This window comes from Streptomyces sp. NPDC053513, from assembly GCF_044544765.1.
In the GTDB taxonomy this organism is placed as follows: domain Bacteria; phylum Actinomycetota; class Actinomycetes; order Streptomycetales; family Streptomycetaceae; genus Streptomyces; species Streptomyces litmocidini.
In genome coordinates, this window is the sequence record NZ_JBITXP010000001.1 from 380,130 (window position 1) to 436,055 (window position 55,926).

At 73.7% G+C, this 55,926-nt stretch carries 49 protein-coding genes (2 of these 49 running past the window's edge); 22 read left to right on the forward strand and 27 right to left on the reverse strand.

Annotated features, from left to right (window positions below; all coding sequences use genetic code 11):
* A protein-coding gene (locus tag ACIGW4_RS01540; protein WP_123457128.1) for a 2-keto-4-pentenoate hydratase crosses the window boundary here: on the reverse strand, positions 1–177 show its beginning. The gene continues 606 nt to the left of window position 1, outside the view; only the first 177 of its 783 coding nucleotides appear in the window; its start codon is at positions 175–177; its stop codon lies off the left edge, out of view.
* Positions 178–259: 82 nt separating this feature from the next.
* On the opposite strand from ACIGW4_RS01540, the gene ACIGW4_RS01545 reads away from it, so the two are divergent.
* Positions 260–457 carry a hypothetical protein gene (locus ACIGW4_RS01545; RefSeq protein WP_399577711.1) on the forward strand — a complete coding sequence of 66 codons (198 nt, stop codon included), beginning with the start codon at positions 260–262 and terminating at the stop codon, positions 455–457.
* A gap of 77 nt (positions 458–534) precedes the next feature.
* On the opposite strand, the gene ACIGW4_RS01550 is transcribed toward ACIGW4_RS01545, so the two are convergent.
* From ACIGW4_RS01550 to ACIGW4_RS01560, 3 genes are all read right to left on the reverse strand, one after another.
* Positions 535–837: a hypothetical protein gene (locus ACIGW4_RS01550; RefSeq protein ID WP_399577713.1), complete on the reverse strand. Its 303-nt coding sequence runs from the start codon at positions 835–837 to the stop codon at positions 535–537.
* A gap of 246 nt (positions 838–1,083) precedes the next feature.
* On the reverse strand, positions 1,084–1,995 hold the full coding sequence (locus tag ACIGW4_RS01555; RefSeq protein ID WP_399577716.1) for an SDR family oxidoreductase: 912 nt from the start codon (positions 1,993–1,995) through the stop codon (positions 1,084–1,086).
* A gap of 25 nt (positions 1,996–2,020) precedes the next feature.
* Complete coding sequence (locus ACIGW4_RS01560) at positions 2,021–2,797, reverse strand: SDR family oxidoreductase (RefSeq protein WP_399577718.1); 777 nt, start codon at positions 2,795–2,797, stop codon at positions 2,021–2,023.
* A 78-nt stretch (positions 2,798–2,875) separates the two neighbouring features.
* Here ACIGW4_RS01560 and ACIGW4_RS01565 point away from each other — a divergent pair, with 78 nt between their 5' ends.
* The 5 genes from ACIGW4_RS01565 (at position 2,876) to ACIGW4_RS01585 (ending at position 6,973) form a co-directional block, all read left to right on the forward strand.
* Complete coding sequence (locus tag ACIGW4_RS01565; RefSeq protein ID WP_123457123.1) at positions 2,876–3,643, forward strand: enoyl-CoA hydratase family protein; 768 nt, start codon at positions 2,876–2,878, stop codon at positions 3,641–3,643.
* A gap of 14 nt (positions 3,644–3,657) precedes the next feature.
* Entirely contained in the window at positions 3,658–4,506 is an 849-nt protein-coding gene (locus ACIGW4_RS01570) for a CoA transferase subunit A (RefSeq protein WP_123457678.1), read from the forward strand.
* Positions 4,503–5,270, forward strand: coding sequence for a CoA-transferase subunit beta (locus ACIGW4_RS01575; protein WP_399577721.1), 768 nt, complete (start codon positions 4,503–4,505; stop codon positions 5,268–5,270). The genes ACIGW4_RS01570 and ACIGW4_RS01575 overlap by 4 nt, the downstream gene beginning before the upstream one ends.
* Positions 5,267–6,331, forward strand: a complete 1,065-nt coding sequence (locus ACIGW4_RS01580; protein WP_399577724.1) for an NAD(P)H-dependent flavin oxidoreductase — start codon at positions 5,267–5,269, stop codon at positions 6,329–6,331. Before ACIGW4_RS01575 ends, ACIGW4_RS01580 begins: the two co-directional genes overlap by 4 nt.
* 96 nt (positions 6,332–6,427) lie before the next feature.
* On the forward strand, positions 6,428–6,973 hold the full coding sequence (locus ACIGW4_RS01585) for a VOC family protein (protein ID WP_123457120.1): 546 nt from the start codon (positions 6,428–6,430) through the stop codon (positions 6,971–6,973).
* Here ACIGW4_RS01585 and ACIGW4_RS01590 read toward each other — a convergent pair.
* Genes ACIGW4_RS01590 through ACIGW4_RS01605 form a run of 4 tightly spaced genes read right to left on the reverse strand, consistent with a single transcriptional unit; the run spans position 6,957 to position 10,688 of the window.
* On the reverse strand, positions 6,957–8,114 hold the full coding sequence (locus ACIGW4_RS01590) for an acetyl-CoA C-acetyltransferase (RefSeq protein ID WP_399577726.1): 1,158 nt from the start codon (positions 8,112–8,114) through the stop codon (positions 6,957–6,959). The two genes, ACIGW4_RS01585 and ACIGW4_RS01590, sit on opposite strands and share 17 nt — an antisense overlap.
* 20 nt (positions 8,115–8,134) lie before the next feature.
* Positions 8,135–8,740, reverse strand: a complete 606-nt coding sequence (locus tag ACIGW4_RS01595; RefSeq protein WP_123457118.1) for a TetR/AcrR family transcriptional regulator — start codon at positions 8,738–8,740, stop codon at positions 8,135–8,137.
* The gene (locus ACIGW4_RS01600) at positions 8,737–9,525 is read right to left on the reverse strand and encodes an SDR family oxidoreductase (RefSeq protein WP_123457117.1); all 789 of its coding nucleotides are present in this window, start codon (positions 9,523–9,525) and stop codon (positions 8,737–8,739) included. Before ACIGW4_RS01600 ends, ACIGW4_RS01595 begins: the two co-directional genes overlap by 4 nt.
* Positions 9,522–10,688 (reverse strand): acyl-CoA dehydrogenase family protein, encoded by a 1,167-nt coding sequence (locus tag ACIGW4_RS01605; RefSeq protein ID WP_123457116.1) that lies wholly within the window; start codon positions 10,686–10,688, stop codon positions 9,522–9,524. The genes ACIGW4_RS01600 and ACIGW4_RS01605 overlap by 4 nt, the downstream gene beginning before the upstream one ends.
* Before the next feature lie 45 nt (positions 10,689–10,733).
* On the opposite strand from ACIGW4_RS01605, the gene ACIGW4_RS01610 reads away from it, so the two are divergent.
* The 5 genes from ACIGW4_RS01610 to ACIGW4_RS01630 all read left to right on the forward strand — a co-directional run bounded on the left by ACIGW4_RS01610 (position 10,734) and on the right by ACIGW4_RS01630 (position 16,433).
* Complete coding sequence (locus tag ACIGW4_RS01610; RefSeq protein WP_399577730.1) at positions 10,734–11,591, forward strand: enoyl-CoA hydratase; 858 nt, start codon at positions 10,734–10,736, stop codon at positions 11,589–11,591.
* On the forward strand, positions 11,591–12,760 hold the full coding sequence (locus ACIGW4_RS01615; protein ID WP_398706753.1) for an acyl-CoA dehydrogenase family protein: 1,170 nt from the start codon (positions 11,591–11,593) through the stop codon (positions 12,758–12,760). The genes ACIGW4_RS01610 and ACIGW4_RS01615 overlap by 1 nt, the downstream gene beginning before the upstream one ends.
* Positions 12,760–13,746, forward strand: coding sequence for an acyl-CoA dehydrogenase family protein (locus tag ACIGW4_RS01620; protein WP_399578177.1), 987 nt, complete (start codon positions 12,760–12,762; stop codon positions 13,744–13,746). The genes ACIGW4_RS01615 and ACIGW4_RS01620 overlap by 1 nt, the downstream gene beginning before the upstream one ends.
* Before the next feature lie 240 nt (positions 13,747–13,986).
* Positions 13,987–15,363 (forward strand): MFS transporter, encoded by a 1,377-nt coding sequence (locus ACIGW4_RS01625; protein ID WP_399577733.1) that lies wholly within the window; start codon positions 13,987–13,989, stop codon positions 15,361–15,363.
* On the forward strand, positions 15,360–16,433 hold the full coding sequence (locus tag ACIGW4_RS01630) for an acyl-CoA dehydrogenase family protein (RefSeq protein WP_123457111.1): 1,074 nt from the start codon (positions 15,360–15,362) through the stop codon (positions 16,431–16,433). Before ACIGW4_RS01625 ends, ACIGW4_RS01630 begins: the two co-directional genes overlap by 4 nt.
* A gap of 67 nt (positions 16,434–16,500) precedes the next feature.
* On the opposite strand, the gene ACIGW4_RS01635 is transcribed toward ACIGW4_RS01630, so the two are convergent.
* Positions 16,501–17,712, reverse strand: coding sequence for a glycosyltransferase (locus ACIGW4_RS01635; protein ID WP_399577736.1), 1,212 nt, complete (start codon positions 17,710–17,712; stop codon positions 16,501–16,503).
* A 54-nt stretch (positions 17,713–17,766) separates the two neighbouring features.
* Positions 17,767–18,702: a zinc-binding dehydrogenase gene (locus ACIGW4_RS01640; protein WP_123457109.1), complete on the reverse strand. Its 936-nt coding sequence runs from the start codon at positions 18,700–18,702 to the stop codon at positions 17,767–17,769.
* Between the two features lie 76 nt (positions 18,703–18,778).
* Between ACIGW4_RS01640 and ACIGW4_RS01645 the strand changes: the two genes are divergently transcribed.
* Positions 18,779–19,426, forward strand: a complete 648-nt coding sequence (locus ACIGW4_RS01645) for a TetR/AcrR family transcriptional regulator (protein WP_399577739.1) — start codon at positions 18,779–18,781, stop codon at positions 19,424–19,426.
* Positions 19,427–20,053: 627 nt separating this feature from the next.
* Here ACIGW4_RS01645 and ACIGW4_RS01650 read toward each other — a convergent pair.
* A complete protein-coding gene (locus ACIGW4_RS01650) occupies positions 20,054–20,689 on the reverse strand; it encodes a hypothetical protein (protein ID WP_399577742.1) in 636 nt (211 codons plus the stop codon).
* Between the two features lie 348 nt (positions 20,690–21,037).
* Between ACIGW4_RS01650 and ACIGW4_RS01655 the strand changes: the two genes are divergently transcribed.
* Both ACIGW4_RS01655 and ACIGW4_RS01660 read left to right on the forward strand, forming a co-directional pair.
* Positions 21,038–22,633 (forward strand): hypothetical protein, encoded by a 1,596-nt coding sequence (locus tag ACIGW4_RS01655; RefSeq protein ID WP_399577745.1) that lies wholly within the window; start codon positions 21,038–21,040, stop codon positions 22,631–22,633.
* A 392-nt stretch (positions 22,634–23,025) separates the two neighbouring features.
* A complete protein-coding gene (locus tag ACIGW4_RS01660) occupies positions 23,026–26,391 on the forward strand; it encodes a S8 family peptidase (RefSeq protein ID WP_399577748.1) in 3,366 nt (1,121 codons plus the stop codon).
* Positions 26,392–26,440: 49 nt separating this feature from the next.
* On the opposite strand, the gene ACIGW4_RS01665 is transcribed toward ACIGW4_RS01660, so the two are convergent.
* The 5 genes from ACIGW4_RS01665 to ACIGW4_RS01685 all read right to left on the reverse strand — a co-directional run bounded on the left by ACIGW4_RS01665 (position 26,441) and on the right by ACIGW4_RS01685 (position 33,460).
* Entirely contained in the window at positions 26,441–27,388 is a 948-nt protein-coding gene (locus tag ACIGW4_RS01665) for a nucleoside hydrolase (RefSeq protein WP_399577749.1), read from the reverse strand.
* A 134-nt stretch (positions 27,389–27,522) separates the two neighbouring features.
* Positions 27,523–28,713, reverse strand: a complete 1,191-nt coding sequence (locus ACIGW4_RS01670) for a cytochrome P450 (RefSeq protein WP_123457102.1) — start codon at positions 28,711–28,713, stop codon at positions 27,523–27,525.
* Positions 28,714–28,872: 159 nt separating this feature from the next.
* Positions 28,873–30,393: an APC family permease gene (locus tag ACIGW4_RS01675; RefSeq protein ID WP_399577752.1), complete on the reverse strand. Its 1,521-nt coding sequence runs from the start codon at positions 30,391–30,393 to the stop codon at positions 28,873–28,875.
* 148 nt (positions 30,394–30,541) lie between these two features.
* A complete protein-coding gene (locus tag ACIGW4_RS01680) occupies positions 30,542–31,909 on the reverse strand; it encodes an aspartate aminotransferase family protein (RefSeq protein ID WP_399577754.1) in 1,368 nt (455 codons plus the stop codon).
* A gap of 78 nt (positions 31,910–31,987) precedes the next feature.
* Complete coding sequence (locus ACIGW4_RS01685; protein WP_399577757.1) at positions 31,988–33,460, reverse strand: aldehyde dehydrogenase family protein; 1,473 nt, start codon at positions 33,458–33,460, stop codon at positions 31,988–31,990.
* Positions 33,461–33,707: 247 nt separating this feature from the next.
* On the opposite strand from ACIGW4_RS01685, the gene ACIGW4_RS01690 reads away from it, so the two are divergent.
* Entirely contained in the window at positions 33,708–34,325 is a 618-nt protein-coding gene (locus tag ACIGW4_RS01690; RefSeq protein WP_123457099.1) for a TetR/AcrR family transcriptional regulator, read from the forward strand.
* Positions 34,326–34,334: 9 nt separating this feature from the next.
* Here the strand turns inward: ACIGW4_RS01690 and ACIGW4_RS01695 are convergent, their stop codons facing one another.
* The 6 genes from ACIGW4_RS01695 to ACIGW4_RS01720 all read right to left on the reverse strand — a co-directional run bounded on the left by ACIGW4_RS01695 (position 34,335) and on the right by ACIGW4_RS01720 (position 40,357).
* Positions 34,335–35,246: a LysR family transcriptional regulator gene (locus ACIGW4_RS01695; RefSeq protein ID WP_399577760.1), complete on the reverse strand. Its 912-nt coding sequence runs from the start codon at positions 35,244–35,246 to the stop codon at positions 34,335–34,337.
* Between the two features lie 133 nt (positions 35,247–35,379).
* Positions 35,380–36,798 (reverse strand): aspartate ammonia-lyase, encoded by a 1,419-nt coding sequence (locus tag ACIGW4_RS01700; RefSeq protein ID WP_399577762.1) that lies wholly within the window; start codon positions 36,796–36,798, stop codon positions 35,380–35,382.
* Positions 36,795–37,937 carry a M20 family metallopeptidase gene (locus ACIGW4_RS01705; protein WP_399577764.1) on the reverse strand — a complete coding sequence of 381 codons (1,143 nt, stop codon included), beginning with the start codon at positions 37,935–37,937 and terminating at the stop codon, positions 36,795–36,797. The genes ACIGW4_RS01700 and ACIGW4_RS01705 overlap by 4 nt, the downstream gene beginning before the upstream one ends.
* Before the next feature lie 8 nt (positions 37,938–37,945).
* Complete coding sequence (locus tag ACIGW4_RS01710; RefSeq protein ID WP_399577767.1) at positions 37,946–38,620, reverse strand: DUF1028 domain-containing protein; 675 nt, start codon at positions 38,618–38,620, stop codon at positions 37,946–37,948.
* Positions 38,617–39,084 carry a RidA family protein gene (locus tag ACIGW4_RS01715; RefSeq protein ID WP_123457094.1) on the reverse strand — a complete coding sequence of 156 codons (468 nt, stop codon included), beginning with the start codon at positions 39,082–39,084 and terminating at the stop codon, positions 38,617–38,619. The genes ACIGW4_RS01710 and ACIGW4_RS01715 overlap by 4 nt, the downstream gene beginning before the upstream one ends.
* A gap of 10 nt (positions 39,085–39,094) precedes the next feature.
* On the reverse strand, positions 39,095–40,357 hold the full coding sequence (locus ACIGW4_RS01720) for a flavin-containing monooxygenase (RefSeq protein ID WP_399577769.1): 1,263 nt from the start codon (positions 40,355–40,357) through the stop codon (positions 39,095–39,097).
* A 468-nt stretch (positions 40,358–40,825) separates the two neighbouring features.
* Between ACIGW4_RS01720 and ACIGW4_RS01725 the strand changes: the two genes are divergently transcribed.
* From ACIGW4_RS01725 to ACIGW4_RS01745, 5 genes are all read left to right on the forward strand, one after another.
* Complete coding sequence (locus ACIGW4_RS01725) at positions 40,826–42,289, forward strand: xanthine dehydrogenase small subunit (RefSeq protein WP_398706728.1); 1,464 nt, start codon at positions 40,826–40,828, stop codon at positions 42,287–42,289.
* Positions 42,286–44,661, forward strand: a complete 2,376-nt coding sequence (gene xdhB, locus ACIGW4_RS01730) for a xanthine dehydrogenase molybdopterin binding subunit (RefSeq protein ID WP_399577771.1) — start codon at positions 42,286–42,288, stop codon at positions 44,659–44,661. The genes ACIGW4_RS01725 and xdhB overlap by 4 nt, the downstream gene beginning before the upstream one ends.
* A gap of 1 nt (position 44,662) precedes the next feature.
* Positions 44,663–45,490: a xanthine dehydrogenase accessory protein XdhC gene (gene xdhC, locus ACIGW4_RS01735; RefSeq protein WP_398707092.1), complete on the forward strand. Its 828-nt coding sequence runs from the start codon at positions 44,663–44,665 to the stop codon at positions 45,488–45,490.
* A 661-nt stretch (positions 45,491–46,151) separates the two neighbouring features.
* A complete protein-coding gene (locus ACIGW4_RS01740) occupies positions 46,152–46,592 on the forward strand; it encodes a VOC family protein (RefSeq protein WP_359590289.1) in 441 nt (146 codons plus the stop codon).
* Positions 46,593–46,915: 323 nt separating this feature from the next.
* Complete coding sequence (locus ACIGW4_RS01745; protein WP_359590291.1) at positions 46,916–47,770, forward strand: DUF1684 domain-containing protein; 855 nt, start codon at positions 46,916–46,918, stop codon at positions 47,768–47,770.
* Here ACIGW4_RS01745 and ACIGW4_RS01750 read toward each other — a convergent pair.
* Positions 47,767–49,164, reverse strand: coding sequence for a uracil-xanthine permease family protein (locus ACIGW4_RS01750; RefSeq protein ID WP_399577775.1), 1,398 nt, complete (start codon positions 49,162–49,164; stop codon positions 47,767–47,769). The genes ACIGW4_RS01745 and ACIGW4_RS01750 overlap by 4 nt on opposite strands.
* The gene (locus tag ACIGW4_RS01755; protein ID WP_399577777.1) at positions 49,161–50,282 is read right to left on the reverse strand and encodes an arylsulfotransferase family protein; all 1,122 of its coding nucleotides are present in this window, start codon (positions 50,280–50,282) and stop codon (positions 49,161–49,163) included. Before ACIGW4_RS01755 ends, ACIGW4_RS01750 begins: the two co-directional genes overlap by 4 nt.
* A gap of 172 nt (positions 50,283–50,454) precedes the next feature.
* Between ACIGW4_RS01755 and ACIGW4_RS01760 the strand changes: the two genes are divergently transcribed.
* A complete protein-coding gene (locus ACIGW4_RS01760; protein ID WP_123457085.1) occupies positions 50,455–51,009 on the forward strand; it encodes a helix-turn-helix domain-containing protein in 555 nt (184 codons plus the stop codon).
* A gap of 49 nt (positions 51,010–51,058) precedes the next feature.
* Here the strand turns inward: ACIGW4_RS01760 and ACIGW4_RS01765 are convergent, their stop codons facing one another.
* Complete coding sequence (locus ACIGW4_RS01765) at positions 51,059–52,945, reverse strand: AMP-dependent synthetase/ligase (protein WP_398706719.1); 1,887 nt, start codon at positions 52,943–52,945, stop codon at positions 51,059–51,061.
* Positions 52,946–53,134: 189 nt separating this feature from the next.
* Complete coding sequence (locus tag ACIGW4_RS01770; protein ID WP_399577780.1) at positions 53,135–54,586, reverse strand: MFS transporter; 1,452 nt, start codon at positions 54,584–54,586, stop codon at positions 53,135–53,137.
* A gap of 92 nt (positions 54,587–54,678) precedes the next feature.
* Between ACIGW4_RS01770 and ACIGW4_RS01775 the strand changes: the two genes are divergently transcribed.
* Positions 54,679–55,605, forward strand: coding sequence for a LysR family transcriptional regulator (locus ACIGW4_RS01775; protein ID WP_399577782.1), 927 nt, complete (start codon positions 54,679–54,681; stop codon positions 55,603–55,605).
* A 15-nt stretch (positions 55,606–55,620) separates the two neighbouring features.
* Here the strand turns inward: ACIGW4_RS01775 and ACIGW4_RS01780 are convergent, their stop codons facing one another.
* A protein-coding gene (locus ACIGW4_RS01780) for a formylglycine-generating enzyme family protein (protein ID WP_399577785.1) crosses the window boundary here: on the reverse strand, positions 55,621–55,926 show its 3' portion. 591 nt of this gene lie beyond the right edge of the window; 306 of the gene's 897 nt are visible here — the last part of the coding sequence; its start codon lies beyond the right edge, outside the window; the stop codon is at positions 55,621–55,623.

Consider the following 55,926-nt stretch of genomic DNA (forward strand, 5'->3'; position numbering starts at 1 on the left):
ACCGCGCACCTCCGCGCCGGCGGCGAGGCGGTGGCGGATGTTGACGAGCTGGATCTCGTACGCGTCCTCGGTGTCGATGCCGGGGAACGCGTCGGTCAGCGGGGCGATCGGCGCGACGTGCTGTTCGGCGGAGCGGAGCAGCTCGGCCGCCTCGTGTCTCCGGCGGTCCGTGAGCATGGCGGGTCCCTCCTGCGGGGCGGTTGGGGCTGTGCGGGGAGGCTAGGCGGGGGGTGCGGGTGGCGGGGAGCGCCGGTTCCCGGTGAGCGGGAAAGGGGGACGGGGCGGCCGGGAGCGCTGCCACGCCGCCGACCAGGCCGGCCTGTCCCGCCGGTACGGGGGCATCCGCTTCGAGCAGGGTGACCTCGACGCGCGCGCGACGGGGCGCGCGTGCGGGGAATCCGCCTGGGAGCTGGCCCGGCGCCACTTCGACGGCACGGCGCAGAGGGATGTCCCGTGAACACTGCTCGACCCACGGCCCCCGGGGTGCGCCCGTAGGCGTCCCGGGGGCCGGCGGTCTTCGTCGCGGTGGCGCGGTCAGGGGACGTCCGGTGTCGCCTCGCAGCTCGCCGTGGCCTTGTCCGTGCCCGACTCGCCGTCACAGACGTCCGGGGCGCCGTCGCCGCCGTCGAGGTGGTCGCGTCCGCCGCCGGAGGCGGTGGAGCCCAGGCTGTCGCCGATGAGGCGGTCGTCGGCGGCCCCGCCTTCCAGGCGGTCGCTCCCGCCGCCCGAGCCGCGCCCCGCACTCGAACAGCCGTCTCCGACCAGGATGTCGGACCCGTCGCCGCCCAGGCCGTTGACGATGTCCGGGCCCGGAGTGCCGCTTCTGCGATGCCCCATCGTCGATCTTCTTTTCGGTTGTGGACACGCATGCGCATACGATGCCTGACCGAAAGCGACGACGAGGTGCATCTCGGCAGCACACCGCAACCGGGACGGTCGAAGACAACAGCCCGCACGGCGGACGTACCGTGCGGGCCGGTCCGAGCACCCCGGGACTCCGAAGCCCACCGTTCCGGAGCGGGGAGGGCGGGCCCGACGGCGGGGGCGGTGTTCCGCGACGGCCGTCCACTGGCGGCGGAGCCCTCAGCGTGCGCCGTACACCGGGTGCGGGGGCTCCGCGGCGGCCAGGAGCTTCAGGGTCGTCTCGCCCGCCTCCGTCGGCGTCCAGCGGGCGCCCTTGTCGGCCGTCGGGCCCGGCCGCCAGCCCTCCATGACCGTGATCCGGCCCGCCTCGGCCTCGAAGACACGCCCCGTGACACCCGCCGAGGCCGCGGAGCCCAGCCAGACGACGAGGGGGGAGACGTTCTCCGGGGCCATCGCGTCGAAACCGGCCCCCGAAGGCGCGGCCATCGTCTCGGCGAAGGTCTGCTCCGTCATCCGGGTGCGGGCCGCCGGGGCGATCGCGTTGACCTGGACGCCGTAGCGGGACATCTCGGCGGCGGCCACGAGCGTGAGGCCGACGATCCCGGCCTTCGCGGCGGAGTAGTTGCCCTGGCCGACGCTGCCGAGCAGCCCCGCGCCGGAGCTCGTGTTGACCACCCGCGCGACGGGCTCGCGCCCGGCCCTGGCCTCCGCCCGCCAGTACGCCGCCGCGTGCTTCAGCGGCAGGAAGTGGCCCTTGAGGTGGACGCGCATGACGGCGTCCCAGTCGTCCTCGTCGAGGTTGACGAGCATCCGGTCACGCAGGAAGCCGGCGTTGTTGACGAGGGTGTCGAGGCGGCCGAAGGCGTCGAGCGCCGTGGCGACGAGTGAAGCCGCGCCGTCCGTCGTCGCGATGTCGCCGCCGTGGGCGACCGCCTCGCCGCCCGACGCGATGATCTCGTCGACGACCTGCTGGGCGGGTCCCGCGCCGCCCCCGGTGCCGTCGAGGCCGACGCCGAGGTCGTTGACGACGACCCTGGCGCCCTCGGCGGCGAAGGCGAGCGCGTGCGCGCGGCCGAGCCCGCGGCCCGCCCCGGTGACGATGACGACGCGTCCGTTGCACAGTCCTGTCATGGCAAGTGCCTTTCAGTGAGTGGGTTCAGTGGTTGACCGTCGCCGCGTCCAGGAACGCCGGGCGTTCCCCGCCCCCGTGGACGAGCAGGCTGGCGCCGGTGATGTAGGCGGCCTTGTCGGAGGCGAGGAAGACGCAGGCGTCGCCGATGTCGGCGGGTTCGGCGAGCCGGCCGAGCGGCACGGTGCGGCCGACGGAGGCGATGCCGTCCTCGTCCCCGTAGTGCAGATGGGAGAGTTCGGTGCGCACCATGCCGGGGACGAGCGTGTTGACCCGGACCAGCGGCGCCCATTCCACCGCCATGGACCGGGCGAGGTTGTCGAGGCCCGCCTTGGCGGCGCCGTAGGCCGCGCTGCCCGGTGAGGGGCGGGTGCCGCTGACGCTGCCGATCATGACGACGGAGCCGCCGCCGGGCTGGTGGCGCATCACCTCGTACGCGGCGAGGGAGGCGGTCAGCGGGGCGATGAGGTTCAGTTCGAGGACGCGTGCCTGTTGCTCGGCGCTCCCCTCGCCGAGCATCCGGAACGGGGTTCCTCCCGCATTGTTGACCAGGACGTCCAGCCTGCCGTGGTCGTCGCGCACCCGCTCGAAGAACTCCGCGACGGCGGCCGGGTCGCGCAGGTCGACGGGGAGGAAGCGGGCCGTGCGCCCGGCCGCCTCGACGGGCTTATCGGGGGCGCGTCGCGCGCAGGTCACGACCTCCGCGCCGGCTTCGAGCAGAGCGCGGGCGACACCGGCGCCGACGCCCCGCGTGCCACCGGTGACGACGGCCACCGAACCCGTCAGATCGATGGTGACTGGCAAGGGACACCTCCCGCAGCGTGCGAACCGCTGCTATCTTCCACCTAACAAACGTTTGGTGGAAAGGTAGCTGATCTGCTCATGGGTGTCTCCACCTCCGCCCCCGACAAGGGCGTCGCCGTCGTCACCGTCGACTTCCCCCCGGTCAACGCCCTCCCCGTGCGGGGCTGGTACGACCTCGCCGCGGCGGTGCGCGCCGCCGGTGCCGATCCCGAGGTGCGCTGCGTCGTGCTCACCGCGGAGGGCCGCGGCTTCAACGCCGGCGTCGACATCAAGGAGATCCAGCGCACGCCCGGACACGACGCCCTCCTGGGCGCCAACCGCGGCTGTCACGAGGCCTTCGCCGCCGTCTACGACTGCGAGGTGCCGGTGGTCGCCGCCGTGCACGGCTTCTGCCTCGGCGGCGGCATCGGCCTGGTCGGCAACGCCGACGCGATCGTCGCCTCCGAGGACGCGACCTTCGGCCTGCCCGAGCTGGACCGGGGCGCGCTCGGCGCGGCCACGCACCTGGCCCGGCTCGTCCCGCAGCAGCTGATGCGGGCCCTGTACTACACCTCGCGCACGGTCACCGCCGAGGAGCTGCACCGGCACGGCTCGGTCTGGCGGGTCGTCCCGCGCGAGCGGCTGCTCGACGCGGCACTCGGCCTCGCGCGGGAGATCGCCGCCAAGGACGGGCGGTTGATCCGGCTCGCCAAGGCCGCGATCAACGGCATCGACCCGGTGGACGTCCACCGCAGCTACCGCTTCGAACAGGGCTTCACCTTCGAGGCCAACCTCAGCGGCGTCGCCGACCGGGTCCGCGACGCCTTCGGCAGGAACGACGGCACGGACAAGGAGCAGCAGTCGTGAGCAGGGACAAGACGATGACCGCCGAGGAGGTCGTGGGCCGGCTCCGGAGCGGGATGACGATCGGCATCGGCGGCTGGGGCTCGCGCCGCAAGCCGATGGCGCTGGTACGGGCGCTGCTGCGGTCCGACGTCACCGACCTGACCGTGGTGTCGTACGGCGGCCCGGACGTCGGGCTGCTCGCCGCGGCCGGGAAGATCCGCAAGCTGGTCGCGGCCTTCGCCACGCTCGACTCCGTGCCCCTGGAGCCGCACTTCGGCGCGGCCCGGCAGCGCGGTGACTTCGAACTGGTGGAGCTGGACGAGGCGATGGTCATGTGGGGCCTGACCGCCGCCGTGCACCGGCTGCCCTTCATGCCCATCCGGGCCGGGCTCGCCTCGGACGTGATGACCGTCAACTCCTCGCTGCGGACGGTCACCTCCCCGTACGACGACCGCGAGGAGCTCGTCGCCGTGCCCGCGCTGCGGCTGGACGCCGCGCTCGTCCACCTCAACCGTGCCGACGCGCAGGGCAACGGCCAGTACCTGGGCCCCGACCCGTACTTCGACGACCTGTTCTGCGAGGCCGCCGACGCCGCGTACGTCTCCTGCGAGCGGATCGTGGAGACCTCGGAGCTGCTGAAGGACGCGGGGCCGCAGTCGCTGCTGGTCAAGCGCGCCTTCGTCGACGGTGTCGTCGAGACGCCGAACGGCGCGCACTTCACCTCCTGCGCCCCCGACCACGACCGGGACGAGGCCTTCCAGCGCGCCTACGTCAAGGCGGCCCGGGACCCGGAGGCCTGGCGGGGGTTCACCGCCCGGTTCCTGTCCGGCGACGAGGACGCCTACCAGGCCGCCGTCGCGGCGTTCCAGAAGGAGGAAGCGTGAGCGGGACCCCGACGAACGCGACGCGGGCCGAGTACTGCGTCGTCGCCTGCGCCGAGGCCTGGCGGGACGCGGGCGAGGTCCTGGCCAGTCCCATGGGCACCGTCCCGATGATCGGCGCCCGCCTCGCGAAGCTCACCTTCGCCCCCGACCTGCTGCTGACCGACGGGGAGGCGCTGCTCGTCGCCGACGTGCCGGCGGTGGGCGCCGCGCCCCGGGTGGTGGAGGGCTGGCTGCCGTACCGGCAGCACCTGGCCATGGTCGCCACCGGGCGCCGGCACGTGATGATGGGCGCAAGCCAGCTCGACCGGTACGGCAACCAGAACATCAGCTGCATCGGCGACTGGGCGCGGCCGAGGCGCCAGCTCCTCGGCGTGCGCGGCGCGCCCGTCAACACCCTGAACAACCCGACCAGTTACTGGGTCCCCAAGCACTCGACCCGCGTCTTCGTCGAGCGGGTCGACATGGTCTGCGGCGTCGGCTACGACCGGGCCGCCGCGGCCGGCCCCTCCGCGACCCGCTACCACCGCCTCCCGGACGTCATCAGCGACCTGGGCGTCTTCGACTTCGAGACCCCGGACCGCACCATGCGGCTGCGCTCGCTGCACCCCGGCGTCACGGTGGAGGAGGTCAGGGCGGCCACCGGCTTCGCGCTGACCGTCCCCGACGAGGTGCCGTACACCCGTGAGCCCACCGCGGAGGCGCTCCGGCTGATCCGCGAGGAGATCGACCCGAAGGGACTGCGTGACCGGGAGGTCCCCTCATGAGCGACGTCACCATCGCCACCCGTCTCACCGAGCTCGTCGGGGTCCGGCACCCCGTCGTGCAGACCGGCATGGGATGGGTGGCCGGTCCCCGCCTGGTCTCGGCCACCGCGAACGCCGGGGCGCTCGGGATCCTGGCCTCGGCGACGATGAGCGTCGACCGGCTCCGCTCCGCGGTGCGCGAGGTGAAGTCCCGTACGGACGCGCCCTTCGGCGTGAACCTGCGGGCGGACGCCGGGGACGCCGCCGAGCGCGTGCGGGTCGTCATCGAGGAGGGCGTGAAGGTCGCCTCGTTCGCGCTCGCGCCGTCCCGCGAGCTGATCGCGCGGCTCAAGGACGCGGGTGTCGTCGTCGTCCCGTCCATCGGGGCCCGGCGGCACGCCGAGAAGGTCGCGGCCTGGGGCGCCGATGCGGTGATCGTGCAGGGCGGGGAGGGCGGCGGCCACACCGGCAGCGTCGCCACCACCGTCCTGCTGCCGCAGGTCGTGGACGCCGTGGACATCCCGGTCGTCGCGGCCGGCGGCTTCCACGACGGGCGCGGCCTGGTCGCGGCCCTGGCGTACGGCGCGGCCGGGATCGCCATGGGCACCCGCTTCCTGCTCACCTCCGACAGCACCGTCCCCGACGCGGTCAAGGCCCGCTACCTCGAAGCGGCGGTCACGGACGTCACGGTGACCACGAAGGTGGACGGGCTGCCGCACCGGATGCTGCGGACGGAGCTGGTCGACGCGCTGGAGCGCTCGGGCCGGGCCGCCTCGCTGCTGCGGGCGGTCCGGCACGCCGCGGCCTTCCGGCGCGACTCCGGCATGAGCTGGGCGCAGATGGTCCGGGACGGCCTGGCGATGAAGCACGGCAAGGACCTGACGTGGAGCCAGATCCTGCTGGCCGCCAACACCCCGATGCTGCTCAAGGCGTCCATGGTCGAGGGCCGGACCGATCTGGGCGTGATGGCCTCCGGGCAGGTCGCGGGGCTGATCGACGACCTGCCGTCCTGTGCCGAGCTCGTCGAGCGGCTGATGGCGGAGGCGCAGGCCGCGCTCCGCACCCTGCCCGCCACGGGCTGACCCGTCACCCGCACGAACGTGTCCGCCGGGGTGCCTTCACCCCGGCGGACACGTGTTCCACCTGATCTGTCCCGCACCCACCCGAACGGAACCGCCATGCCGATCCAGCGGCTGAACCACGCCGTCCTCTTCGTCTCCGACCTGGAGCGCAGCCTCGCCTTCTACCGCGACGTCCTCGGGTTCCGGCCGCTGCCGCAGGCGTTCCCCGGAGCGGCCTTCCTCCAGGCGGCGGGCTCGGCCAACGACCACGACCTGGGTCTGTTCCAGTCCCCCGAGCCCGGTTCAGGGCCGCGCACCGGGCGGGTCGGCCTGTACCACCTGGCGTGGGAGGTGGACACCCTGGCCGAGCTGGGACGGATGCGGGCCCGGCTGGCCGGGGCTGGGGCCCTGACGGGGGCGAGCGACCACGCCTCCACCAAGGCCCTGTACGCCCGGGACCCGGACGGCATCGAGTTCGAGGTGTGCTGGCTGGTCCCCGACGCGGCCGTCGCCGGGGAGCTCTCGGCGATGACCTCGCCCACCCGCCCGCTCGACATCGACGCCGAGATCGCGGTCTACGGTGCGGAGACCCCCGGCGGCCCCCGCACCGATCACGCCGTGTGGCGCGAGATCTTCGAGAGCGGCGTCAGAGACGCTCGATGATCGTCACGTTCGCCTGACCACCGCCCTCGCACATCGTCTGCAGGCCGTAGCGGCCGCCGGTGCGCTCCAGCTCGCACAGGAGGGTGGTGGTCAGCTTGGTGCCGGTGGCGCCGAGCGGGTGGCCGAGGGCGATGGCGCCGCCGTTGACGTTGACCTTCTCCGGGTCGGCGCCGGTCTCCTTCAGCCAGGCGAGGACGACGGAGGCGAAGGCCTCGTTGATCTCCACCAGGTCGATGTCGTCGAGCGTTATCCCGGCCTTCTTCAGGGCGTACGCCGTGGCCGGGATCGGGGCCGACAGCATGCGGATCGGGTCCTCGCCCCGGACGGACAGGTGGTGGACGCGGGCGCGCGGCGTCAGTCCGTGTTCCCGTACGGCACGCTCCGAGGCGATCAGCATCGCCGAGGCGCCGTCGGAGACCTGCGAGGAGACCGCCGCGGTCAGCCGGCCGCCGTCGACCAGCGGCTTCAGTCCGGCCATCTTCTCCAGGGTGGTGTCGCGGCGCGGGCCCTCGTCGGTGGTGACGTCGCCGTAGGGGACGATCTCGCGGTCGAAGCGGCCCTCGTCGATGGCGCGGGCGGCCCACCGGTGCGAGCGGAGGGCGAACTCCTCCATGTCCCGGCGGGAGATGTCCCACTTGGCGGCGATGAGTTCGGCGCCGTGGAACTGGTTGACGGGCTGGTCGCCGTAGCGGGCGCGCCAGCCCTCGGAGCCGGCGTACGGACCCTCGGTCAGCCCGAGCGGGTCGGCGGCCTGGCGGCTGGCGAAGGCGATGGGGATCATCGACATGTTCTGCACGCCGCCCGCGACCACCAGGTCCTGGGTGCCGGACAGGACGCCCTGGGCGGCGAAGTGCAGGGCCTGCTGGGAGGAGCCGCACTGGCGGTCCACGGTCGTGCCGGGCACCTCCTCGGGCAGTCCGGCGGCCAGCCAGGCGGTGCGGGCTATGTCGCCGGCCTGCGGGCCGACGGTGTCCAGGCAGCCGAAGACGACGTCCTCGACGGCGGCCGGGTCGGCGCCCGCCCGCTCCATCAGCGCCTTGAGCACATGGGCCCCGAGGTCGGCCGGGTGGACGGCGGACAGTCCGCCGCCGCGCCGGCCGACCGGGGTGCGTACCGCTTCGACGATGTAGGCCTCGGCCATGGTCACTCCTTGTGCGTCCGTCATTCGTGTGTCCGGTGTCCGTCACGGAGGGCGACCCCCTCCAGCACCATCGACAGGTACTGGCGGGCGATCTCCTCCGGGCTGTGCTGTCCGCCCGGCCGGTACCAGGACGCGGCGACCCACACGGTGTCGCGCACGAAGCGGTAGGTGAGCCGGACGTCGAGGTCGGTGCGGAAGACCCCGGCGGCGACGCCGCGCTCCAGGGTCCTGAGCCAGGCCTCCTCGAACCTGCGCTGGGAGCCGGCGAGATAGCCGAAGCGCGGCTGCTCCCGCAGGTGCCTGGACTCCTTCTGGTAGATGGCGACGGCGGCGCGGTGCCGGTCGATCTCCCGGAACGATTCGGTGACGAGGGCCTCCAGGGTCTCCCGGGGGCCGAGCAGCGCGGCGAGCACGGCGTCGTACCGGGCCCACAGTTCGTCCAGGAAGGCGCGGAGGATCTCGTCGAGCATCGACTCCTTGGAGTCGAAGTGGTAGTAGAGGCTGCCCGCGAGCAGGCCGGCCGCGTCGGCGATGCGGCGGACGGTGGTGGCGTCGTACCCCTGGGCGGCGAAGACCTCGGCCGCCGTGTCCAGGATCTCGCGGCGCCGCTCGGGCGCCGGTCTCACGGGTGCTGGCTGCTGACGGAGAGGACCTCGCCCGTCAGGTACGAGGAGTAGCCGCTGGCCAGGAAGACGATCACGTTGGCCACCTCCCACGGTTCGGCGTAGCGCCCGAAGGCCTCGCGGGAGGTGAGTTCCTCCAGGAGTTCGGGGGTGGTGACCTTCACCAGGTGGGGGTGCATGGCCAGGCTCGGGGAGACGGCGTTGACGCGCACGCCGTACGCGGCGGCCTCCAGGGCGGCGCAGCGGGTGAGCGCCATGACGCCGGCCTTGGCGGCGGCGTAGTGGGCCTGTCCCTTCTGGGCGCGCCAGCCGATGACGGAGGCGTTGTTGACGACGACGCCTCCGGCGCCTTCGGCCTTCATCCGGCGCAGTGCGGCGCGGGTGCAGCGGAAGGTGCCGTTGAGGGTGACGTCGAGGACCTTGTCCCACTGTTCGTCGGTCATGTCGACCAGGTCGGCGGTGCCGCCGAGGCCGGCGTTGTTGACGACGACGTCGAGGCGTCCGTGGCGTTCGACGGCGAGGTCGAGGAGGGCGGCGACCTGGGTCTCGTCGGTGACGTCGCAGGGCAGGGCGGCGACGCGGTCGGCGCCGAACTCGGCGGCCAGTTCGGCCTCGGTCTCCTTCAGCCTGCGGGCGTGGGCGTCCGAGACGACGACCCGCGCGCCCTCCTCCAGGAGCCGCCTGGCGGTGGCGCCGCCGATGCCGGCGCCGGCGGCGGCGGTGACGACGGCGCCGCGTCCGGCGAGCAGACCGTGGCCCGGCACGTAGGGGGGCGGTGTGCCGGTCATGGGCGGACCTCCTTGGGCAGGCCGAGGACGCGCTCGGCGATGATGTTCCGCTGGATCTCGTTGGAGCCGGCGTAGATGGTGTCGGAGCGGGAGAAGAGGTAGAGCCGCTGCCAGTCGGTGAGGTCGTACGGTTCGCCGTCGGCCAGCATTCCCGCGGCGCCGCAGACGTCCATGGCGAGTTCGCCGAGCTCCCGGTGCCAGGTGGCCCAGAAGATCTTGCCGATGGAGGCTTCGGGGCCGGGGGCTCCGGAGGCGACGCCGTCGAGCATGCGCAGGGCGTTGAACCGGATGGTCTCCAGGCCGATCCAGGCGCGGGCGATGCGGTCGCGGATCAGCGGGTCGGCGGCGGCGCCGTTGCGCTTGGCCAGTTCGACGACGGCCTCCAGCTCGCGGCGGAAGCCGACCTGCTGGCCGAGGGTGGACACGCCCCGCTCGAAGCCGAGGGTGGCCATGGCCACCCGCCAGCCGTCGCCGGGTGCGCCGACGACGTGGGAGGCGTGGGTGCGGGCCCCGTCGAAGAAGACCTCGTTGAACTCCGAGGTGCCGGTCAGCTGGACGATGGGCCTGATCTCGACTCCGGGCTGGTCCAGGGGGACGAGCAGGTAGGACAGGCCGTGGTGGCGGGTGGAGCCGGGTTCGGTGCGGGCGACGACGAAGCACCAGTCGGCCTCGTGCGCGAGTGAGGTCCACACCTTCTGACCGGTGACCACCCAGTCGTCGCCGTCGCGTTCGGCGCGGGTGCGCACGTTGGCCAGGTCCGAGCCGGCGTCCGGCTCGGAGTAGCCCTGGCACCACTGCTCCTCGACGCCGACGATCTTCGGCAGGAAGCGCTCGCGCTGTTCGGGGGTGCCGAAGGCGATGAGGGTGGGTCCCAGGAGCTGCTCGCCGATGTGGCTGACGCGGGCGGGGGCGTCGGCGAGGGCGTACTCCTCGTGGAAGGCGACCTGCTGTTCCAGGGTCGCGCCCCGTCCGCCGTACTCCTCGGGCCAGCCGACGCAGGTCCATCCCGCCGCGGCCATGTGCCGCTCCCAGGCGAGGCGTTCGGCGTGTGCCTCGTGTTCCCGTCCGGGGCCGCCGCGGCCGCGCAGGGCGGCGAACTCGCCCGTGAGGTTGGCGCTCAGCCAGCCGCGGACCTCTCTGCGGAACTCCTCGACGTTGCTCATGGCCGTACGTTAACCTACCAAACACTTGTTAGGGAAGGAGGGCGGATGTCCGCTGCCCGCACCGCATCCACGGCCCCGGTCCGCTACGAACGCCTCGGCCCCGTGGCCGTCGTCACGATGGACCGGCCCGATTACCGCAACGCCCAGAACTCCGCGATGACGTACGCCCTCGACCGCGCCTTCTACCGCGCGGCCGACGACGACGAGGTCAAGGTCGTCGTGCTCGCCGGAGCGGGGAGGCACTTCTCCGCCGGCCACGACATCGGCACCCCCGAGCGGGACGCCCACCTGCCGTTCGACCGGCGCGCCGGACTCTGGTGGGACCACTCGGACAAGCAGGGGGCGGAGAGCCGCTTCGCCCGCGAGTCCGAGGTCTACCTCGGCATGTGCCGCCGCTGGCGCGAACTGCCCAAGCCCATGATCGCCTCGGTGCAGGGCGCCTGCGTCGCGGGCGGCCTGATGCTCGCCTGGGTGTGCGACCTCATCGTCGCCGCCGAGGACGCCTTCTTCGCCGACCCCGTGGTCCGCATGGGCATCCCCGGCGTCGAGTACTTCGCCCACCCCTGGGTGATGCCGCCGCGCATCGCCAAGGAGTTCCTCTACACCGGGGACCGGATGGACGCCCGGCGCGCCTACGAGGTCGGGATGGTCAACCGGATCGTCCCGCCCGGGGAGTTGACGGAACGGACCATGGAACTGGCCGCCCGGATCGCCGAGATGCCCCGCATGGGCCTGGCCCTCACCAAGCGTGCCGTCAACCAGGCCGAGGACCTCCAGGGCCTGCACACCGGCATGGACTCGGTCTTCGGACTGCACCACCTCGCGCACGCGCACAACGCCGAGACCGCGCCCGACCCGCTGGGCGGCATGGACATACACCGGATGAAGGCGGCGGGAGCCTGATGGACCTCGACTTCTCCGCGGCGGACGAAGCCTTCCGGGCCGAGGCCCGCGCATGGCTCACCGCCCACGTGCCCGACGTCCCGCTGCCCTCCCTGGAGACGGCGGAGGGCTTCGCCGCCCACCGGGAGTGGGAGCGGACCCTCTTCGCCGACCGCTGGTCGGTGGTCTCCTGGCCCGAGGAGTACGGCGGGCGGAACACCTCGCTCCTGCGGTGGCTGGTCTTCGAGGAGGAGTACTACGCGGCCGGCGCCCCCGGCCGGGTCAGCCAGAACGGCATCAACCTCCTCGCCCCCACCCTCTTCGAGCACGGCACCGACGAACAGCGCGCCCGCGTCCTGCCCCCCATGGCGAGCGGCGAGGTCATCTGGGCCCAGGCCTGGTCGGAGCCGGAGTCGGGCTCCGACCTCGCCTCGCTGCGCTCCACGGCCGAACGGACCGACGGCGGCTGGCTGCTGCGCGGCCAGAAGACCTGGTCGTCCCGGGCGGCCTTCGCCGACCGCGCCTTCGGCCTGTTCCGCAGCGATCCCGACGCCGCGAAGCCGCACCAGGGCCTGACGTACCTGATGTTCCCGCTCGACGCCGACGGGGTGACCGTACGGCCCATCGGGCGCCTCGACGGCAAGCCCGCCTTCGCCGAGCTCTTCCTCGACGACGTGTTCGTGCCCGACGAGGACGTGATCGGCGCTCCCGGACAGGGCTGGCGGGTCGCGATGAGCACGGCGGGCAACGAGCGGGGGCTGACCCTGCGCAGCCCCGGCCGGTTCACGGCCGCCGCCGAACGCCTCACGGCACTGTGGCGGGAGACCGCCGACCCCTCCGACACCGCGCTGCGCGACCGGGTCGCCGACGCGGTCGTCGCCGCCCGCGCCTACCGGCTGTCCGCCTACGCGGGCGTCTCGCGGATCGCCGCCGGGGACTCGATCGGCGCCGAGTCCAGCCTCAACAAGGTCTTCTGGTCCGAGCTCGACATCGCCCTCCACGAGACCGCGCTCGACCTGCTCGGACCGTACGGCGAACTGGCCGACGCCGCCGACGACGCGCCCGCGCACGGCGGCTGGGCCGAGGGCTTCACGTTCTCCCTCGCCGGCCCCGTCTACGCCGGCACCAACGAGATCCAGCGCGACATCATCGCCGAGCGGCTGCTCGGCCTCCCGAAGGGACGCCGGTGATGCGGTTCCTCCTCGACGACGAGCAGCGGGAGTTCGCCCGCTCCCTCGACTCCATGCTCACCGCGGCCGACACCCCCGCGGCCGTACGGGCCTGGGCGGCGGGTGACACGGCCCCCGGCCGCGCGCTCTGGGCGCGGCTCGCGGAGGCCGGCGTCCTCGCCCTCGCCGTCCCCGAGCGGCACGACGGGCTCGGCCCGCTGCCCCTCGAACTGGTCGTGGCCTTCACCGAGCTGGGGCGCCACGCCGTGCCCGGCCCACTGGTGGAGACGGTCGCCGCGGCGGCGCTCCTCGACCGTGTCGACGACCCCACCGCCGCGGCCCGGCTCCCGCAGATCGCCTCCGGAAAGGCCGTCGTCTCCCTGTGCGTCCCGGCGGTCGGCGGCCCCTACGCCCTGGACGCGGACGCCGCCGACGCCGTGCTCGTCGTCGAGGGCGACACCCTGCGCCTGGCGGAGACGGCCGGGCCCGTCCAGCCCTCGGCCGACCCCGCCCGCCGGCTGGCCCGCCCGCTCGGCGGGACCGTCCTGGCGCGGGGCCCGGAAGTGGCCGCCGCCGCCGCGCACGCCGCCGAGGTCGCCGCCCTGGCCACCGCCGCCCAGTCCCTCGGCGTCGGCCGCGCCCTGCTCGACCGGACGGTGGAGTACGTGAAGCAGCGCACCCAGTTCGGGGTCGCCATCGGCTCCTTCCAGGCGGTGAAGCACCGCCTCGCCGACACGCTCCTCGCGCTGGAGTTCGCCCGGCCGCTGCTCCACTCGGCCGCCCTGGCCCTGGCCGAGGGGGCGGCCCACGCCTCCGCCGAGATCGCCGCGGCGAAGGTCACGGCGGGCGAGGCCGCGTACGCCGCCGCCCGCACCGCCCTCCAGCTCCACGGGGCCGTCGGCTACACGGAGGAACTGGACCTCGCCCTGTGGATCCGCAAGGCCCGCCCCCTCCGCGACGCCTGGGGCACCCCCGCGGCCTGCCGCGCCCGCGTCCTCGCGGCCTGAACGGCGCCCGCGGCCTCGCGTCCCGCAACGGCGCGCGCGGCCTCGCCTCCTGAACCGCGCCCGCTGCCCAGGACCGGGCAGCGGGCCCCGGTCCCCCTCCGCTCGTCGATCCCGACATCCCCGCCGATCACCGGTCCCCCACTTCCCCACCGATCACAGGTCACTCTCCCTCCCCCCACACGCTTCCCCCACTTCCCACCGCTCGTCGATCCCCCTTCCCTACCGCACCCGGGAGCCAGCGTGTCCCCCGCACCGTCCCCGCACACCCCCGAGAGACCCGCCGACCCCGCCCTGCTGCGCAGGGTGGCGCTGTCGAGTCTGCTCGGCACCGTCATCGAGTACTACGACTTCCTGCTCTACGGCACGATGGCCGCGCTCGTCTTCGGCGAGCTGTTCTTCCCCGAGTCCGATCCCGCCGTCGGCACGATCGCCGCCTTCGGGACGCTCGCCGCCGGCTATGTGGCGCGCCCCCTCGGCGGCGCCGTCTTCGGCCACTTCGGCGACCGGCTCGGCCGCAAGTCCATGCTCGTCCTCACCATGGCCCTCATGGGCGTGGCGAGCTTCCTGATCGGCGTCCTCCCGACGTACGGGACGATCGGCGTCGCCGCTCCCGTGCTGCTCGTGCTGTTCCGCGTCGTCCAGGGCGTCGCCATCGGCGGGGAGTGGGCCGGCGCGACGCTCATGGTCGTCGAGCACGCCGACCCCCGGCGCCGCGGCCTGTGGAGCGGAGTGATGCAGATGGGGTCCCCGATCGGCTTCCTGCTCTCCACGGTCGCCGTCGCCCTCGCCTCACTGCTCCCCCGCGCCTCCTTCCTGAGCTGGGGCTGGCGCGTCCCGTTCCTGTTCAGCGCGGTGCTCCTCGGCGTCGGCCTGTACGTGCGCGTCAGCGTCACGGAGAGCCCGCTCTTCCAGCGGGCGGCACGGGAGCGCGAGGCCGGGGCGGCTTCCGGCGTCCCGCTGGCGCAGGTGCTGCGCAGGCCCCGCAACCTCGTCCTCGCGTGCGCCGTGGGCATCGGACCCTTCGCGCTGACGGCGCTGATCAGCACGTTCATGCTCACCTACGCCACGGCCATCGGGTACGCCACGTCCGAGGTGATGACCGGGCTCCTCTTCACCTCGGTCACGGGCCTGGTGTCCATCCCGCTCTTCTCCGCGCTCTCCGACCGCGTCGGCCGCCGGGCCGTCGTGCTCGCCGGTGCGGCGGGCGTCGTCCTGCTCGCCTTCCCGGTCTACGCCCTGGTCGACGCGCGCTCCCCCGCGCTGCTGGTCCTCGGCATGGTCCTCGGCCAGGTGGTGCAGTCCGCGATGTACGCGCCGCTCGGGCCGCTGCTCTCGGAGATGTTCGGCACCCGCGTCCGCTACACCGGCGCCTCGCTCGGCTACCAGCTGGCCGCGCTGATCGGGGGCGGGTTCACCCCGGTGTTCGCCGGCGGCCTGCTGTCCTCCGGTGACGTCCGGAGCGCTCCCCTCGCGGTCCTCGCCGTCGTCTGCGGGCTCGTGACCGCGCTCGCCGTCTGGCGGACGGCCGAGACGCGCGGCCGGGACCTCGCGGCGGAGGACCCGGCGGCGGCCCGGCAGTCCCGTACCCGAACGGCATCGAGAGGAGCAGAGGCATGAGGCTGACGGAGGAACAGGAGGAACTGCGGTCCGCCGTGCGGGCCGTGCTCGGACGCCACCCGGGCGGGGCGGCCTGGCGGCCGCTGACCGGGCAGATCGGCGTCGCGGGCCTCGCCGTCCCCGAGGAGTACGGCGGCGCCGGGTACGGGGCCCGGGAGGTCCACGTGGTGATGGAGGAACTGGGGCGGGAGCTGAGCCCCGTCCCGTACCTCGGCTCCGCGGTGCTCGTGGTGCGGGCGCTGCTCGCCTCCGGCGACGCGGCGGCGTGCGCGCGGCTGCTGCCGGAACTGGCCTCGGGGACCGCGGTGGGGGCCCTGGCGTGGGCCGAGCGCGGTTCCTGGGACCCGTCGGCCGTACGGGCCGAGGCCACGCGTGGGTCCGGCGGGAGCTGGCGGATCACCGGGGCCAAGGAGCACGTCCTCGACGGCGCGGAGGCCGGGGTCCTGCTCGTGGCGGCCCGGTCGGGGGCGGGGGTCTCGCTCTTCGAAGTGCCCGTGGACGGCGCGGGCGTGGACCGTGGGGCGGCCGTGACGATGGACTCCACCAGGGCACAGGCGCGGGTGGTGCTCACGGAGGCGGAGGGCCGGCTCGTGGGAGCGGAGGGGGAGGGCGAGCGGGTGCTCGCGCACGTCCTCGACCTGGCGTGCGCGGCGCTCGCCGCCGAACAGGTCGGCGCCGCCGCGCGCTGCCTGGAGATCACGCTCGCCTACGCCGGGGAGCGGGTCCAGTTCGACCGGCCCATCGGCTCCTTCCAGGCGGTCAAGCACCGCCTCGCGGACGCGTACGTCCTGGTCGAGTCGGCGCGCTCGGCCGCGCTCGGCGCCGCCTTCGCCGCCGCCGAGGACGACCCGGAGCTCACCCGCCGCGCGGCCGCCGCCAAGTCCGCCTGCTCGGAGGCGTTCTCGGCGGTGGCGGGCGAGATGATCCAGCTGCACGGCGGCATCGGCATCACCTGGGAGCACGACGCCCACCGCTACTTCAAGCGGGCGCACGGCGCGGCGCGGCTCTTCGGCCCGCCGGCCTGGCACCGCGCCCGCCTGGCGGCCGACCTGGGGCTGCCGGTCGCGTGAGGAGGCCCGTCGCGGCGACGGCCGGCCGTGCTCGTGACGTCTCGCGGGTGCGGCCGGGTGCTCGGGTTCATCCCCTTCCCGCACCGAGGTGGGCGAGCAGGGCGGCGGCGCCGTCCTCCGCGGCGATCCCCCGGGCGAGTTCGGCCGCGCGGCGGCGGTGGGACGGCTCCGACAGGCAGGCCGTGATCGCGTCGCCGAGGGCCTCGGCGGTCAGGGTGTCGAACGGGACGGGCGGCGGGGCGACCCCCAGCGCGTACAGCCGGGCCGACCAGAACGGCTGGTCGTACATGACGGGGACGGTCACGGCGGGCACGCCGGCCCGCAGCCCGGCCGCGGTGGTGCCCGCGCCCGCGTGGTGGACCACGGCGGCGGTGCGCGGGAACAGCCAGTCGTGCGGGACCTCGCCCACGGTGAGGACGTCGTCGCCGCCGCCGCTCAGCCCGGCCCACCCCGCCTGCACCACCGCCCGCACACCGGCACGCCGTACCGCCGCGGCCACCAGCTCGCCGAGCCGCTCCCCCTGCCCCGCCGCCATGCTGCCGAAGCCGATGAACACCGGCGGCGGACCGGCCTGGAGGAAGTCGGTCAGTTCGGCCGGGGGCCGCCAGTGGTCCGGCCGCGCGGACCACCAGTACCCCGTGACGTGGACCCGGGACGGCCAGTCGCCGGGGCGCGGCACCACCAGGGGGCTGTAGCCGTGGAAGACCGGCCGGATGTCCCCCGGCGCCGAGGGCGTGTCGGCGGGCAGCCCGAGGAGGCCGCGCAGCCGGGTCACGGCTCCCGCGAAGGCCCCGTCGGCACGCTTCAGCACCTCCCGGCCCGCCGCGAGGTTGCCCTCCGGTCCCAGGTCGTCGGTGCTTCGCGCGTGGGGCAGGGGGAACTCCCGGGTGGCGAACGCCGGTACGAGGTAGGTGCCGACGACGGGGATGCCGAACGCCTCGCCGGCCGTGCGGGCCAGGGAGGCCGGGCCGTGGGGGGTGAGCAGCAGGTCGGCGCCGCCCTCCACGGCCTCCGCCACCCCGTCGGCGATCCCGTCCGCGTACGCCCTGGTCAGGGCCCGGGCCTCCTCCCGGGTGGCCGCCCGCGCCCAGTCCCGGATCAGCGCCTGCGGGTCTCCCGGCACGATCCGGTGTTCGAGGCCGCACCCGCCGAGGAGCGCGGCGAAGGACGGGTGGGCGGCGACGGCGACCTGATGGCCGGCACCGAGCAGGCGCCGCCCCAGGCCGGTGAAGGGTGCGACGTCGCCACGGGATCCGGCGGTGATGATCAGAATGCGCATGGCGCGATCCTCCTCCCCACCGGCGTCGGCGACGATCGCTTTTCGACTCCGCTCTCAGCTGTGACCGAAGGTCAGGACCGCCTTGCCGTGGAGGTCTCCGGAGAGCAGGGCGGCGACCGCGTCGGCCGCGTCGGCCCAGTCGCCCCGCCAGGTGACGCCGGGGTCGAGGCTCCCGTCGGCGACGCGGTGGGCGAGCCCGGTGAGGTCGCGGTCGAGGCCGGTGCAGGAGAGCAGGAAGAAGGTGACGACGGACCGGTCGTGCCGCCCCTGGTCGCCGAACAGGGCCCCGAACGGGAAGTCCTCGCCCGTGCCCGCCGAATGTCCGAGGGCGACCAGCGTGCCGCCCTCGCCGAGGGTGTCGTACGCCTCCACGAGCAGCGGTCCGCCGACCAGGTCGATCACGCCGTCCACCGGCCGGGAGACCTCCTTCGGCGCTCCGACCACCTCGTGCGCCCCGAGGGCGCGCAGGAGTTCGCCGTTCGCGGCCGGGGAGCCCGTCGACGCCACGACGTGGGCACCGCCGGCGCGGGCGAGCTGGACGGCGTACCGCCCGACGCCTCCGGTCGCCCCGGTGATCAGGACGTCGCGGCCGAGGAGCGGGCCGAGGCGGTGCAGGGCGCGCAGGGCGCTCGTGGCGGCGACGGGGACGGTGGCGAGGGCGGCCGGGTCGGCTCCGGCGGGGGCGACGCCGATCAGGGCGGTGTCGACCGCGCGGAGTTCGGCCCAGGCGCCGTCGGGCATCAGGGTCACCACGGGGGTGCCGGGGGCGGGGCCCGAGCCGTCCGCGGCGGCGCGTTCGACGATTCCGGCGGCGTCCCAGCCGAGGACCGCGCCCCGCGGGGCGGCGGCGAGGCCGAAGGCGATCTCACCGGGGTTGAGCGAGGTCGCGGTCACCCGGACCAGGGCCTGGTGGGGCGCGGGTTCGGGGTCGGGGGCGGTGCCGAGCCGGAGGCCGCCGGGGGCCGAGGGGTCGACGAGAAGGGCGCGCATGCAAGGCCTCCAAGGTTCTGCCACTGAGTGGCATAAGCCTATAGGTAGCATTTGCCGCTCCGATACAGTGGTCCCGATGACCGCCGAGACCTCCCCCGCCCTCCCGCTGCGCGAACGCAAGAAGCTGCGCACCCGGCAGACGCTGATCGACACCGCCCTGGACCTGTACGGCGCCCACGGCTTCGACGGCGTGACGCTGGACGGTCTCTGCGAGGCCGCCGAAGTGTCGAAGCGGACCTTCTTCCGCTACTTCGACAGCAAGGAAGACGTCGCCATGGCTCCCACCCAGGACCTGTGGGCGGCCTTCCTCGACGTCCTGGAGGACTTCCCGGCCGACGGCCGGGGGCTTCTCGCGCTGTTCGAGGACGTCCTCGTCGAGGCCGTCGGCCGGATGCCGGCCGACGGATGGGCCGGGCGCGTCCTGGCCTCGCGCCGGCTCGCCGCGCTCACCCCCTCGATGGACGCGCACGGCCTCGCGTTCTGCGACCGCACCACGCGGTCCGCGCTCGCCGTGGCCGAACGCCGCCTCGCCCTCCCCGGCCCCGCCGAACGGCTGCACGCCCGCCTGGCGCTCGACCTGCTCGTCGTGGCGTTCCACCGGGCCCTGGACGGGTGGGTGGCACAGCCGGCCGGGCACACGCCCGAGGACCTCGTGCGGCGGCTCCGCGCCACGGCGGCCGAACTGCCCCGGGCGCTCACCACGAGGGCCGAGCCCCACGCCTGAACGCCCCACCCGCACCGAGCACCCGCCACCGGGCGGCGCCCACCCCGCTGCGGGCAGCCGTTCCGCCGGGGGCGGCGCTTTTGGCGCGGGCACACCCGCCGGGGCGGTGCCTCCCGCCGCCCCCGTTGTGGGCTGCACCCGCCGGTGCGGTGCCCGCCCCCGCGCCTCGTTGTGGGCAGTCGTTCCGCTGGGGCAAGGGGGTCCCCCCTGCTCGAGCGAAGCCGAGAGCTTGGGGGAGGGTGGGCACAACGGACCCGCGCCCTGCCGGCGCCAGAGGCTGTGGTGCCTGGACCCGCACCCCGTGTGCACCGCCGCTCGTGGTGCGGGTTCAGGCGCGGAACGCGGAGGCGCCGCTGATGGGCGCCGTCCCGTGTGCCCACCCGTCCCGCCCCAGCGGGACGACTGCCCACACGGGCAGGGGGCAACGCCCCGCAGGACGCGGGCACACGGCGGGTGGGGTCCGCCCCGCCGGGCGCGGGCCCCACACGGGGGGGGTGGGCGGGTGCGCCGCCCCGGTGGGTGCGGGCCCCACACCGCCGGTGGCGGCCTGTGGGCGTGGGCCCGCACCGCCCGTGGTGGCCCGTGGGCGCGGGCCCGCACGGGTGGGGCGGCGTGCCGGTCGGCCCCTCAGTAGAGGTGCGCCGCGACACCGCACAGGCCCAGCCCCCGACGCGCAGCCGTGCGCCAGACACGTAGGGGACCGTCCAGAACGGACTCCTCGTTCTCCCCGTAGTCCAGCCAGTCCCGCCCCTCCGCGGCCGCCCGTCCGGCCGGGGTGAAGGTCAGCGCGCGCTCGACGCGCGGCAGGCTCTCGCGCACCTGCGCGGCGGAGAGCAGGAAGGTGCCGCACCAGCCCGGCAGCAGCGCCGCGCGGGCGGGGCCGAGGGCGTGGAACAGGGACGAGACCGCGTACTCCTTGCGGTGGACGGAGATGAACATGCCGTCCTCGTCCTGCCCTTCCCACACGTCGTCCAGCACGTAGAAGGAGGGGTCCGTGCTCCCGCCGCACATCTCGTCGACGTGGTGACCAGGTGCGGTGAGGGCCTGGAACGACTCGATGGCGCCCCACGCCTCCCCGTTCCCGCCGTCGGGGGAGAACCAGGTCCGGTGGTCGGGGAGCGGCTCCCGCCGCCAGGCCGACCAGCGCCGTCCGGCATCCGGGTGGGCGCGGTCCGCCCGCATCGCGGGCAGGAGGCGTGGGGCGAGGTCGGCGACGGCCTCGTCGGTGTGACTGCTGATCGCCCACGCGCTCGTGAATCCCATGCCCGGGACGCTACCTCCCGTCACCGACACCGCCGCCGGGCGCCTCGCCATGACGACCGGCAAGGCGCTCACTCATGGGCCCGCGCACAGGACCGGCGGTCCGGCGTGGGGATCTTGTGGGGATCGGCGACAGGTATCGCACCGGCCGAGCCCCGGTCCGCCACCTCCCGACCGTGCCGATGCCGGGGGTCACCTCCCCTCGACCGGTGCGATTCACCCATTTGCACATCAATCACCAGGCGTCCATGGGGCATTGCGGGCCGATCACTCACGCTTGCCTTTCGTTCGGGCGTTCTGGAACCCTCCGTTCGACTTGTCTGACGCACCAACAGACGGAGGTAACCTCCCATGCGCTCAAGGCGGATACGCCGCGCCTGGCTCACGACGGCCGCCGCGGTCTCGCTCGCGTTCACCGGTCCGATGGCTCCGGCCCGGGCCGGGGACGTCCCGCCGGGCGGCTCGGCCCCCGCGGTCCAGGAGCCCCTCGCCGTCGAGGCCGCGCCCTCGTCGCTCGCGGCCACCGGCTGGACCTCGCCGGGGGGCACGGCGTCGCCGGGGGACTTCACGATGTCGCCCGGCGCGCTGAACTCCGAGACCGCCGCGCGGGTCGCCCGCCTGGACGCGGTGCTCCCCAAGTCGGGCGTGCAGAACCTCCTGGCCGGGGCCAACCGCACCGTGACTCCGTGGTGTTCCCGCGACCCGTTCGGCACCGCTCCCGACCCCGACCTCAAGTACTGCCTGCAGAGCGACGACTCCACCTCGCCCGAGTGGGTTCCGCAGGGGTTGACCGGCGTCTCCGACGCCAAGGACAACGAACTGTGGGGCGAGGCCGGGAACATCCAGCTGTTCGCCTCGTACGACGGCTCGGACCCCGGCCGGGAGACCGACCCGGACCCGACGACCGGCGACTGCACCCCGGCCGAGCTGGAGGCCGACGACGCCTGCAACCAGAAGGGCGTCCGGATCACCTTCGTGCAGAGCCGGACCAACCCGGCCACCGGCACTCCCGAGGTCAAGTACCGGCACGTCCTGCTGGGTTGGACGTACGTCAACTCGGCCGGCCACGTCTCCTTCGACGGGTTGCACGCCTCCGAGTACCCGATCCAGAAGGGCGTCCACGCCGGCGGGATCGTCTGGTACGGCAACTACCTGTACGTCGCCGACACCCGGAACGGTCTGCGCGTCTTCGACATGCGCTACATCATGGACCTGGACCCGGACGGCGACCCCCGCACGCACGACGCGATGGGCGCCGACACCGACGGGGTGCGGACCACCGCCGACACCGAGGACAAGACGAAGGTCGGCCGGCACGACAACGTCTGGTACAGCTTCGGATACCGCTATGTGATGCCGCAGGTCGCCGCGTGGAAGTTCAAGGCGACGCAGAGCAACCCCGCGGGCTCCTACGCCTGCGTCTCGACCGGCGCGCCGAAGGCCTCGTACATCTCGCTCGACCGCAGCGCCACCCCGGACCGGCTGATCATGGGTGAGTACTGCCGCCCGAAGACCGGCTACCCGTCCACCGGCCGCATCGCCTCGTTCCAGGTGGCGGCCCTGGAGGGCCGTACCGCCGACGTGACCGCCGAAGGCTGGGCCAACTACCTGCCGTTGGCCGACGGCGGTGCCCAGGGCGCGGCGGTCCACGACGGCACGCTGTACGTGAACGAGTCGAAGGGCACGGACGAGCCGGGCAACCTCTGGCGCTACAAGTGGAGCAACGGCCAGTTGGTCGCGAGCGGTCAGCCCGTCAAGACCGCCCGGGGCGCCGAGGACCTCTACGTCGAGCGCGGCACGGGCCGGTTGTGGTCCCTCTCCGAGCACCGTCCGGGGTCGGCGTCCGACTGCACCGCGAACCGGGACGCCGCCGACCCGGTGGGCACGGACTACTGCCAGCGGGTGCTGTACGGGCACAAGTCGAGCTGGGTGGACGCCCAGCCGTAGGAGCGGAGGTCACCCCTGCCGTACCCGGACGGAGAGCCGTTCCCTCCGGGTACGGATACGGCCAAGAGGAAGGACGCGCTCCGAGCACCCGGGGCGCGGCCCCCGAAAAGGCCGTGGGGCCCGCGTTCGCGCGGGGTCGGTGCGAGCCGCCGTCGCGGAAGGATCGTCCCGCCGTCACGCTCCCGTCACACCGCCATCGTCGCCCCGTCGCACTGGCGGACCTCAGGATGGCCTGAATCCATACGGCTCGGCCCTCCTCCCCCGGACCGTCGTTGATCACGTCCGTCTCGCTTCCCATACTGCGCTGACCGACGGCGGGCGCCTTGGCACCCCTGGCCGGAACCGACCACCCGACCTCATCCCGAGCTCCTGGGGGAGACTTGCGCGCACAGGTGCACAGAGCACGCGCCCTCATCATCGCGACGGCCGCATCGGCGGCCCTCGTGGCAGGCACGACCGGCCCCGCGACGGCGACCGTCGCGACCGCGGCGGCCCCGCCCGACACCGCCCCGCATCCCGACGGCACCCGGCGGATCCCGCTCGTCACCGGCGACCGCGTGGTGGTGAACGCCACGGGCCGGATGGTGGGCTTCGAAGCCGCCGAGGGCCGTGAGCACATACCCGTACAGGTGGAGCGCACCGGGGACCACACCCTCGTGGTGCCCGCCGACGCGCGGCGCCTGATCGCCACGGGCCGCCTCGACCAGCGGCTCTTCGACCTCGATGTGCTCACCGATCCGCGACTGCGGAAGAGCCACGGCTCCGGGCTCAAGCTGATCGTGCGGTACGCGGGGAGCGCCGGCGCCGCACGCGCCGGGGTGCGCGCGGCCGGCGACACCGAGGTGCGGCGCACGTTCCCGACGATCAACGCCGACGCGGTCCGTACGTCCCCGGGGGACGTGGCCCGGGTGTGGGAGGCGCTGACCAACCGTCAGGCCAGCGGCGCGCGGGTCGCCGCCGCCGGCATCGCCACGGTGTGGCTGGACGGGGTGCGCGGCGCGAGCCTGGACCGCAGTGTCCGGCAGATCGGCGCCGACAAGGCCTGGGAGTCCGGGTTCGACGGGACGGGCGTGAAGATCGCCGTCCTCGACACCGGTGTCGACAGGACCCACGAGGACCTCAGGACGCAGGTCGTCGGCGAGAAGAACTTCTCCGCCTCCGCCGACGCCGTGGACCGCGTCGGGCACGGCACGCACGTCGCGTCGATCGCCGTCGGCACCGGCGCCCGGTCGGGCGGCCGGTACAAGGGGGTCGCCCCCGGCGCCAAGGTGATCAGCGGAAAGGTCCTCGACGACGAGGGGTACGGGGACGACTCGGCCGTCATCGCGGGCATGGAGTGGGCCGCCGCCGAAGGCGCGGACGTGGTCAACCTCAGCCTCGGCGGGCCCGACAGCCCCGGCGTCGACCCGCTGGAGGCGATGGTCGACCGGCTGTCCGCCGAGAAGGGCGTCCTGTTCGCGATCGCCGCGGGCAACGAGGGCGAGTCCGGTGCGTCGTCCGTGGGTTCGCCGGGCACCGCGGACGCCGCGCTGACCGTCGGCGCCGTCGACGGGGACGACCGGCTCGCGCCCTTCTCCAGCACCGGTCCGCGCGTCGGTGACGGCGCCGTCAAGCCGGACGTGACCGCGCCCGGCGTCGCCGTCACCGCGGCCGCCGCGGCCGGCAGCGCCCTCGACACGCGCCCCGGCACGCCGCACCCCGCGCCGGGCTACCTCCAGCTCGACGGCACCTCCATGGCCACCCCGCACGTCGCGGGCGCCGCCGCGATCCTGAAGCAGCGGCACCCCGACTGGAAGTCCGCCGAGCTCAAGGGCGTGCTGGCCAGCTCCGCCGAGGGCGGCGACCACACCCCCTTCCAGCAGGGCACGGGCCGGATCCGGGTCGACAGGGCGCTCGCGCAGAACGTCGTCGCCGAGCCGGTCTCGCTGAACTTCGGCACCGCGCTCTGGCCCCACGCCGACGACGAGCCCGTCGCCAGGAAGCTCTCCTACCGCAACCTCGGGGCCACCGACGTCGTCCTCGACCTGTCGGTGTCCGCCCTGGACCCGTCGGGGAAGCCGGCCCCGGCCGGGTTCTTCGCGCTCGACGCCTCGAAGGTGACCGTGCCCGCGGGCGGGACGGCCGAGGTCGGTCTCGTCGCCGACACCCGGCTCGGCGACGCCGACGGCACCTACTCGGGCTACGTCACCGCCACCGGCGCGGGGCAGTCCGTCCGCACGGCCGCCGTGGCCGTCCGGGAGGCTGAGTCGTACGACCTCACGATCCGCGCCCTGGGCCGCGACGGCGCCGACGCCCGGAACTTCTCCAGCACCCTGACCGGTGTCGGCGGGGCCGCCGCCGGTTTCGGCGCCCGCGTCGACAACGAGCCGGGTGCCCACACGATCCGGGTGCCCAAGGGCACGTACACCTTCAACACGGCCGTCTACCAGGACCCGTCGGACTACACGGCGGGCACCGACTGGATCGCCCAGCCGAAGCTGGACGTCTCCGCCGACACCACGGTCGTCGCCGACGCCCGCACCACCAGGCCGGTGGACCTCACCGTGCCCGGCATCGCCACGGCGGACTGGGCGGGGACGTACTACGAGCTCGCCACCTCCGACGCCGGGCGCGTCGGCAACGGCTGGGTCCTGAGGGGCTTCACCGGCTTCCGCACCGCCCACCTGGGCCCGGCCGTCACCGACGGCTCCCTCCTGCAGACCTGGGACGCGCACTTCCTCAAGGACGCCACCAGCCAGTACTCGGTGGCCTTCGGCGGGAAGGCGGGCACCGTCGCGACCGGCTACACCAGGCACGTGAAGGCGGACGAGCTGGCCACCCTCAAGGTCGGCCTCGGCGCCTCCGCTCCCGGGAAGACCGCGCTCGCCTCCCCGTACGCCCATCTGCCGGGCGCGCCGGAGGGCAACGGTTTCTCCGCGCCGCAGGCGGCGCCGGGCACCCGTACCTTCTACGTCTCCACCGCCGACGGCGCCACCTGGCTCACCCGGTTCAACCAGCTGGGCGAGCCCGACGAGTGGGGCTACCCGGCCCTGGAGGCCGCCTACGAGATGAGCCGGCCGAAGCGTTACGAGGCCGGCCGGACGTACCGGGAGACCTTCAACACCGGTGTCGTCGGCCCGCTCCTGGGCGAGGGCACGGGCGTCTTCCGCACCGCTCCCGACCCGGCGACGGGCGAGGAGCGGCTCGTCGGCGCCGTGCCGCTGTTCGCCGACGGCAAGGGGCACCCGGGTTCGGGTGCGTACGCCTCGGCCCGGACGACGCTGTACCGCGACGGCGTCGAGGTCGCCTGGAACGACGACCCGCTGAGCGGCTCGCAGCCCTTCACGGTCGGCGCCGACGACGCCGAGTACCGGCTGACGACCTCCGTGGAACGCCCGGCGAAGACCTTCGCGGCCTCCACGCGGATCGAGGCCGGCTTCACGTTCCGCTCGAAGCGGGTCACGGCCACCACGGCGCTGCCGGTGTCCACGGTCCGCTTCGCGGCCCCCGTCGACCTCGCCTCGCGCCTCCCCGGGCACATGTCCGTCCTGGTCCCCGTGACCGTGCAGGGTTCGGCCGCCGGCGCGAACCTCAAGACGCTGACGGTGTCCGTGAGTTACGACGACGGGAAGACCTGGCGGCCCGTGAAGGTCGTGGGCGGCGCGATCTCCGTGAAGAGCCCCGCGAAGGACAGCGGCGTCTCGCTCTCCGCCGAGGTCACGGACAGGCAGGGCAACACGTCGACGCTGACCGTCCACAACGCCTGGTACGGCAGGTGACCCGGTCCGTCTGACGGGGCGGCACCACCTCGGTGGTGCCGCCCCACCGTCATGAGGGCCGGCCGAGGACGCGCACGGCCTCCACGATCAGGTCCCAGAACGCGTCCGTGTCGACCTCCATGCCGACCTCGGTGGCGGCGGGCCGGCCCGTCACCCCGTGCAGGTCCACCACCGTCGCGCCCCGGGTGTGCGTGCCGTTCAGCTCCACCGTCACCGCCGCCCGCGCCAGGCTGACCAGGGACGGGTCGATGAGGTGGGCGACGGTGAGCGGATCGTGCAGCGGGGGCGCGTCGAAGCCGTACACCTCGCGGTACGTGGACGCGAAGTAGGTGAGCAGGTCGACGCAGAGCCCGCTCAGCGGGGTGCCGAGGGCGGCGATCCGGGCGACGACGTCGGCGGTGGCCCGCACCTGGTGGGTCGCGTTGAGGCCGAACATCGTCACCGGCAGCCCGCTGCGGAAGACGATGTCCGCGGCTTCCGGGTCGCACAGGATGTTGAACTCGGCGGCGGGCGTGGTGTTGCCGCGCTCCGTCGAGCCGCCCATGAGCACGATCCGTTCGACGCGCGGGACGAGTTCGGGGTGGGCGAGCAGGAAGACCGCGATGTTGGTGAGCGGCCCGGTCGGTACGAGCGTCACCGGCGCGGGGTGCGCGAGCAGGGTGTCCCGGATGAGGGTGAGGGCGTCGCGCGGGTCCTGCGGGACCTCCGGTTCGCCCTCGCCGAAGCCGGGGCCGTCCAGGCCGGAGTCGCCGTGGATGTTCTCGGCGATCCGGGGCGGCCCGTGCAGCGGGCGGTCGCGGCCCGCCGCGATCGGCACGCCCCGGATCCCGGCCACGGAACAGACCTGGCGGGCGTTGAGCGTGGTCTTCTCCAGGGTCTGGTTGCCCGCGACGGTGGTGATCGCGAGCAGTTCGACCGCGGGGTGGGCGGCGGCCAGCAGGATGTTGAAGGCGTCGTCGTGTCCGGGATCGCAGTCGAGAATCACGGGAACCGGCATGTCCTCACCGTCCCACACACGGCCGGTGAGGCGAAGGACGCGGGCTCGGCCCGTGGGCGGGGCGGTGCCCGGAACTCGCCCGTCCGGGCGCACGGGCGTCCTGTGTTCCGGGCATGGCCCCGCTGCCGTCCCGGTCAGGCGTCCCAGGTGACCGGGAGGCTCTTGACCCCGTAGATGTCCGCGGTCTCCGGGCGCAGGGCGACCTCCTCGGCGGGGACGGCGAGGCGCAGCGTCGGGAAGCGCTTGAGCAGCGCGGCGAACGCGACCCTCATCTCGACGCGGGCCAGCTGGGCGCCCAGGCACAGGTGGATGCCGTGGCCGAAGGCCAGGTGGGCGGCGGGCTCCCGCCGGACGTCGAGCGCGTGGGGGTCGGTGAAGCGCTCGGGGTCGCGGTTGGCGGTGTTGTACGAGAGGACGACCGTGGTGCCGGCCTCGACGATCTGCCCGCCGACCTCGACGTCCTCCAGGGCCGTCCGGTGGAACGTCTTGGCGACGCTCAGGTACCGCAGCAGTTCCTCCACGGCTCCGTCGACGAGCGTGGGATCGGCGCGCAGCGCGTCGAGCTGCTCCGGGTTCCGCAACAGCGCGAAGGTGCCGAGGGACAGCATGTTCGCGGTGGTGTCGAAGCCGGCCGCCAGGAGGATGAGGCTGATGCCCCTCAGCTCCTCGTCGGTCAGGTCGCTGTCGGTGAGTTCGCTGAGGACGTCGTCGGTGGGGTGGGCGCGCTTGGCGGCCACCAGCCGCGCCAGGTACTCCTGGGTGGCGGTGTAGGCCGCGATCAGCTCCTCGTCGCCGACCTCCCCGCCCATGAACGTGTCGATCTGCTCCTGGAAGGAGGCGCGGTCCTCGTACGGCACTCCGAGGATCTCGCAGATCACGATGGTGGGGATGGGCTTGCCGAAGGCGGTCACCAGGTCCGCCGAGGGGCCGGCCGCCTCCATCGCGTCCAGGCAGTCGGCGGTGATCTGCTCGATCCGCTCGGTGAGCAGGCGCATCCGCCGTGCGGTGAACCTGCCCACGAGCGGCTTGCGGTAGCGGCTGTGCTCGGGCTCGTCCATGAGGAGGAACTCGCCGGGCGGCGCCGGGGGGAGCTCGAAGTCGACGACGTTCATGAGGTCCTTGCGCGAGCTGAACCTCGGGTCGGCGAGGACCGACCGGACGAGGTCGTATCCGGTGATCAGCCAGCCGGGTTTCCCGCCGGGGTGGGTGTAGCGGCTGATCGGGCCGTGCCCACGGGCCTCGATCAGCTCCGCCGGCGGGTCGAAGGGGCAGCCGGACGGACGCTCGGTGGGCAGCGTCGTGACGGTGTGGACGGACTCGGTCATGGCATTCCCGATCTCGTGGCATCAGTGGGCGACGCACCCGAAGCTACGTTGCGTTCACATTTTCGTCAACGATTGGGAGCCCATAATACCAGCTCGGAGGAGCTAAATTGATGCAATGACACTGCACCTGAATGCAACGGAGCAGGGCGGGGATCCGGCCTAGGCCTCCGCTTCGACGACGGCGGCCGACTCCGGTTCCGGGGCCGGCCCCGGGGCCTCCCTTCGGGCGATCAGCAGGCCGAGGGTTCCGACCAGGAGGAGGACGGCGACCGTGCCGAGGGTGAACGCCTCGAACGCCCCGCGGGACATGCCCCAGATGTCGTCGAAGGCGTACTCGATGCCGAAGAGCGCTTCCAGGGTGCCGGGGAAGAGGGCGCACCAGGAGCCGACGAGGATCCAGGCGTAGACCAGGGCCGCGCAGCCCATGAAGCCCCGGTGGCCGAAGGGGACGCGGTAGGGCCGTACGACGTCGGGCCGGCGCAGCCGGAGCAGGACGAGGGCGGGGACGATGACGAGGTAGGACAGCAGCAGCGTGGTGACGGCGACGGTGAGGACCACGGCGAACACGGTGCCCGCGTCGCCCTCGGCGACCCGCATGGCCACGACCATGAACACGGTGGCCACCGCCCCGGAGAGCAGGTTGGTCCGCACGGGCGTGCCGAGCCGGGGGTGGAAGGCGCCGAGCGCGCGGCTGAAGGAGCCGCCGTCGGCGGCGGCCATCGCCTGCATGCGGTCGCTGACGATCATCCACGCGCTGCCCTGGGTGAGGAGGGCGAAGACGAACATGACGGCGGTGAGCGTCAGGAGCGGGCCGGCCGCGTCGCCGTAGATGCCGAAGACGAGGCGGGCGCCTTCCATGAAGCCGCCGATGCCGGTGACCTGGCGGGCGGGGACGACGGCGAGCAGCGCGAGGACCGGCAGCAGGTAGCAGCATGCGGCGACGGTCGCGGAGCGTCCGAGCGCTGCGGGCACGTCGCGCTGCGGGTCGTGCATCTCCTCGCCGGCGGCGTTGGGGGCCTCGAAGCCGACGTAGGCGAACAGCAGGATCGGCACGAGGGCGAGGAATCCGGCGGTGGTCGGGGTGAAGCTGGCGTCGGTGAGGCCGTGGAAGCCGTGCTCCATGCCGTAGAGCAGCGCGGTGAGGGTGAACACCGCGAGGGTGAGGACCTTCACCACGGCGCCGAGGGTGGTGATCCATTTGCCGCGGCGCAGGGAGACGACGGCGGTGAGGATGGCGGTCCAGACGAACAGCAGCTTGAACGCGTAGTCGGCGACGGTTCCCGAGCCCAGGTGGAAGACGAAGCCGTCCCAGGTCTCGGCGGCGAGGAAGACCAGGGAGCCGCCCAGCCAGATCGGGTTGGTCACCCAGTAGAACAGGACGGTGAGCGCGGCCGCGGCCCGGCCCAGGGTGAGCCTGACCCAGACGTACGGGCCGCCCTCCTGCGGGAACGCGGCGCCGGTCTCGGCGAACAGCAGGGCGTACGGGACGAGGAAGAAGAGCGCGAGGGCCGCCGTCCAGGTGGCGGCCTCGCCGCCGCCGGTGGCGATCTGCCCGACGGTGTCGAAGGAGATGACGGCGGCGATGGCCAGGGCGGTGATGTCGAGGCGCTTCAGACTGCGCCGCAGGCCGGTCGTGGTGTGGGGAGCGCGCGGGTCGGCGGCGGAGAGCGGGGAGGACACGGGCAGTTCCTAGCGGGGAGAGGGGTACTGCGAGCAGGCGCGCGCGAGCGCGGTGACGGCGTGGCGGCCGTGACGGCGTGGCATCTGTGACGGCGTGGCGTCCGTGTCGGGGAGGCCCGGCGGGGCACCGGGCCTCCCTGGGGCAGGGTCAGGCGGGGCGGATCTCGCCGGTGGGTCCGGTGCGCTCCAGGACGCCGCGCAGCGCGGTGGCCACTTCCTTCGCCTCGGTCTCGGTCATGACGAGCGGCGGGGAGAGCACCAGGCTGTGGGCGGAGTCGCGGACGATCACGCCGGCTTCGCGGCGGATGACGTCGTGGGGCATGCGGTCCGGGTCGAGGGGCAGGGGGGCGCGGGTGGCGCGGTCCTGGACCAGTTCGACGGCCAGCATCATGCCGACGGAGCGGATCTCGCCGACGATCGGCAGGTCGCCCAGCTGCGCCTTCAGTTCGTCGTGGAGGAAGGAGCCCAGGCTCGTGGCGCGGGCGAGGAGCCCCTCCCTCTCGATGATGTCGAGGTTGGCGGTGGCGACGGCGGTGGCGACGGGGTGGCCGTTGTAGGTGTAGCCCATGGGGAAGCCGTGGTCGCGCAGGAGCACCTCGGCGAGGCGGTCGCTCACCAGGAGGGCGCCGAGGGGGACGTAGCCGGAGGTGATGCCCTTGGCGGTGACGATGATGTCGGGGGTGACGTCGAAGTACTGGGCGGCGAACCACTCCCCGACGCGGCCGTACGCGGTGACGACCTCGTCGAAGACCAGCAGGATGCCGTGCCGGTCGAGGACCTCCCGCACCCGGGGCCAGTAGTCGGCCGGCGGGACGAGCATGCCGCCGACGCCCATGATGGGCTCGCCGATCATCGCGGCGATGTTCTCGGGACCGATCTCGGCGATGCGCTCCTCCAGTTCGCGGACGAGGAAGTCGGTGACCTGCTCGGGGGCGAACGGCTCGTCGCCGTAGAGCTCGCTGCGGTACGGCCACGGGGGCGTGAGGTGGGAGACGTGCGGCATCATCGGCGCGAAGCCCTCGTGGTAGAGGGGGAATCCGGTCGCCGAGCCGCCGCCGTACCCGATGCCGTGGTAGGCCTTGCTGCGCGCCAGGATCCACGTCCGGCTGCCCTCGCCGCGCCGGTGGTGGTAGTAGCGGGCCATCTTGATGGCCGCCTCGTTGCCCTCGGAGCCGCCGGAGGTGAAGTAGACGTGGTTGAGGGGCTCGGGGGCGATCTCGGCGAGGCGGGCGGCGAGCCTGATGGCCGGCTCGTTGGAGAACTCCCAGAAGCTGGTGAAGTACTCCAGCTTCCTCATCTGCTCGTGGGCGACGTCGGCGACCTCCGTGCGGCCGTGGCCGATCTGGGCGAGCCAGAGGCCGCCGGTGGCGTCGAGGTAGTCGCGGCCCTCGGTGTCGGTGAGGCGGCAGCCGGAGCCGGAGGCCATGACGACGCGCTCGGTGGCACTGCCCGGCAGGTAGGGGTGGATGATGTGCGCCCGGTCGAGGCGGATCAGGTCTGCGGTGTCGGTGGTCATGGGGTGGGTCCCTTGCTCGTGTGAGGGTGGGTGCTCGTGCGGGGGCGGGGTCGTGGACGCGGGCGAGGACGTGCCGGGTCAGCCGTGGGTGATCCAGGTCGTCTTCAGGCCGGTGTACTTGTCGAGGGAGTGCAGGGAGAGGTCGCGCCCGTGCCCGGACTGCTTGAACCCGCCGAAGGGGGTGGCCGGGCTGAGGGCGTCGACGGTGTTGACGGAGACGGTGCCGACCCGCAGGGCGTCCGCCACGCGGTGGGCGCGGCCGAGGTCCCGGGTCCACACGGAGGCGGCCAGGCCGTAGGCGGAGTCGTCGGCGAGGCGGATCGCCTCGGCCTCGTCCCGGAAGGGGAGCACCGTGAGGACGGGGCCAAACAGTTCCTCCCGTACGAGCGGGGCGTCGGGGCCGAGGCCGGTGACGACGGTGGGGTCGAGGTAGGCGCCGTCGCGGTCGGGGCGCGTGCCGCCGCACACGAGGGTGCCGCCCGATGAGCGCACGGCGTGGAGGACGCGTTCCGCCTGGGCCTCGTCGACGAGCGGTCCGAGCCGGGTGGCGGGGTCGAGGGGGTCGCCCGGCCGCCAGTCGCGGGCGTGCTCGGCGACACGGGCCGTGAACTCCTCGGCGACGGAGGCCTCGACGAGGAGGCGGGTGTTGGCGGAGCACACCTGTCCGGCGTTGTAGGCGAAGCCCCAGGCGGCGCGTTCCGCGGCGGCGTCCAGGTCGGCGTCGGCGAAGACGACGTTGGGGCTCTTGCCGCCGGCCTCGGGCCAGACCTGCTTCATGTTCGACTCGGCGGAGTAGGCGAGGAAGCGCTTGGCCACGGCGGTGGAGCCGGTGAAGACCAGGGTGTCCACGTCCGGGTGGAGGCCGAGGGCCCGCCCGGTCGTCTCCCCCGGGCCGGGCACGACGTTCAGGACGCCGTCGGGCAGTCCGGCCTCCGCGGCGAGCTCCGCGAGGAGCAGGGCGGAGAGCGGGGACTGCTCGGCGGGCTTCAGGACGACGCTGTTGCCCGCGGCCAGGGCGGGGGCCAGCTTCCAGCTCGCGAGGTCGAGGGGGAAGTTCCAGGGGACCACCGCGCCGACGACGCCCAGCGGGGCGCGGCGCACGAGGGCGAGGCTGCCGGGCGGGGCCGGGGCGACCTCGTCGTAGAGCTTGTCGACGGCCTCGGCGTACCAGGTGAAGACGCCGGCGGCGCCGGGGACGTCGGTGCCGTGGGACTCCGCGATGGGCTTGCCCATGTCGAGGGTGTCGCAGAGGGCGAGCTCCTCGCCGTGCTCCTCGACGAGGCGGGCGAGGGCGAGCAGGACCCGCCTGCGCTCCGCGGGGGCGGTGCGCGACCAGCGGCCGTCCTCGAAGGAGGTGCGGGCCGCGGCCACGGCCCGGTCGACGTCCGCCGCGGAGCCGGCCGCCACGTGGGCGGTGGTCTTGCCGGTGGCGGGGTTCACGGTCGGGATCCACCGGTCCTCGGCGGGATCGGTCCACGCTCCGTCGATGAACAGGCGCGTGCGGGGCGTGAGGTCGGCGGCGCGCTGCCGCCAGTGGGCGTACGTCTGCATTGCTGTGGCCTTCGCTTGCGTCGTGGGACGTGGGGTGAGCCGGTGCCCCTGGGGGCGGGATGCGGGCCGGGCCGTTTCGGGGAGTGCGCCGCTCGGGAGACAGCGGGGCGGCGAGGGGGAAGGGACTCGGCGGCGGCGTCCGCACCGAGTTCTTTGAGTTGGGATTCAAACAATAGGTGAACCGGGCGTCAATGCCCTGAGCGAGAACTTCTTGCGGAATCTGATATGGGCATCAGAGAATGAGCCCATGAGGAAAGTCGGCAGACCACGCGACCAGACGGCACGCAGGGAGGCCCTCGTCTCCGCCGCGGGGCGGGCCATCGCGGAGCGCGGGCTCGAAGCCCTGCGCATCAAGGACATCGCGGAGGCCGCGGGCGTCTCCCAGGGCTCGGTCCTGTACTACTACCCCGAGCTCGACGACCTCGTCCTGGAGGTGCACCGGGGCGCGGTGGAGGGTTATCTCGCGTCCCGGCAGCAGGCCTACGACGCCGCGCCCGCCGACGATCCCGCCGCCCGGCTGCGGGCCCTCCTGGACAGCGGCCTGCCGAGCCTGACGGACGACCCGGTCCATGGGCTGCTGTACGAACTGCACCGGCGCGCCGGCCGCAGCCCGGGGCACGCCGAGCTGATGGCCTCGCTCTTCGCGCGGGAGGTCGCGCTCTACACGACCGCCCTCGCGGTGGGGGCGGCGACCGGCGGGTTCACGCTCGCCGCGGCCGCGGCCGACCTGGCACACGGCCTGGTGGCCCTGGAGGACGGCTACGGACTGCACATCGTCAGCCGCAACGCGGCCCTGCGCCCGGACAGGGCCCGGGAGCTGCTCCTGGCCCACGCCCGGACGGTGACGGGCCGGGCCGACCTCTGACGCGTGGGGTCACCCGGCGGGCCGGGCGGCGACCTCCCGCAGTACGTCCATGACCGCTCGGGCGCGGGCCGTCGGTGTCACGTCCGCCACCGAGGCGATCTTGACCTCGAGCGGCGGTCCGCCGTCCCGGAGCCGGAGCTCCGCGACCTCCCCGCCGCCGTAGGTCCGGCTGGTCGCCGGGCGCTGGTTGAGGACGGAGTAGCCGAGCCCGCGCGCCACCAGGGAGCGCACCGTCTCGTAGCTCCGCGTGCGGTAGCGCACGTCGGGCGCGGTGCCGGTGGCGGCGAGCAGCGAGCGGAAGTAGTCGCGGCTGTGGGGGAGGTCGAGGAGGACGAACGGCTCGCCCGACAGTTCGGCCAGTTCGACGCCGTCCCGGCCGGCCAGGGGGTGGTCGGCCGGGACGACGACGTACGCCGGGGCGCGGGCGACGGTCTCGGCGCGCAGGTCCGGCTCGGCCGACAGACCGAGGTCGTAGGTGAGCGCGAAGTCGATGCGTCCCGCCGTCAGGGCCTGGACGAGCTGGTCCGACTCCCCCTCCACGACGTCGAGTTCGATGCCGGGGTGGCGTCGGGCGCACGCGTCGAACAGCGCCGGCAGGTAGTGCGGGGCCAGGGTCACGAAGCAGCCGACGGCCACCGGCCCGGAGAGCGCCCCGCCCCCTCCCCTGGCCTCCCGCTCGACCTCGCGGGCGCGGGCGAGGAGGTCCTGGGCCTGCTGCCGGAGCCGTTCCCCGGCGGGTGTCAGCGTCAGCCCCCGGCCGCGCCGGCGGATGAACAGCTGCGCCCGCAGGTCCTGCTCCAGGTTGTGGACGGCCGTGGACACGGCGGACTGCGCGATGTGCAGCTCCGCCGCCGCCTCCGTCATCGAGCCGCGTTCGGCGGCGACGAGGAAGTAGCGGAGCTGGACGAGTGTGAAACCCACTGGTGACGTCATGCGTGGCCCTCGCGCCTGGGGGGTGTCTTGTCGATCGGACCGGATCAGGGAGCGGCGTCCGGTGATCCGGTCGGCTCCGACCCTATGCGGCACCGGCGGCGGACACGACGCCGTGGGCTGCTCAGGGCGTGCCCCGGCCGGCGAGGGCGGCGGGGGCGGTGAGCTCGCGCAGTTCCGCCTCGGTCAGCAGCTCGCGCTCGCGTACGAGGTCGAGCGCGGGCCTGCCGGTGTGGTGGGCCTCCAGGGCGAGGGCGCAGGCGGTCTCGTAGCCGAGGGCGGGGCCGAGGGCGGTGACGAGGCCGGTGGAGGCGGCGACGGTCCGCGCGAGCCGTTCCCGGTCGGCGGTGATGCCCCGCACGCAGTGCTCGGCGAGGACGCCGACGCCCGCGGTGAGGTGGTCGAGGCCGGCGCTCAGGCTCCGGTGGATGACCGGCTCGAAGGCGTTGAGCTGGAGCTGGCCGCCCTCGGCGGCGAGGGTGACGGTCAGGTCGTTGCCGATCACCTCGAAGGCGATCTGGTTGACCGCCTCCGGGATCACCGGGTTGACCTTGCCGGGCATGATGGACGAACCGGCCTGCCGTGGGGGCAGGTTGATCTCCCCGAGGCCGGCCTGCGGCCCCGAGGAGAGCAGCCGCAGGTCGTTGCAGATCTTGGAGAGCTTCACGGCGATCCGCTTGAGCACTCCGGAGAGGTGCACGAAGACGCCGACGTCCTGGGTGGCCTCGACGAGGTCGGGGGCGGAGACGAGCGTGGGGATGCCCGTCAGCCGGCGCAGCTCCTCCACCGCCCGCTCGCGGTAGCCGGGGCGGGCGTTGAGTCCGGTGCCGATGGCCGTGCCGCCGAGGTTGAGCTCGTGCAGCAGGGGTCTGACCTCGGCGAGCCGCTGTTCGTCCTCGGCGAGGGTGGCGGCGTACGCCCCGAACTCCTGGCCCAGCGTCATGGGGACGGCGTCCTGCAGCTGGGTGCGGCCCATCTTCAGGACGTCGGCGAACTCGGCGGCCTTGCTCTCGAAGGCGCCGCGCAGTCCGGCCAGGGCGGCGAGCAGTTCGGCGACGTGCGCGTCCAGGGCCAGTCTCAGGGCCGTCGGGTAGACGTCGTTGGTGCTCTGGCCGAGGTTGACGTGGTCGAGGGGGTGCAGGACCGCGTACTCCCCGCGGGGGCGGCCGAGCAGTTCCAGGGCGCGGTTGGCGATCACCTCGTTGGCGTTCATGTTGGTGGAGGTGCCCGCGCCGCCCTGGATGAGGTCGACCACGAACTGGTCGTGCAGGGCTCCGGCGCGGATCTCGGCGCAGGCGGTCTCGATGGCGGCGGCGAGCGGGGCGTCCAGGGCGCCGACCTCGGCGTTGGCGCGGGCGGCGGCGCGCTTGACCGCCGCCAGGGCGCCGATCAGGTGCGGGCGGGCGGCGAGGGTCTCCCCGGTGAGGGGGAAGTTGGCCACGGTCCGGACGGTGTGCGCTCCGTAGTAGGCGTCCGCGGGCACGTCGACGTCACCGAGCATGTCGTGCTCCGTGCGGTACCGGTGGTCCGGGGTCGGGGTCATCGGGATCCTTCGCGTGGTCGGGGGGCGAGGGCCCGGTCCACGCCGGTCCAGGCCAGTGCGATCGCCCCGTCGAGCAGGGCCTTCTGCGCCGTCCCGCCCACGCAGTGCGCGGCGAACTCGTGCTGGTGGTTGGTGGCGGGCAGGGAGCCGATGCCGATGTACGGGTGGATGGCCGGCACCACCTGGGAGACGTTGCCCATGTCGGTGGAGGCGCGGTTCATCCGTGCGGCCTGTCCGGGCGGCGCGAACTCCCTGCCCAGCGCGAGGGCGTTGGCGCGGTAGTGGCCGAGGGCGGTCTCGTCGTTGCGGAACTCCGCGTACGGCTTGCTCTCCGGCTCGATCCGGAGCTCGCAGCCCGTCGCGAGGGCGCCGGCCTCGAAGGCCCGCGTCACGCGCGGTTCGAGGGCGGCCAGTTCGGCGAGCGTCTCCGCCCGTACGTACCACCGTCCGGTCGAGCGCTCCGGGATGGCGTTGGGGGCGTCGCCGGCGTGGGTCACCACGCCGTGCACCCGGGCCGAGGACGGCAGCTGCTGGCGGAGCAGGCCGATCGCGACCTGGGCCACCGTGAAGGCGTCGGCGGCGTTGATCCCGGCCTCCGGATAGGCCGCGGCGTGCGCGGACTTCCCGGTGTAGGAGATCCTGGAGTGGCTGACGGCGAACGGGCGGGCCTCGGCGACGTCCACCGGCGCCGGGTGCACCATCATCGCGAGGTCCACGCCGGCGAAGGCGCCCCGGTCCAGCAGCTCGATCTTGCCGCCGCCGCCCTCCTCGGCGGGGGTGCCGTGGACCTCGACGGTCAGGCCGGCGTCGTCGGCGACGGCCGCGAGGCCGAGCGCGGCCCCGACGGAGCTCGCCGCGATGAGGTTGTGCCCGCAGGCGTGACCGAGGCCGGGCAGCGCGTCGTACTCGGCGCAGAGGGCGATCCGGACGGGCCCGCTGCCGATCCGGGCGTGGAACGCCGTCTCCAGGCCCAGGTAGGACGAGGTGACGTCGAATCCGGCCCGGTCGAGGAGTTCCGGGACGGCGGCCGCGGCCCGGTGCTCCTCCCAGGCGGTCTCCGGATCGGCGTGCAGCCGCTCGGAGAGGCCGATCAGCTCCTCGGCCCGGCGGTCGACCGCCTGCCGGGCCGCCTTCTTCATGTCCCCCGTCACAGGTCCCCCGGGACGCCGTACGAGGGTGCGGAGGCGGGGTCGAGTCCGCGTCGCACGTAGTCGTCGCGCTGCGGCAGCCAGACGTCGAGGAGTTCGCCGAGCCGGTCCACAGGCCCGTCGGCCCAGTCGACCCGCAGATCGGTCACGCGCCAGCCGACGTCCGCGACGACCGCCAGGCCGGCGGAGCGCACCGGGCCCTCCTCTCCGCCGGCCGCGACGGCCGCCCCGAGGGCGGCGAGGAGGCGCTCTTCGAGTTCTCCGCGGGCCGCGGCGTAGGCGTCGAGGAGCACGCCGGGGATGTGCGGGCCGGACAGCATGTTGCCGGCGGCGACCGCGCCGTCCGTGGTGGCCGAGGCGTGGGTGCCGAGCGTCCGCGCGCCGCTGTGGGCGAATCCGGGGCCGGTGCGGCCGAGGACGGTCAGCTGCCGGTAGTCGATGGTCGCGGCGTTGCGGGCCGCGCCGGTGACGTCGGTCAGGGCGCGTTCCGCGTCCGCGTGCTCCGCGAGGCCCGCGAGGAGGCTCGTGCCGAGCATGGGGTCGGTGATGTTCTGCGAGGTCGCGGCGCCGACGCCGGGCCGCAGATGGGCGACGCGGGCGAAGACCGCCGGGCTCGACGAGCAGGCCACGACGCCGAAGCGCTCACCGTCGCGCACGACGAGGGAGAAGGTCATGCCGTGCCCTCCTCGGCGGGGGCGGGGACGACGGCGATCGCGTCGATCTCGCACAGCCACTCCGGCCGGGCGAGCGCGGACACCACCAGGCCCGTGGAGATGGGGTGCACGCCCTTGGTCCAGCGGCCCACCGTGCGGTAGACCGCCTCGCGGTAGCGCGGGTCGGTCAGGTAGATCGTCAGCTTGACCAGGTGCTCCATGCGGCTGCCCGCCTCTTCGAGCAGCATCTTGATGTTGGCCATGGCCCGCTCGGCCTGGGCCTCGGCGTCGCCGACGCCCACGGATTCGCTGGTGTCGAGGTCCTGGCCGATCTGGCCGCGGACGTACACCGTGTTCCCGGCGACGACGGCCTGGCAGAGGTCGTTGTCGAGGTTCTGCTCGGGATAGGTGTCGCGGGTGTTGAACGGGCGGACGCGGGTGTGGCCGCCGGTGACGATCGGGGCCTTCGGGGGCGTGGAGGTCATGGTCCGTTCCTCAGTTCTTCCGGTCGGTGGGTTCGTACGCGAGATAGCCGCGCTGCCTCGCGATGTGGTCGGCGACGTACCGGGCGTCGTGCCAGACGCCCCAGATGAAGCTCGATCCGCGGCGGGACAGCCAGGGCAGGCCCAGGAAGTAGACGCCGGGTTCGGCGGACACCCCGCGTCGCTGGTCCGGGCGGCCGTTCTCGTCGAACACGTCGACGTCGAGCCAGCCGTAGTCGCTCGCGAAGCCCGTCGCCCACACGACGGAGGTGACGCCGGCCTCGGCGAGGTCGAGTTCCGTGCGGGGGTCGGTCACGCACTCCGGGTCCGGCCCGAGGACGTGGGCCTCCGGCTCCTCGGGGAGGTCGAGCCCGTTGCGCTCGACGTAGGCGTCGGCGGTCCGGAGGAAGTCCAGGTACCGGGCGTCGCCGAGGGCGATGTGGGCGGCGAGGTCCGGCGCGAAGCGCAGGACGCCGTCGGCGTAGGACGTGGTCATGCCGAGGAGTTCGATGCCGCGCGCGGCGAGGTCCCGGAAGTCCACGGTGTGGCCGCCGTGCGCCCCGCTGACCGCGATGGTGACGTGTTCGGCGCCCTGGGGAGGGGTCTGCGCGTCCCAGATCCCGAGCACGCCGAGCCACCAGCAGAAGTCGCGTCCGCGGTACGCGCGGGGCGGGCGGTCGTGCGGGCCGACGGAGAGGAACACCCGGCGGCCGGCGCGGCGCAGTTCGTCGGCGATCTGGACCCCGGAGGAGCCGGCTCCGACGACGAGGACGGCGCCCTCGGGCAGCTGCTCCGGATTGCGGTAGCCGCTGGAGTGGATCTGCGTGGGGACGGCGCCCTCCGGCACGACGGGCGGGATCACGGGCTTCTGGAACGCCCCGGTGGCGGCGACGACGAAGCGCGCGTCGATCGTTCCCCCCGGCGTCTCGACGCGGAAGCCGGGCCGGCCGGTGAGCCTGCGCACCGAGGTCACCTCGACGCCGCTGCGGACCGGGGCGCCGATCTTCTCGGCGTACGCGACGAAGTAGTCGGCGACCCGCTCCTTCGGCGCGAAGCCGTCGGGGGCGACGTCGGCGAACTCCAGGCCGGGGAAACGGTCGTGCCACGCGGGCCCGTTCGCGACCAGGGAGTCCCAGCGTTCGGAGCGCCACCGCTCGGCGATCCGGTGCCGTTCCAGGACGAGGTGCGGTATGCCCTGGGCGCCCAGGTGTTCGCTCATCGCGACGCCCGCCTGACCGGCCCCGACGACGACTACTTCGGTCTCTTCGTGCGGCATGTGTGCCTCCGCTCTCGTGGACTGTGCTCCCGCACGGCACATCCTTGGAGCGGCCCGTGGAACTGTCCAACAGATGTTTCAGTTGACAGCCATCTGATTCACAGATGTACGCAGCTCGGACGGCTCTTGACCGCGATGAGCGCCGGGCATTAATTTGCGCTCAGCATCGACCCATGACGATCGAGAGGAGGCGACCGCGGATGAACACCAGCTCCGACCTGAGTCGCCTCGCCCACACCACGGTCTGGGTTCCGGGTCGCATCGCCCACGGCTGCTGACGACGCCGTTCCTCCCGTGCCCCCTCGCGGCACGTTCCTTCCTTCCTTTCCTTCACCCTTTTCCGGCACGCCGCCATCGCGTGCCGTTCCGCGCCCGCTTCTCCGCCGCGGCGCGTCCGAACACAGAAAGCTGCCCGACATTGGCGAACATGAGGAATCGACCCATCGCGCACGGAATCGAGGGCCCGACATGGTAGCGGCGCGCGTCACCGTCAACGGAGAAGAAGCACCGATCGCACCCGCCCCGGCCCACACCACGGTGCTGGACTTCCTGCGCGAGCGGGGACTCACCGGCACCAAGGAGGGCTGCGCCGAGGGGGAATGCGGCGCCTGTTCGATCCTGGTGGCCCGCCCCGGCGTGGACAAGCCCACCGACTGGGTGGCGGTCAACGCCTGCCTGGTCCCGGTCGCCGCGCTCGACGGCCAGGAGGTCGTCACCTCCGAGGGCCTCGCCACCGCCGGCGCGCCCGGCACGCCGCCCGTCCTGCACCCCGTGCAGAAGGAGATGGCGGTCCGCGGCGGCTCCCAGTGCGGCTACTGCACACCGGGGTTCGTCTGCAGCATGGCGGCCGAGTACTACCGCCCCGACCGCTGCGCCCACGCGGACGCGGAAGGCGGATCCGACGCCGAGCACGGCCCCAACGGCTTCGACCTGCACGCGCTGAGCGGGAACCTGTGCCGGTGTACGGGCTACCGCCCGATCCGCGACGCCGCCTTCGCCGTCGGTGCGCCCACCGAGGAGGACCCCCTCGCGCGGCGCCGCGAGCAGGCCCCGCCCGCGCCGGTCGCCACCGAATACGCCCAGGACGACAGCGTGTTCGTCCGGAAGGACACCCTGGCCGAGACGCTGCGGCTGCTGCGCGAGCGGCCCGACGCGGTGGTGGTGGCCGGCTCCACCGACTGGGGCGTGGAGGTCAACATCCGCTCCCGGCGGGCCGGCTGCGTGGTCGCCGTCGACCGGCTCCCCGAACTGCGGGAGCTGCGCGTCGGGCCCGACGCCGTCGAGATCGGCGCGGCGCTGACCCTCACCGAGATCGAGCGCCGCCTCGACGGCGAAGTCCCGCTGCTCGCCGAGCTGTTCCCCCAGTTCGCCTCCCGTCTCATCCGCAACGGCGCGACCCTCGGCGGCAATCTGGGCACCGGCTCCCCCATCGGCGACAGCCCGCCGGCGCTGCTCGCGCTGGAGGCGTCGGTGGTCCTCGCCGACGCCGACGGCGAGCGCGAGGTGCCCCTCGCCGAGTACTTCACCGGCTACCGGCAGAGCGTGCGCCGGCCCGACGAGCTGATCCGCTCGGTGCGGATCCCGCTGCCCCTGTCGCCGGTCACGGCCTTCCACAAGATCGCCAAGCGGCGCTTCGACGACATCTCCAGCGTGGCCGTCGCCTTCTCGCTCGACGTCCGGGACGGGGTCGTCCGCAAGGCGCGCATCGGCCTGGGCGGCGTCGCCGCCACCCCGATCCGCGCCCTGGCCACCGAGGCGGCCCTGGAGGGCAGGCCGTGGACGGCGGAGACCGCCGAGGCCGTGGCGCCGGTGCTGCGGGACGAGGGCACGCCGATGGACGACCACCGGGCCAGCGCCGCCTACCGCTCCGCGATGCTCGGCCGGAGCCTGCTGAAGCTGTACACGCGAACCACCGAGGCGGTGTCGTCATGAGCCAGTTGTCCGAACGTCCCGAGAAGCCCGTCGTCGGCCTTCCGCTGCCGCACGAGAGCGCGGTCCAGCACGTCACCGGCACCGCGCTCTACACCGACGACCTGATCCACCGCACCAAGGACGTGCTGCACGCCTACCCGGTCCAGGTCATGAAGGCCCACGGCCGGATCACCGCGTTGCGCACCGGGCCGGCGCTCGCCGTGCCCGGTGTGGTCCGGGTGCTGACCGGTGCCGACGTGCCCGGCGTCAACGACGCCGGGATGAAGCACGACGAGCCGCTCTTCCCCGACGTGGTCATGTTCCACGGGCACGCGGTCGCCTGGGTGCTCGGCGAGACGCTGGAGGCGGCCCGGCTCGGTGCGGCGGCCGTCGAGGTGGAGCTCGACGAGCTGCCCTCGATCGTCACGCTCCAGGAGGCGATCGCCGCCGACAGCTTCCACGGCGCCCGGCCCGTGATGGTGACGGGCGACGTCGACGCCGGCTTCGCCGACTCCGCGCACGTGTTCACCGGCGAGCTGCACTTCTCCGACCAGGAGCACTTCTACCTGGAGACGCACGCGGCCCTGGCCTACGTCGACGAGGCCGAGCAGGTGTTCGTGCAGAGCAGCACCCAGCACCCCTCCGAGACCCAGGAGATCGTCGCCCACGTGCTCGGCCTGCACAGTCACGAGGTGACCGTGCAGTGCCTGCGGATGGGCGGCGGCTTCGGCGGCAAGGAGATGCAGCCGCACGGCTTCGCGGCCGTCGCCGCGCTCGGTGCCAGGCTGACCGGCCGGCCGGTCCGGGTGCGGCTCAACCGGACCCAGGACCTGACCATGTCCGGCAAGCGGCACGGCTTCCACGCCCGGTGGCGGATCGGCTTCGACGCCGAGGGCCGCATCCAGGCCCTCGACGCCACCCTGACGGCGGACGGCGGCTGGAGCCTGGACCTGTCCGAGCCGGTGGTGGCCCGCGCGCTGTGTCACATCGACAACACGTACTGGATCCCCAACGCCCGCGTCACCGGCCGCATCGCCAGGACCAACAAGGTCTCCAACACCGCCTTCCGCGGCTTCGGCGGCCCCCAGGGCATGCTGGTGATCGAGGACATCATGGGCCGGTGCGCGCCGCTGCTCGGCCTGGATCCGGCGGAGCTGCGGGAGCGCAACTTCTACGGGCGGGGGCAGACCACTCCGTACGGACAGCCGGTCGTCCAGCCGGAGCGGATCTCCGCCGTCTGGGAGCAGGTCAAGGAGAACGGCCAGGTCGCCGCCCGCCGCCGCGAGATCGCCGCCTTCAACGCCGCGCACCCGCACACCAAGCGGGCCCTGGCGCTCACCGGCCTGAAGTTCGGCATCTCCTTCAACCTCACCGCCTTCAACCAGGGCGGCGCGCTGGTGCTGGTCTACAAGGACGGCTCCGTCCTGATCAACCACGGCGGCACCGAGATGGGCCAGGGCCTGCACACCAAGATGCTCCAGGTGGCCGCGACCACGCTGGGCATCCCGCTGCACAAGGTGCGCCTCGCCCCGACGCGTACCGACAAGGTGCCCAACACCTCCGCCACCGCCGCCAGCGCGGGCACGGACCTCAACGGCGCGGCGGTGAAGAACGCCTGCGAGCAGCTGCGCGGACGGCTGTTGCAGGTGGCCGCGACACAGCTGGGGTCGAACGCCTCGGACGTGCGGATCGTCGAGGGCGTCGCGCGCGCCCTGGGCAGCGACCGGGAGCTGGCCTGGGACGACCTGGTGCGCACCGCGTACCTCCAGCGGGTGCAGCTGTCGGCGGCCGGTTTCTACCGGACCGAGGGACTGCACTGGGACGCGAAGACGTTCCACGGCTCGCCGTTCAAGTACTTCGCCCACGGCGCCGCCGCGGCCGAGGTGGAGGTGGACGGCTTCACCGGCGCGTACCGCATCCGGCGGGTGGACATCGTGCACGACGTCGGCGACAGCCTGTCCCCGATGATCGACATCGGTCAGGTCGAGGGCGGCTTCGTGCAGGGCGCGGGGTGGCTGACCCTGGAGGACCTGCGCTGGGACGCCGGTGACGGTCCGAACCGGGGCAGGCTGCTGACACAGGCGGCGAGCACCTACAAGCTGCCGAGCTTCTCGGAGATGCCCGAGGAGTTCCACGTCACGCTCCTGGAGAACGCCGGTGAGGAGGGCGCGGTCTACGGCTCCAAGGCGGTGGGCGAGCCTCCGCTGATGCTGGCCTTCTCGGTGCGGGAGGCGCTGCGGCAGGCCGCCGCCGCGTTCGGGCCGGCCGGGACCAGTGTCGAACTGGCCTCGCCGGCGACGCCGGAGGCGGTGTACTGGGCGATCGAGGCGGCCCGCGGGGCCGGTGCCTCGCCCGTCCGCGCCGATCTCGCGGAAGCGTCGATCGGTGCCTGACATGACGTGGTTCGCCGCGGTCGCGCGGTTGCGGGAACGCCGGGAGTCCGGCGTGCTCGTGACCGTCGCGACCGTGCGCGGCCATGCACCGCGCGACGCCGGCGCGAAGCTCGTGGTCGGCCGGACCGAGACCTGGGGCTCGATCGGCGGCGGCAACGTGGAGGCCGTCGCCATCGACCGGGCCCGGGAGATGATCGAGGCGCCCCGGCCGGAGCCGGAGCTGCTCGACTTCGCCCTGAACGACAAGGTGACCAACCAGCACGGCGTGCAGTGCTGCGGCGGCACGGTGTCGGTGCTGCTCGAACCGCTGCCGGTGGTACGGGCGGTGGCGATCTTCGGGGTCGGGCACGTCGGACTCGAACTGGCGCGCATCCTGGCCCGCCAGGACCTCGACCTCCATCTGGTCGACACGCGCGCCGACACCCTCGCCGAGCGGCGGCTCGACGTGCTCGCGGACGCGGTGGCGCGGGTGCGCGTGCACCACACGCCGCTGCTGCCCGAGGAGGTCCTGGAGGAACTCCCGCACGGCACCCACGTCCTGATCATGACCCATGACCACGCCGAGGACGCCGCCCTGTGCGACGCCGCGCTGCGCACGGCGCACCTCGGCTCCATCGGGCTGATCGGGTCGGCGGCCAAGTGGGGGCGGTTCCGCAAGCGGCTCGCCACCGAGGGCGGTCACGACGAGGCCGTCATCGACCGGATCAAGACCCCGATCGGTCTCGCCGACATCACCGGCAAGGAACCCGCGACGATCGCCGTGAGCGTCGCCGCGGACCTGCTGCGCACCTTCGAGGCCGAGGGCGTCCGAGAGGCCGAGGGCGGCTGAGGGGCCCGCACGAGTCCTTCGCCTTCGCGACGGGCTCGTGCGGGCGGCAGCGCGCGTCCGCTCCCGGCCGCCGAGGCGCGGGAGCTACGGGAGCTACAGGCCGCCGGTGAACAGCAACTTGTCGGGCGTGCCGGGCTGACACTGGTCAGCAGACCCTTCGTGGCGTTGTCGTCGAGCCACTCGGCGACCTCGGCCGGGGCGGCCGCGGAGTGCTCGGCCTTGTGGAGCGCGGCGACGCCGGTGACGTGCGGGGCGGCGGCGTTGTTCAGGGCCACCGACCTGTCCCCGCCGGGGGAGCCGTTCAGGACGGTCGGCTGCTCGGCGTTCCTGGCGACCCGGTCGAACCCGGCGATCATGCCCGAGTACGCGCCGCGCCCGTCGCAGCCCAGCACGCGCACCTACGTGTGTTCACGCCGGGCAGGGCATCATGCAGAAACGATCACGCGCTACGCCGTTTCCCGGTGGCTCCCACGGATGCCGCGCACGTCACCGCAACGCACTCCACCGGTCGTGGCCCCGACCGGCGGCCTCGCGGTACGGCGCGCCTACCTGTCCGTCGCCGTCCGACGGCGACGATCGTCCGGCGGGGGTGGACCCGTGGTGCCACCCGTCGCCATCGTACGGCCTTGTCCGTGTGTCACGAGATGTCAGGAGACCCGGCATGACGATCCAGCGGATGGACAACGTCCTCATCGTCGTCGAGGACCTCGACGCCGTCATGGCGTTCTTCGTCGAGCTCGGCATGGAACCGGAAGGCAGGATGCCCGTCGAGGGGCGGTGGGTGGACCGTGTCATCGGGATCGACGGATCCCGACAGGAGGTCGCCATGCTGCGGACCCCGGACGGACACGGCCGGATCGAGCTGGCGAAGTTCCACACGCCGGAGGCGGTCGACACCGGGATGCGGGACGCGCCGGTGAACGCGCTGGGCATCCGGCGCGTCATGTTCGCCGTCGACGACATCGACGACGTCGTCGCCCGCCTGTGCGCCCGGGGCGGCGAACTCGTGGGCGAGGTGGTGCGGTACGAGGACGTCTACCGGCTCTGCTACCTCCGTGGTCCCGAGGGCATCGTCGTCGGACTGGCCGAGCGACTCGGCTGAGACGAGCGGGCGGGGGCGGCCATCACTGGCGCCACGCACCGGAGTTGTGTTCTCCTGAACCCATGAGCCTTCTCGTGACGCGCCGGCACGTGGACTACGTGCGCGTCACGACCATGGCGTGTTTCCGCTGACACCGAGGCCCCGACCCGGCGTCCGGACACCGACGCGCTCGCCCCGACGGCTCCCGGGCGCCTCCTGACGGCCCCGTCCCGCCCCGCGCTCCGTTCCCTCCGCCTTCCCCGCCCCGCCTCCGGGCCCGGCGGCCCCGGCGACGGACACGCGACCGCGCCCACCACCCCGTCCCTCACCGCAGGAGGAGAAGCATGAGCGTCCGTGACACGTCCGCATCCGATCCGGAGGTCTTCGATCCGGAGGCCTTCGATCCGAAGGTCTTCGCCGAGGAGTGGGAGGCCTGGCACCGGGACAAGGACGCCCGGCTCGCCTCGGAGCACGGCTTCCTCGCGATCACCGGCCTCCACTGGCTCTCCGACGAGCCCCGGACGTTCCCCGGCGCGCCCGGGACCTGGTCGACGGGGCCCGAAGGCGTCGTCGTGGAACTCGACGAGGGCACCGAACTCGTCGTCGACGGCACGGTGGTGCGGGGCAGGCACCTCTTCGGCGTCATCCCGGAGCGCGGCGGCATCGACGCCGTCTGGGGCGACGCCGTGATCGAGGTCGCCAAGCGCGGCGGCCACGACGTGGTCCGACCGCGCCACCCCGGCCACCCGCTGCGGGTCGCCTTCGCCGGCACTCCCGCGTACGAGCCCGATCCGCGCTGGGTGGTCACGGGCCGGTACGAGGCCTTCGACGAGCCGCGCCCGACCACGGTCGGCGCCTCCGTCGAAGGGCTCCGGCACGTGTACGACGCCCCCGGCCGCGTCGTCTTCCGACTGGACGGGCGGGAGTTGAGCCTGACCGCCTTCAACGGGCACGCGCCGGGCAGCCTCACGGTGCTGTTCACCGACGCGACCTCGGGCGTCACCACGTACGCGGCCAACCGTGACCTCGGGGTGGCGGCCCCGGGGCCCGACGGCACGGTCGTGCTCGACTTCAACCGCGCGACCAATCTGCCCTGCGCCTACACCGACTTCGCGACCTGCCCGCTGCCGCCGGCCGAGAACCGGCTGCCCGTCGCGGTCGAGGCCGGGGAGAAGATCCCCTACGAGCGCCTCTCCTAGACGGTGCTCGGGCGGCCCCCCGCACGGTCCGGCGCGTCCCGGCCGGTCCGTGCGGGCGGGTCGGCCGGTGGGGAGGGGGTGCCGCTCCCCCGGCCGAGCCGGCCGAGCAGTGCGGTGAGGAGGACCGCCGTCAGGGTGCCGGCGACGACGCCGCTGCCGAGGATCGTGCGGGCCCAGCCGGGGAACCCCGCGTACAGGTCGGGGCTGAGCAGCGGCAGCAGTCCCGCGGTGAGCGCGAGCGCGGCCGTCAGCGAGCCCGTCCCCGTCCCGGACAGATCGGCCCGGCGGAGCATCTCGACGCCCATGACGGCGATCACGGCGTAGACGACGAGGGCGGAGCCGCCCACGACGGCCTCGGGTATGCCGGCCAGCACCCGTGAGACGGGTGCGGCCAGGCCGAGGAGGACCAGGAGCGCCCCGGCGCCGGCGGTCACGAAGCGGCTGCGGACCCCGGTGAGCCGGCCGATGCCGATGTTCTCGGCGCTGGTGACCATGAGGGAGGTGCCGAAGAGCGCGCCGGTCAGGGACACCAGCGCGTCGGCGCGGGCGACGCGGGGGACGTCGCGCTCGGGAGCGGGCTTCCGGCCGACGGTCTCGCTGTTGAGCACGGTCTGCCCGGTGATCTCGGCGAGCGTGGTGAGGCTGAAGACGAGCAGCGGGAGCGCGGCGAGCAGGTCGAACCTCGGTGTGCCGAAGGGCAGGAACACGGGCAGGGCGAAGCCGCTGCCGGCCGCGGGGGCGAAGGAGCCGAGGCCCGTCCCCACCCCGAGGGCGGTTCCCGCCGCCATGCCGATGAGGACGGACGTCTGCCGCCAGACGCCGCGCAGGAACACGTACGCGGTGACGGTCGCTGCCACGGTGAGGGCGGCGAGGAGCACCGCGCGCGGCTCCCCCGTGCCGTCCGGGCCGGTGACGAGCCGGGCGGCGACCCGGATCATCGCGACCCCGATGAGCAGCACGGTGACGCCCATGACCAGCGGGGGGAAGAGCCGTACGACACGGGCGTACAGGGGGAGCACGGCGAGCAGCAGGGCGGCCGCGAGGAGGGCGGCGCCGGTGGCGGTGGCCGGTCCGTGTTCCTGGGCGATCTGGAGGAACAGGGCGGTGGCGGCGCCGCCGGGCAGCATGACGAACGGCAGGCGGCCGCCGATCCGCCACACCCCGAGGGACTGGAGGAGGGCTCCGGCGCCGCACAGCAGCAGGACGGCGCTGAGCAGCGAGGCCGTCGCGCCGGGCGACGTCTTCAGGGTGCCGGCGACGAGGAAGACGGTGGAGACCGGGGCGGCGATCATCGCCAGGACGTGCTGGGCCGCCAGCGGTACGAGGCGCCGCCACGGGACGCGCGCGTCGACGGCCTCGACCGGAGGGGCGGCGGGAGCGGGTGTGGTCGTCATGCCGTCTCCAGCCACGGGATCTCGGCCGGGGTGTAGCGGTAGGCGCGGAAGACGGCGTTCGGCTGCGACGGGAAGAGGCCGCGGACCTCGCTCTCCTCGTAGCCGGCGAAGTACGGGACGATGTACTCCCAGCAGAGGTAGCCGTCCTTCGTCACCTCGAACAGGCGGCCCGACGGGGAGTCGGTGACGAGCGTGTTGCCGTTCGGCAGGCGCTGCGCGGAGCCCATGAAGGGCGCGAAGAAGAACTCTCGGGCGGGGTCGTGGTACTCCCACGCGATGTCGCCGGACGCCCGGTCGATCTCGACGACGCGGGAGTGGGGAACGTCGTGGCCGGGCCGGAAGACGCCGTTGTCGAAGACGAGGAACCGGCCGTCGTCGAGTTCGGTGGGGGCGTGCTGCTGGCTGACGGTGCCGGGGCGGCTCCGCCAGAGGATCTCGCCGGTGGCGCGGCTGATGACGACGACGGCCGAGACGCTGCGCAGGCTGGCCAGGACGTTGCCGTCCCGCAGGGGCGTGACGCTGTTGATCAGCGGCCAGTGCTCGCGGGCGTAGGCCTCGTGCAGCGGGTAGGAGTCCCGGTCGAGGTGGTCGGCGGCGCGCCAGGACCACAGGAGTTCGCCGTCCGGGCCGACCTCCTTGATGGTGTCGGCCCAGACGAGACCGTCCTCGGCCTCGGAGCCGGGCACTCCGCCGCGTACCGCCGCGGCGTCGGCGCCGGTGAGCGGCTCCAGGGCGGTGTAGAGGATGCGGCCGTCGTCGAGGTGGTGGGCGTCGTGGTGCTGGAAGGGGTCGCGGTGCTCCCGCAGCACGGTCCCGTCGGGTGCCGCGTGGAGCATGACGCCGCCCCGGTACTTGTGCCACATCGGGAAGAGGGCCCGCTCCCCCGGGAGCACGCCGTTGTAGGCGAGGGTTCCGTCGGCGAGGAGCCGGGCGTGGCGGCCGGGGCGGTAGGGGAGGTCCCAGCGGTGGACGGTGCGGCCCCGGAGGTCGACGAGGTACACCTCCCCGGTGCCGGTGAGGGGCGCGTAGAGGGTGTAGCCCTCGGACGCGGCCGTCTCGTCGAGGGCGATGAGGCCGGTGGGACGTCGGCGGCGTGAGTTCTGGTCGATCGTGGGCACGTCGGAGCTCCTCGCGTCAAACTTTCTTTGATGAGAACAACTGACTTTGACGGTAGGCGCGTAGTGTGACGGGCGTGTGTCGGGAGTACGAAACCGTCTGCGGGTTCCGCGGCCGCGCCGCGTAGGGTGCCGTCAGGCGCCACCGGGTGCCGCCGGGAAGGACGGGACATCCATGGAGGCCGCGAACACACCGCGGGTGGGCGCAGCCGTGCGCCGTCGGCGGCGGGCGCTCGACCTGACGCTCGCCGAGGTGGCGCGGAGCAGCGGGCTCTCCTCGCCGTTCCTCAGCCAGATCGAGAATGACCGGGCGCGGCCCAGCATGCGGTCGCTGCAGCGGATCGCCGACGCCCTCGGGACCACGGCGGTGCAGCTGCTCGCGGCCTCCGACGAGACCCGGACGGTCGACGTGGTGCGGGCGGACGACGACAGCGGCCTCGACCGGGAGACGCGCGTCCGGCCGGTGGTGCGCGGCCGCCATCAGCTGCACGCGCTCGAGTTCGTCGGCGCGCAGGAGGCGGACCGCGAGTTCCGGCACCGGAACGACGAGCTGCTGTATGTGGCGGACGGCTCGGTGGAGGTGGAGGCCGAGGGCCGCGTCCACCGGCTGGGGCGCGGGGACACCCTGCTCCTGTCCGGCGGTGTCCGGCACCGCTGGCGCACCACCGAACCGGGCTCGCGGGTGCTGGTCGTCGCGGTCGGCGACCACGTGGAGGTGGTGGGGGGCTGACGCCGGGAGCGGCACCGTCGGTGGGGCGCTCCCGGCGGCCGGCCGGGCGTCAGGCCTCGCGGGCGCCCTCGTACATGGCCTCGACGAGCCCGGCGTACTCGCGCTCCACGACGGGCCGCTTCACCTTGAGGCTCGGGGTGAGTTCGCCGTGCTCGACGTCGAGGTCGCGCGGCAGGACCGAGAACTTCTTGATCGTCTGCCATCGCTGCAGGTCGCCGTTGACGCGCCGGACGAAGCCGTCGATCAGCGCGTGCGTCTCCGGCGAGGAGACGACCTCGGCGTAGGTGCGGCCGCCGAGTCCGTTCGCCGCCGCCCAGGGCATGATCGCGCTCTCGTCGAGCGCGATCAGGGCGGTGCAGTAGTTGCGGCCGTTGCCGATGACCAGGATGTTGCTGACGAACGGGCAGACGGCCTTGAAGCGGCCCTCGATCTCCGTGGGTGCCACGTACTTGCCGCCCGACGTCTTGAACAGGTCCTTCTTGCGGTCGGTGATCCGGACGAAGCCCTCCTCGTCGATCTCGCCGATGTCACCGGTGCGGAACCAGCCGTCACTCTCCAGGACTTCGGCGGTCTTCTCCGGGAGGTTGTGGTAGCCGCGCATGATGCCGGGCCCCCTCAGGAGGATCTCCCCGTCCTCGGCGATGCGGACCTCGGTGCCGGGCAGGGGCCGGCCGACCGTGCCCACCCGGTGGTCGTCGACCGGGTTGACGGTGCAGGCCGCGCTGGTCTCCGTCAGGCCGTAGCCCTCCAGGACGGGCACGCCCGCGCCGGCGAAGAAGTAGCCGATGTCGGGGGCGAGCGCGGCGCTGCCCGAGGCGCTGCCGCGGAGCTCTCCGCCGAACGCCGCCCGGATCCTGCCGTAGACCAGCTTGTCGGCGAGGGCGTGCTGGACGCCGAGCCACAGGGGCACCTTGCGGGTCCCCGTCGCCACCAGGCTCTCCTGGGCGGTCCTGGCGTGGTCGCGGGCGACCTTCGCCGCCCACCGGAAGATCCTGTACGTGGCTCCGCCCTCGGCCCGCGCCTTCGCGGCGATGCCGTTGTAGACCTTCTCGAAGACCCTCGGCGCGGAGGCCATGACGGTGGGACGGACGACGGGCAGGTTGGTGACGATGCGGTCGACGCGTCCGTCGATCGCGATCACGTGTCCGGTCTGCACCTGACCGGAGATGAGGGCCTTGCCGAAGACGTGGGACAGCGGCAGCCAGAGGAACTGCACGTCGTCGGGGCGCAGCAGTCCGCTCGCCTCCTGCGCGGCGCCCTGGTAGGACCAGCAGTCGTGCACCAGGCGCACGCCCTTCGGGCGGCCGGTCGTCCCGGAGGTGTAGATCAGGGTGGCGAGCTGCTCGCGCTCGATGGCGCCGACCGCCGCGTCGATCGCGTCCGGGTGCTTCCGGAGGTACGTCCTGCCGCGCTCCTCCAGTTCGGCGAGGCTCAGCACGTCGAGCCCCTCGACCCGGGGAAGGTCCTCCTCCGGGTCGAAGAGGATCGCGTGGCCGAGGCCGGGCAGGCGGTCCATCTGCGAGACGACCTTGGCCAGTTGGGCGGCGTCCTCGACGAAGACGGCCCGGCTGCCGGAGTCGGCGAGGATGTACGCCGTCTCGTCGGCGTCGGTGCTCGGGTAGACGGCGGTCGCGGCGCCGCCCGCGCACATCACGCCCAGATCGGCGAAGATCCACTCCACTCGGGTGGAGGAGGAGATGGCCACGCGCTCCTCGGCCCGCAGCCCGAGGGCGAGCAGGCCGGCGGCGATCGCCGTCACGCGTTCGGCGGCCTGGGCCCAGGTCAGCGAGCGCCACTCCTCGGCGCCGGGGGCGCCCTGCCCGGCCGGCACGGGATGGCGGTAGGCCTCCCGGTCGGGTGTGGCCGCGACCCGCGAGAGGAAGAGGTGCGCCACCGAGCGCGGCCGGTTGTCGAGCAGGTACTGCGCGGAACTCATGGCGACCTCCGGGCCCTGTGCGCCCGTCAACCTGGTTGACCGGCAGGTGACGTGCGAGCAGTGGTGTGAGGCTAAGGGGAAACCCACCGCCGCGTAAGGGGGGAGCCGGCAGGAAAGTGCCCCGCTCCCCCGCGCGCGGCCCGCGCCCTCCGACTCCCCCGTGCGCACGGGGCGTCCCGGCGGCCGCTCTCAGGACGTCGGCGCGGTCCCGGCGCCGGGCCGCCGTCCGGACCCGGTCCGGTATCCGAGGGCGACCAGGCCCGTGGCCGCCAGGACGACCGCGCCCACCGTGCGCAGCGCCGGACTCATCGCGTCGGCGAAGGACTCCGTGCCCGCGCCGGTGCCGTGTGCGGCGAGCACGGTGCCGGTGACGGCCACGCCGAGGGCGGCGCCGATCTCCCGGGCCGAGGTGCCGAGGCCGGAGCCGAGGCCCGCCTGGTGCGCGGGGAGGGAGGAGACGACGCCGACGGTCAGGGCCGGCATGCACAGACCGGTTCCCGCCGAGATGACGAGCAGCCAGCAGGCGTACAGCCCGTACGGCGTGGCCGCGTCGGCGGTGGAGGCCCCGAGGAGTCCGGCACCGATCAGGAACAGGCCGGTGACGACGGCGGGGCGCGGACCGGAGGCGGCCTGCCAGCGGGTCGCGACCTTGGGGAAGAGGGCCATGCCGATGGTGAGCGGGACGATGGCGAGCCCGGTGAGGGCGGGGCCGTACCCCTTCACGTACTGCAGGTACTGCGAGTTGGCGTAGAACAGCGAGAAGAGGCCGAAGAAGCCGGTGGCCGTGCCCAGGGCGGCGGCGCGCAGCCGCCGGGAGCGGAAGACCCGCGGGTCGAAGAGGGCGGCCGGCGAGCGGAGCGCGTACCAGGTGAACAGGCCGGTCAGCACCGCGCTCAGCGCGAAGAGGACGAGGATGCGGGGCGAGGTCCAGCCGTACGCCGGGCCTTCGATGATGCCGGCGAGGAGGGCGACCAGGGCCGCGACGAGGACGAGGGTGCCGCGCGGGTCGGGGCGCCCGTGCGGGGAGCGGTCGGTGCGCGGCACGGCGACCGCGACGGCCCAGGCGAGCAGCACGGCCAGGGGGACCATCAGCCAGAACAGCACGCGCCAGGAGAGGAACTGGCCGACCGTTCCTCCGACGACGTTGCCCGCGAGGCCGCCCAGGCCGATGGCGAGGGTCCAGGAGGCCAGGGCCCGGGCCCGGCCCTCCGGTCCGGCGAGCCGCACGAGGATCGACATGGTCGCGGGCGTGATGCAGGCGGCCCCGGCGCCGGACACCCCGCGGCCGATGACCAGCAGCGCGGGCGAGGCGGCCAGGGCGCTCAGCGCCGCTCCGGCGGCGAACAGCGCGAGACCCGCGAGCAGGACGCCCTTGCGGCCCCGGCGGTCGCCCAGCGCGCCGACGGGGATGAGCAGTCCGGCGAAGACGATGACGTACGCGTCGACCGTCCAGAGCAGCTCGGTGGAGGACGGGTGGAGCGAGGAGGCGGCCAGTTGGGGGATGAGGAGGTTGATGGCGGCGACCATGCTCTGCGCCACCAGGACGCAGGCGCACAGGGCGAGCAGGGTCGACCGCCGGAGCGGGCCCGGCGCGGTGCCGGCCGGGGCGGAGGGGGGCGGTGAGAGGGCAGCGGAAGACATGGCTCCTCCGGGGAGCGTCGTGGTGAGGGGGTGTGCGTTCACCGTAGGCTCGGCCCGTGGATTACTTCCAGTGCATCTTTTGCAAGGAGTGAGTGCGTGTGACGCAATCCGTGGACGCCACCGGTCTCGACCTGAACCTCCTCCTCGCCCTCGACGTCCTCCTGGAGGAACAGAGCGTGCGGGGAGCGGCCCGTCGGCTGCACCTGTCCGAGCCGGCCACCAGCCGCACCCTGGGCCGGATCCGCAAGGCGCTCGGCGATCCGATCCTGGTGCGCGCGGGGCGCGCGATGGTGCCGACGCCGTACGCGCTGTCCGTACGGGCGGAGGTCGGCGCGGTCGTGGAGCGGGCCAGGGCGCTGTTCGCGGCCTCGGGCCCCACCGATCTCCGCGCCGTCGCGCGGACGTTCACGGTGCTCGGCCAGGACTCCCATCCCGCCCTGCTCGGCCCCGAGCTGCTCGCGCGCGCCGCCCGCGAGGCCCCGCTGGTGCGGCTGCGGTTCCTGAACGAGAGTCACGTCGACGCGCCGGTGCTGCGGGAGGGCGTCGCGGACCTGGAGATCGGCGTCATCGACACCGTCCATCCCGAGGTGCGCACCGAGCACGTCCTCGACGACCGCATGCTCGCGGTCGTCCGGGCGGGGCACCCGCTCCTCCGGGGAGGCCTGACGCGGCGGAGGTTCGCGACGGACGCGGACCACCTGGTCGTCTCGCGCCGGGGCCGGCTGCAGGGCCCCGTCGACACCGCGCTGGCCGAGCACGGCCTGCGGCGGCGGGTCGTGGCGAGCGTCGGCACGTACCCGGCGTCGCTGTTCGTCCTCCGCGACACCGACCTGGTCGGCCTGATCGGCGCGCGGAGCCGCTCGCTGGCCGCGGCCCTCGGCCTGGTCACCTTCGAGGTCCCCCTCGACCTGCCGTCCCTGTCGATCGGCCTGGCCTGGCATCCGCGCCACGACGCCGACCCGGCCCACGCCTGGCTGCGCGGCTGCGTACGGGACCTGCTGCTCGGCCGGTCCGGCTGATCCGGAAGACAGTCCCTAGTCGGGGTCGGCGGCCACCCGGAAGCCGATGTTGCCGGTCGAGCTGTCGGGTGTGTTGGAGCTGCGGGCGGCCACCCGGTAGCGGTTGCAGTAGGAGTCGTGGCAGAGGTACGAGCCGCCGCGCATCGCGCGGGCGGTCTCCTCGCCGGGGGCGAACCGGTCCGCGCACCACTCCCAGACGTTGCCGACCGTGTTGTAGAGGCCGAAGCCGTTGGGCCGGAAGGACTTCGCGGGGGCCGTGCCCGCGTGCCCCCCGCCGGTGGGGAGGTCGGGGAACTCGCCCCGCCAGATGTTGCACAGGGG

Bases quoted from the DNA above. Each gene is read 5' to 3' on its own strand.
- ACIGW4_RS01550 (WP_399577713.1), bottom strand. From the start codon at position 837: ATGGGGCATCGCAGAAGCGGCACTCCGGGCCCGGACATCGTCAACGGC.
- ACIGW4_RS01555 (WP_399577716.1), bottom strand. From the start codon at position 1,995: ATGACAGGACTGTGCAACGGACGCGTCGTCATCGTCACCGGGGCGGGC.
- ACIGW4_RS01565 (WP_123457123.1), top strand. From the start codon at position 2,876: ATGGGTGTCTCCACCTCCGCCCCCGACAAGGGCGTCGCCGTCGTCACC.
- ACIGW4_RS01570 (WP_123457678.1), top strand. From the start codon at position 3,658: ATGACCGCCGAGGAGGTCGTGGGCCGGCTCCGGAGCGGGATGACGATC.
- ACIGW4_RS01580 (WP_399577724.1), top strand. From the start codon at position 5,267: ATGAGCGACGTCACCATCGCCACCCGTCTCACCGAGCTCGTCGGGGTC.
- ACIGW4_RS01585 (WP_123457120.1), top strand. From the start codon at position 6,428: ATGCCGATCCAGCGGCTGAACCACGCCGTCCTCTTCGTCTCCGACCTG.
- ACIGW4_RS01590 (WP_399577726.1), bottom strand. From the start codon at position 8,114: ATGGCCGAGGCCTACATCGTCGAAGCGGTACGCACCCCGGTCGGCCGG.
- ACIGW4_RS01600 (WP_123457117.1), bottom strand. From the start codon at position 9,525: ATGACCGGCACACCGCCCCCCTACGTGCCGGGCCACGGTCTGCTCGCC.
- ACIGW4_RS01605 (WP_123457116.1), bottom strand. From the start codon at position 10,688: ATGAGCAACGTCGAGGAGTTCCGCAGAGAGGTCCGCGGCTGGCTGAGC.
- ACIGW4_RS01610 (WP_399577730.1), top strand. From the start codon at position 10,734: ATGTCCGCTGCCCGCACCGCATCCACGGCCCCGGTCCGCTACGAACGC.
- ACIGW4_RS01615 (WP_398706753.1), top strand. From the start codon at position 11,591: ATGGACCTCGACTTCTCCGCGGCGGACGAAGCCTTCCGGGCCGAGGCC.
- ACIGW4_RS01620 (WP_399578177.1), top strand. From the start codon at position 12,760: ATGCGGTTCCTCCTCGACGACGAGCAGCGGGAGTTCGCCCGCTCCCTC.
- ACIGW4_RS01630 (WP_123457111.1), top strand. From the start codon at position 15,360: ATGAGGCTGACGGAGGAACAGGAGGAACTGCGGTCCGCCGTGCGGGCC.
- ACIGW4_RS01635 (WP_399577736.1), bottom strand. From the start codon at position 17,712: ATGCGCATTCTGATCATCACCGCCGGATCCCGTGGCGACGTCGCACCC.
- ACIGW4_RS01640 (WP_123457109.1), bottom strand. From the start codon at position 18,702: ATGCGCGCCCTTCTCGTCGACCCCTCGGCCCCCGGCGGCCTCCGGCTC.
- ACIGW4_RS01645 (WP_399577739.1), top strand. From the start codon at position 18,779: ATGACCGCCGAGACCTCCCCCGCCCTCCCGCTGCGCGAACGCAAGAAG.
- ACIGW4_RS01650 (WP_399577742.1), bottom strand. From the start codon at position 20,689: ATGGGATTCACGAGCGCGTGGGCGATCAGCAGTCACACCGACGAGGCC.
- ACIGW4_RS01655 (WP_399577745.1), top strand. From the start codon at position 21,038: ATGCGCTCAAGGCGGATACGCCGCGCCTGGCTCACGACGGCCGCCGCG.
- ACIGW4_RS01665 (WP_399577749.1), bottom strand. From the start codon at position 27,388: ATGCCGGTTCCCGTGATTCTCGACTGCGATCCCGGACACGACGACGCC.
- ACIGW4_RS01670 (WP_123457102.1), bottom strand. From the start codon at position 28,713: ATGACCGAGTCCGTCCACACCGTCACGACGCTGCCCACCGAGCGTCCG.
- ACIGW4_RS01680 (WP_399577754.1), bottom strand. From the start codon at position 31,909: ATGACCACCGACACCGCAGACCTGATCCGCCTCGACCGGGCGCACATC.
- ACIGW4_RS01685 (WP_399577757.1), bottom strand. From the start codon at position 33,460: ATGCAGACGTACGCCCACTGGCGGCAGCGCGCCGCCGACCTCACGCCC.
- ACIGW4_RS01690 (WP_123457099.1), top strand. From the start codon at position 33,708: ATGAGGAAAGTCGGCAGACCACGCGACCAGACGGCACGCAGGGAGGCC.
- ACIGW4_RS01700 (WP_399577762.1), bottom strand. From the start codon at position 36,798: ATGACCCCGACCCCGGACCACCGGTACCGCACGGAGCACGACATGCTC.
- ACIGW4_RS01705 (WP_399577764.1), bottom strand. From the start codon at position 37,937: ATGAAGAAGGCGGCCCGGCAGGCGGTCGACCGCCGGGCCGAGGAGCTG.
- ACIGW4_RS01710 (WP_399577767.1), bottom strand. From the start codon at position 38,620: ATGACCTTCTCCCTCGTCGTGCGCGACGGTGAGCGCTTCGGCGTCGTG.
- ACIGW4_RS01715 (WP_123457094.1), bottom strand. From the start codon at position 39,084: ATGACCTCCACGCCCCCGAAGGCCCCGATCGTCACCGGCGGCCACACC.
- ACIGW4_RS01720 (WP_399577769.1), bottom strand. From the start codon at position 40,357: ATGCCGCACGAAGAGACCGAAGTAGTCGTCGTCGGGGCCGGTCAGGCG.
- ACIGW4_RS01725 (WP_398706728.1), top strand. From the start codon at position 40,826: ATGGTAGCGGCGCGCGTCACCGTCAACGGAGAAGAAGCACCGATCGCA.
- xdhB (WP_399577771.1), top strand. From the start codon at position 42,286: ATGAGCCAGTTGTCCGAACGTCCCGAGAAGCCCGTCGTCGGCCTTCCG.
- xdhC (WP_398707092.1), top strand. From the start codon at position 44,663: ATGACGTGGTTCGCCGCGGTCGCGCGGTTGCGGGAACGCCGGGAGTCC.
- ACIGW4_RS01740 (WP_359590289.1), top strand. From the start codon at position 46,152: ATGACGATCCAGCGGATGGACAACGTCCTCATCGTCGTCGAGGACCTC.
- ACIGW4_RS01745 (WP_359590291.1), top strand. From the start codon at position 46,916: ATGAGCGTCCGTGACACGTCCGCATCCGATCCGGAGGTCTTCGATCCG.
- ACIGW4_RS01750 (WP_399577775.1), bottom strand. From the start codon at position 49,164: ATGACGACCACACCCGCTCCCGCCGCCCCTCCGGTCGAGGCCGTCGAC.
- ACIGW4_RS01760 (WP_123457085.1), top strand. From the start codon at position 50,455: ATGGAGGCCGCGAACACACCGCGGGTGGGCGCAGCCGTGCGCCGTCGG.
- ACIGW4_RS01765 (WP_398706719.1), bottom strand. From the start codon at position 52,945: ATGAGTTCCGCGCAGTACCTGCTCGACAACCGGCCGCGCTCGGTGGCG.
- ACIGW4_RS01770 (WP_399577780.1), bottom strand. From the start codon at position 54,586: ATGTCTTCCGCTGCCCTCTCACCGCCCCCCTCCGCCCCGGCCGGCACC.